A 57671-nucleotide genomic window follows, 5' to 3' on the forward strand; every position below is an offset into this window, starting at 1 on the left:
CCCGCCGCCTACGAAGCCACCGCCCACACCAACACGATCAGCAAGGTAGCCTGACCAACTCATCGACCCTGTCCGTCAAATCGGGGCAAGACCACACTCTGGTCCGTCGTACTTCTGTCGATCCTCGTGCTCCCCGCGTATGCGGGGGTGATCCCGTCACGATGACCTCGCAGTTGAGGTCGTTGGTGTGCTCCCCGCGTATGCGGGGGTGATCCCAACACGGCCGCCGTCCCGCTGGGAACCCTGGTGTGCTCCCCGCGCATGCGGGGGTGATCCCGGGTGCTGAGCGGTTAGCTCACCACCGGCGGCGTGCTCCCCGCGTATGCGGGGGTGATCCCCCCGAACGGCGGTTGTCGTCAAGCCCTGCGGACGTGCTCCCCGCGTATGCGGGGGTGATCCAGCGCAGGACTAGGTACGCGCGGGGCAAAGCACGTGCTCCCCGCGTATGCGGGGGTGATCCGCGCTGTTGATCGCGGCGGGCGTCAAGCCGGGGGTGCTCCCCGCGCATGCGGGGGTGATCCCGGGATCGCCTCGTGGTCGGCCTGGAGGGTGCTGTGCTCTCCGCGTATGCGGGGGTGATCCGAAGATCTGGACATGGCCCCAGGGGGGAGTCGTGTGCTCCCCGCGCATGCGGGGGTGATCCGCACCCTCCCGCCGATCTCGACGGCCGTCCCGGTGGCAGCCCCGTGGTCGAGTCACCCGCAGGTGAGGACCACTCCCAGCCGCACACCCCCGATCATCAAATGGGGAGTCTGTTCCACGCCCCGCGGGGAGGAATGCTCAAGACCTGTGGATCGGCCGGGAAGGGGCGACCTTCCCGGTGATCGATTCGTGTAGGTCTCGAGCAAGGCCGACGTTGGCGCGTCGGTCGGGAAGGCACGCCCGTGTTGACTGTAGTCGCCGAGGACGGGCAGCGACGTGATGGCGTCTCGCTGCTGGACGATGTTGTTCGTGAAGGGGCGCGGCGGATGCTGGCCGCGGCGTTGGAGGCCGAGGTCGATGCCTATCTGGCCGGGTTGGCGTCCGAGCGTGACGAGCGGGGCCGCCGGATGGTGGTGCGTAACGGTCACGCCCAGCCGCGGCGGGTGACCACGTCGGCGGGGGCGATCGAGGTGGTCGCGCCGCGGGTCAACGACAGGCGGGTCGATCCGGTCACCGGTCAACGCAGGCGGTTCCGGTCGGTGATCCTGCCGCCGTGGTGCCGCAAGTCGCCGAAGGTGGCCGAGGTGCTGCCGCTGCTGTACCTGCACGGCCTGTTGTCCGGGGACTTCGTGCCCGCCCTGGAACAGTTCCTCGGTTCCGCGGCGGGCCTGTCCGCGGCGGCGGTCACGAGGTTGACGGCGCGGTGGACCGACGACTACCACGCCTGGCGCCGGCGCGACCTGTCGAGCGTCGACTACGTCTACGTGTGGGCCGACGGCATCCACGTCAACGTCCGTCTCGAACAGGACAAACTCTGCCTGCTCGTCATCGTCGGGGTACGCGCCGACGGCACCAAGGAACTCGTCGCCCTGGCCGACGGCTACCGCGAATCGACCGGCTCCTGGGCCGATCTGCTGCGTGACTGCGCCCGCCGGGGCATGCGCGCCCGGTCCTGGCCGTCGGTGACGGCGCACTCGGGTTCTGGGCCGCGCTGCGCGAGGTCTTCCCCGAAACCCGGCAACAACGCGACTGGGTCCACAAGACCGCCAACGTCCTGGCCGCCCTACCGAAGTCCGCGCATCCCGGCGCCAAGGCGGCCCTGGCCGAGATCTGGGGCGCCGAGGACAAGACCCACGCCCAGCTCGCGGCGAGACGGTTCACCGACCTCTACGGGGCGAAGTTCGCCAAAGCGGTCGCGAAGGTCACCGACGACCTCGACATCCTGCTCACCTTCTACGACTACCCGGCCGAACACTGGGTCCACCTGCGCACCTCGAACCCGATCGAGTCGACGTTCGCCACCGTCCGGCACCGCACCCGCGTCACCAAAGGACCCGGCAGCCGCACCGCAGGCCTCGCCATGGCGTTCAAACTCATCGAAGCCGCACAAGACCGATGGCGGGCCGTCAACGCACCCCACCTCGTCGCCCTGGTCCGCGCCGGCGCCACCTTCATCAACGGCCGACTCGTCGAACGACCCGAAGACACCATCGCCGCGTAGTGGCTACCTCATCCACAGGTATTGACGATTCCTCCTGTATGGAGTCGAGTAGCCCTTGTCGGGCGGGTGTCCGCCACCCCTCGCGCCGTGGCGGTCCTGGATAGAATCGCAGCTCAGAACATCCGTGTTAGGTCGTGTTAGTGCGGTCGTCTTAGGTGCTGTAAAGTCCGCACCCCTGCCGCCCACCCGGGTTATCGGCCTAGCGTCGATACCGACCGAACGTTCGGTCGCCCCCACTCATCGAGTACCGGTCCAGGCATTCATCGCCGCCGCGTCGAGGTAGACGGCGTCTTCGACGCGAACGCAGCGACCCGCGCTCGTCAGGTACTCGACCAGGTCTGCCGAGGGCGGACTGCGGAACTCGACGAAGACCCATCCGTCGGTCCGCCGCGCCACTCGCTCGGCAATGCCGGCCAGCGCGGGTCTGCCGGCGAGATCGCTGACGAGGACGTGCATGTTTGAACACTAGGTGATGGGAAGCGCGGCTGACTGCGGCGACGGCCTCGCAGCGGGAGGTCGCAGGTGACGCTGGCGGGTGCCGGGCGGGTCTTGGGTGCTACTTGGTGTTGCTGAGGATTCGTAGGGCTCCTCGGGCGATGATGTGGCTGGTCTTGATGGTGATGGTGACACCGGTGGCCTCGAGCCATCCGGGGTCGTGGTCGGGTGCCCAGGCGACGATGTCGGCCGCGAGCGTGAGGGTCTGGTCGTCGTCGGCGCGCACCATCGCGTGGGCCAGTCGCAGGTAGGCGCCGGGTTGGGTGTCACGCAGTGACGCGGCCATGGCGGCGATCTCGTCGCCGAGCTGACGGCCGTGGTGCGGAAAGGCTGCGGCGAGGCATGCGAGGGCGGCTCTGATGGCGGGTGGCTCGGTGTCCCAGCGTGCCAGCAGTGTCGGCATCTGTCCGTCGACGGCGGCGTGGACCTTGGGGGCCCAGGCGGCGGCCTCGGGCTGGCGGTGATGGGCCGCGGCGCGGTCGGCGTCGGCGAGCAGGTCGGCTGCCTGGCAGTCGGCGGCGGTCAGCAGCCATGCGTAGAGGTCGAGTCGCTGGCGGGCGGGCAACGCCCCGGATGTGATCATGCGGGTCAGGAACGGCATCACCGGTGCGGTCGCGGAGTAGCAGGTTCCCTGATGCAGCAGGTTGTCGCCGAACAGTTCGTCGAGGGTCGCCTCCCAGTCGCAGAACGGGTCGGCGAGCGTACGCAGCAGCCCCGGAATGTCACTGGCGTCGCCGTGGGCGTGTTCGAGATCACCCCACGCGATCCCGTCCAGTCCGGAGAGGTCGATCGGGATGTCCTCGGCCCGGTCGGGAGTCAGCGCCAACGGTGCGGGTGGTGGCATCGGCCGGACCACGACGGCGGGGGTCGGCGGCCTGGCGCCGGGGTTGGCGTACTCGATGGCGGCTTCGGCGGCATGGAGCTGGGTCAGCATCGTCGGGTCACAGCGCACACCGCCCTGCGGGTAGCCGTGGTGCTGGCGCGCCAGGGCGGCGGCCCCACGGCCGACCGCGTCCATGGTGCGGCGCCCCTGGACGTCATTGGAGTAGGGGCCCTCGTCGAAGGCGGTAACGGTCCAACCGTCTTCATGCCACGACGGATTGGCGGTGACCAGGGCGAATCCGTACCCCGCCAAGGCCTGGGCCAGCGCCCGAGCCTGCCCCTCGTCCAGCACGACGAAGTCGTGGGTACCGGCAACCGCCGTCCAGCCTGCCATCACACCCCGGTCCTCTCCCAGACTCCGTCGAACCGGCAACCGCCGGCCGATTGCGGTGGTACGCCACCGCTCGCCCCGCACTGACTCACCCGTGTCCCGCCGCCCCCCGACCTTCCGTGAGGCGCAGACCAAAGCCATCTGACCTGCGTGGATCGCGCCGCAAGGCGCGGCGCCGATGGATGAACCAAAGGGGGATCACCAGTGACCACGAAGGATAAACCGAGGTGCCGACCGTGTCCGGCTTGCCCGGTCAGAACGTTGCGACTGCGGCTCCTCGATCGGCGCTTGGACTTGCCCGATCTGCGCCGAGCCACCACGGCGGGCAATTGCAACTGGCTGGAGGTCGGGCGCAAGGGCAAGATTCGGTGGCTACTGGCACAGCGAGGATCTCAACAAAATGATCGGCATGGACGCCGCCCAAGGCGTTCGCGCCGACGCAGGCGCGACAGCGGCGGCAACGATCTCAACGTCGTACTGCGCCGCCCGGGCAGTTAAGCCGGCCCGGCGAGCGGTTGCGATGGCTGGGGCAATCGATCGTCGCGATGACTGAATGGCCGCGGGGGTGGGGGTGGGCGGGCGCGGTTGATGTGGAAGCGTTCCGACGATGACCCCCGTTTACCCCCGAAACCCTGGCTAGTGCTGTGACCGGAAACGTTGGCCGGGTTGGGTGACACGCCGGTCAGCGTTACCGGTTCGGTGTCGGGCGGGGTTCAGGCTGTCGGGATGGCAGATCCTGTTCGGGCGCGCCGGCTCACCGATGACGAGGGCCGGCGACTACGACAGATCGTGCGGCGTGGGACGGGATCACCGATCCGGCTGCGACGGGCGATGGTCATCATGGCCTCGGCCAGTGGGAACACCGTCCCGGCGATCGCCCGTCTGGTCCAGGGCGACGAGGACGCGATCCGTGAGGTCATCCACCGGTTCAACGAGATCGGTCTGGCCTGCCTGGACCCTCGGTGGGCGGGTGGCCGTCCCCGCCGGATCGGTGAGGACGACGAAGCGTTCATCGTCGCGACGGCCCGTACCAGACCCCAGGCGCTCGGTCAGCCGTTCACTCGGTGGAGCCTGCGCAAACTCGCCGACTACCTGGCCCACAACCGCGGTCCGCGCCGGGTGGCGGTCGGCCGGGAACGGCTGCGGGAGTTCCTGCACCGGCACGACATCACGCTCCAGCGAACCAGGACCTGGAAGGAGACCAACGACCCGAACGCCGAGGCGAAGATCGCTCGGATCGAGGCGGTGACCACCGCGTTCCCGGACCGGGTCTTCGCCTTCGACGAATTCGGCCCGTTGAGCATCAGGCCGCACGCCGGCGCGTCGTGGACGCCGGCCGGGCATCCGGACCGGTTGCCCGGCAACTACCACATGCTGCACGGCGTGCGGCAGTTCCACGCCTGCTACAGCGTCGGCGACGACACCATGTGGGGCGTCGTGCGGCGCCGCAAGTCCGCGGCGAACACCCTGGCCGCGCTCAGGTCGATCCGCAAGGCGCGGCCGGACGGCGCCCCGATTGACGTGATCCTGGACAACCTGTCCGCGCACAAAGGCAAGAAAATCCGGGCCTGGGCCACACGCAACAAGGTCGAGCTGTGCTTCACCCCGACCTATTCGTCCTGGGCCAACCCGATCGAGGCGCACTTCGGACCGCTACGGATGTTCGTCGTCGCCGGATCGAACCATCCCAACCACCCGGTCGCGACCCAAGCCCTACACAACTACCTACGCTGGCGCAACGCCAACGCCCGCCACCCAGACATCCTGGCCGCCCAACGCCGCGAACGCGCCCGCATCCGCTCCGAACGCCAACGACGCTGGGGCCAGACCACCAACCGGGCAGCGGCCTGACCAACCCGGCCAACGTTTCCGGTCACAGCACTAGACGCTGACGAACAGTGACGAAAAGGAACCAGTGCCCGGTCGTGTCTGTACAGGTCAGTGCCCACTTGCGGCAAGTGATGACAAGTTCGGGATGGCTACGGTTGGTAACAAGGGGTCGTCGGTTCGAATCCGGCCGTCCCGATTGTCCGGGCGGATTCGGGGAGCAGATTGGGAGCAGTGGGTCGCTTCCATCGGGGCTGAACGGCGTCCAACCGCCCTGACCTGCGCGGATCGTCCCCACCCGACCTGCGGCTGTTTGTGTTTGTCCTAGTCAGAGCGTTGCGGACCGTTCCTTGACACGGAAGAGGTCACTGGTTCAGACCCAGTATCGCCCACCATGTGTATGAGCAGGTCAAACGGCTCGTTACCGAAAGTTCGGTAACGAGCCGTTCCCGTTGCGGTCCTTACGTTGAAGCAAGATCATCTAGATGATCCGGCCGTGTCGGGCTCGGTGCGTTGAACGCATGGTGGGGACATGACGATCGAATCACCCGGGCTCCGACAGGCGCCGGCGCCGTGATCGGGGTGATGACCTGCTGGATCTGATGCCGGTGCGTGGCTGCGCCTCAGATACCGCACGAGACCGTAGCGCCTCCGCCGGAGAGCAGGTCGCTTCGGGACCAGCCCGACACGTCGGTTGCACGGTTGTGCAGGTAGGTCCAGCGGGCGCCGTCGTGCCCGATCGTCCAGCAGCGGAACGTCGCGGTCTGACCGGGCTGACCGTGGCCGCGTGAGGTGCAGTCGGAGCCGGGCCCGGTGCGGATGTTGATGCCGGTCCCGGCGAACGTGCCGTTGACCTGCGGCTCGAAGCTGGCGATCCCCTGCGGGCAGGATGCTTGGGCCGGAGCGGCGACCGCCAGCGCGGCGGCGCTGCCCAACATGGCGGCGGCGATCGAGATTCGTACGAGTCTCATGTGGATCTCCTTTCACGACGTGACGAAACTGGGAGCTCAGCCGTACCGGGGGACGCGGTGTCAGAAGTGGGGATCGAGGCCGCTGCCCCAGCTGTACGAACCGGTGGCGGACAGCTGGAAGTCACATTGGATGTGGTACGACCAGCCGCCGTTGTTCTCGGTGAGGTAGCTGTGGTGCCGGTAGGTTCCGGCGCTGGGGACCCCGGGCCAGAGTTGATCCGTCCAGGTGTACGTGCCGGGCAGGATGCGGCCGGTGTACGTCTGGCATGGTGCCGAGGTGGGGAAGTTCCACCAACCGTAGGTGCCGTCCTCGAGCGTGATCTCGCGGCTGACCAGTGCGATCGGCATCCCGCTGCTCGGCGTGGCGGTCAGCTGTTGGTTCTTCCGGTTGTAGGCCACGTCGGCCGCCTGCGCCGGGCCGGACATGACGGGCGGCATGGCGAGGACCAGGGCCGCGGCGGTGGCCCCGTAGAGTTTCCTTGCCCACGGGCGCATGATTTCCCCTCTCAGCGCTGTCGCTTCGGATAAGCCGACTCTCCTGAGACGAGACTGCCCGTCGCATCCGCACCTGTCGTTGTGGCTGGGCGCACAGGTGTTTAGTCTCCGTGCACGGTCGGCAGCTGCTGGCGAAACTCGGTGGGCGATTGGCTGTAGCGGGCGCGGAACGCCTGGCTGAAATGCGCGGCGCTGGTGAATCCCCACCGGGCGGCGATCGTGTTGATTGTGCGGGCGGCGAGCCGGGGTTCGGCGAGGTCGCGTCGGCACCGTTCGAGGCGCTGTTCGCGGATCCAACCGGCGACGGTGTGCTCCTCCTGCTGGAACAGCTTGTGGAGGTAGCGCACGGAGATGTGGTGCGCCGCGGCGATCACGTTCGGGGTCAGGTCCGGGTTGCCGAGATGGTCGCGGATGAAGGCGTGGATGCGGGCGGTCAGCGCCCGCCGGCGGATGTCCGCGGGGATGACCTTCTGGGTGTCCAGCGCGTCGGCCAATGCCGTGATCAGCACGTCGAGCGTCAGGGTGGCCAGCCGTGCGGTCTCGGCCGGGGTCAGTTCGTCCATCTGGGCGGCGAGCTGCAGCAGGAAACGCGACGACATCGCGCCGATGCCGTGGGCGCCGGAAATGCGGACGGCGCTCAGTTCACGCACTTCCTGGGGAGGAAACGGCAGCAGAGCCCGTGGGAACCGCAGGAGCAGCATCCGGCTCGCCGAATCGTCCGGCCGGAGTTCGGCCAGGTACGGACGCGAGGTGTCGTAGAGAACGAGGTCGCCGGCGCCGAACTCCGCGCGTCTACCGTCCTGCGTCAGCGTGCCGCTGCCACTGATCATGCAGCTCACCTTGAACACTTCCGGGTCGGCCTGCCGGATCAGCCGGGGTGTGCGGCGCACCGAGTGTGCCATCGTCGTCATCAAGGTCGCCTGCAGTGGGCCGAACTCGCTGATGCCGACCCGCGCCTCGAATCCGGCTTCCGCCTGCCGTTCCCGGGCCAGGTCGTACGGTACCCAGAGCTTCGCGCTGACCTCGCGCCAGAAGGCGAACCGGTCGCCCGGCGAGACGTCGGCAGTGCTGACAACGTCCATCGACCAACCATAATGGCCAACCTGGGCGGGCCCATCCAATTTCACCCGCCCAGCGGCTGACCGAAGGCATCGAAAAGGGTCGTGCCCTGGGAGAGACCGCTTCGGACCGCCACACGCCCGTGAAGCCCACGAGGGGATCACCCCAGGCGGGAGGCATCAGGAACCGGACTGCCGTCCACACGGGCGTGGGCCCAATCCCAAGCGCCATGGGCCACGTGCCGGTGCCCGACCGTCTGGCCGGGCACCGTGATTCCGCGCTTCGCGGAACCTAGTAGATCTGGGAGGCGCTGTACTGGCGACTGCCACTCGCACCGTCCTGGACCCACACGGTCACCCGAACGGTGTCGTTCAGCCTGGGAGTGGGGTAGGCGTGGTTACCTTCGTCGCATTTGTTGAATGAGCCGTTGGCGTCTTCCGCGGTGGCGATGACACGGCCCGTGGTGAGATTCCGAAGCTCGGCCCGTGCACGCATGCCATCCTTCGCGTTGTCGCAGACCGAAAGTTCCCAAGCGTTGTAAACGCTCAGGAATGCCGCCGCCGAGTCGTTGGTGGTTTCGACCATGACTTCGAACATGAGGGCGGCGGTCGAACCAGCCTTGGCGGGGTTTGCGTAGGCGGTGGTCGCGCCCACGGTCAGCAGCATGAGAGTGGCAAGGACGACGGCTCCGATTCGTTGCTTCACTTCGAATCCTCCTGATAGCAGATCGGCCACGCATTAGATGTCGACGACGTTCAGGCGGTGTCGATTCATCGGTGGCATCCCGCTTGATTGGCCGGATGACTCAAGAGTGGTGGGGCGGATTTTCCGGCGCAATGGTCTGCCCTGTTCGGGACGGTCCCGAACAGTCCCGAACACGTACGCCGGGACGACCCGGGGCCTGCTGGGTCAGTCACCGGTTACGGTGGGGCGGTGGGTGTGGCGATCCCTCCGGCGCTGGCGCCGTACGTCGCCTCGTTGTCGGCGTACGACGTCGACCTGGGCGCGCCCGGGGTGCACCGCGGGCTGCCGGGTACGACGCTGACGTTCGTGCTGCCGGTGGGGGAGCCGCTCGATGTCGGCTGGCGCGGTGATGACGCTAGTCGTGGTCGCCGGTGGACGACTCTGTCGGGGCTGCACGCCCATCCGGCCGAGATCCACCATGGCGGGAAGCAGGCCGGGGTGCAGCTTGGGCTGACCACGGCCGGGGCGCGGGCACTGCTCGGGATGCCGGCGGCCGAGCTGGCCGGCTCGCTGGTCGAGCTGGACGTCGTCGTCCCGTCTCTGCGGCACCTTCCGGAGCAACTCGCGGACTGCGCGCCCGGGGCTCGGGCGGCGCTCGTCGCCGACGTACTGATGGAGCGGTTGACCGACCACGACGAACCGCGAGCCGAGGTCGGTCGTGCGCTCGCGCGGCTGACCCGGGGCGCGACCGTCCAGGACGTCGCCGACGACGTCGGCTACAGCCGCCGCCACCTTGGCACGCTGGTCCGCCGCGAGTGCGGGATGACGCCGCAGGAGGTACGCCGCCTGGGCCGCTTCGAGCGGACCCGTGCCGTGCTGGGGCGGGTGCCGCTGGCCGAGGCCGCGCAGCGGTGCGGGTACGCCGACCAGGCCCACCTGACGCGCGAGTGGGTGCGGCTCGCGGGGTGCCCGCCGACGACGTGGTTGCGCGAGGAGTTCCCATTCCTTCAAGACCTGCATGCCGACGGTGGGGGAGAGTCGGGGGCATGAGCAACGCAGCAGAGATCAAGCTCTGGCACACCATGTCCTTCCGCGACGCCGACGCGATGATCGCCTGGCTGAGTGCGATCGGGTTCGTCGAGCACGCGACCTACCGGGACGAGGCCGACCCTTCGGTTGTCGTGCACGCCGAGTGGGTGTGGCCCGGTGGTGGCGGGGGCGTCATGTTCGGCAGCCAGCGCGCCGACGGGGCGGTCACCAACGTGGGTGGCTCCGCGGCGTACCTGGTCACCGATGACCCCGACGCCGTCTTCCGGCGTGCCGTCGACGCCGGGGCGACGGTGCTCCGCGAGATGGTCGACCAGGACTACGGCGGTCGCGGTGGGAGCGTGGCGGACCCGGAGGGCAACCACTGGTCGTTCGGGAGTTACCAGCCTTCCTGAGGGCCTGTTCCAGACCCGAACCCGAGTTCACCTTCGACTACGCCGGTTCGGCTCAATGGCTGTGGTAGAGGGCGTCGATGTCGGAGCCGTGGTGCGCTTCGATCACCTCGCGTTTGATCTTCAGGGTGGGGGTGATCTCCCCGTCGGCCTCGGTGAAATCGTGGGGCAGGATCCGGAAGGTCTTGACCCGCTCCGTCTTCGACAGCGTTCCGTTGGCCTGGTCGACGGCGGACTGCACTTCGCCGCGCAACTGCGGATCGTCGCGCATCGTGGCGACGGAGGCGTCGGGCCGGCCGTGCGCGGAGCGCCAGCGTAGCCATGCGTGCGGGTCGATGGTGACCAGTGCGGCCACGTGGGGGCGGCCGGTGCCGACGAGCATGCACTGGCTGATCAGCGGATGGGCGCGAACGGCGTCCTCGATCGGCGCGGGTGCGATGTTCGTGCCGCCCGCGGTGACGATGATCTCCTTCTTCCGGCCGGTGAGCCGTAGGAAGCCGTCGTGGTCGATATTGCCGAGATCACCGGTGCGCAGCCAGCCGTCCGCGGTGAAGGTCGCCTGGGTGGCGTCCGGGTTGTTCCAGTAGCCCGGAAAGACGACGTCGCCGTGGGCGAGGATCTCGCCGTCGTCGGCGATGCGGATGTCCACCCCGGGCAGGGGGCGGCCGACCGTGCCGATCCGCTGCGCCGAGGGAAGGTTCGCCGTCAGGGTCGGCGAGGTCTCGGTGAGGCCGTACCCCTCCAGCACCACGATGCCGGCGCCGCGGAAGAAGTGTCCCAGCCGCTCGCCGAGGGGCGCCCCGCCGACGATCGCCATGCGGCATCGCCCACCCAGCGCCGCCCGCAGTTTCCGGTACGCCAGCAGGTCGTACCCGCTGCGGGCGAGCCGAAGCAGCACGCCCGGCCCGCCCGGCTCGTCGAGGGCGCGGCTGTAGCGCACCGCCACCCGGTCGGCGGCGGCGAACAGCCGTCCGCGGCGGTCGTCGTCGGCCTTCTGGCGGGCCTGGGCGTGCAGCTTCTCGAAGACCCGCGGCACCGCCAGGATGAAGGTGGGCCGGTACTTGGGTAGCTGGTCCAGCACCTCCGACATGTCGCCGATGTGCACCATCGTGGCCCGGGTCTGCACGATCCCTACCTGGATCAGCCGGGCGAACGCATGCGCGAGCGGCAGGAACAGCACCGTCGACGCCCGCGGGTGCAGCAGCTCCGGCAGCACCGCGACGGCGCTGGTCACGTCGCAGTGGATGTTGCGGTGGGTCAGCACGCAACCCTTGGGGCGGCCGGTCGTGCCGCTGGTGTACACGATCGTGGCCACGTCGCCGCCGGCCACCCGCGCACGACGGTCGTCGACCTGCGCGTCATCGACCGTACGACCCAGGCCGGCCAGGGCGATCAGGTCACCCGATTCGATCTGCCACACCTCACGCAGGGCTGGTAGGTCCAGTCGCAGCCCCGCGACCATTTCGGCGTGCGCGGGTGTCTCCACGACGCAGCCCACAGCCGCGGAGTCCGAGAGGATCCACGCCACCTGATCAGAACTGGCGGTGTCGTAGATCGGTACGGTCACCGCCCCGATCGCCCACAGGGCGTAGTCGACCAGGGTCCACTCGTACCGGGTGCGGCTCAGCAGTGCGACCCGGTCACCGTGCCGCACCCCCGCGGCTAGGAATCCGCGAGCGATGGCCAGGACGTCGTCACGGAACTGCCCGCACGTCACCGACAGGTCGCCGTCTTCCCGTACCTGCCGCCGCGCCGGCCACGCCCGCGACATGGGGGCCGGCCGTACGAACTGCACTGCCTGCGGAGCCTCCGCGGCATTGATCCACACCTGCTCCGCCAGGCCCCGCAGCACCGTCCCGACATCCGCCGATGCGACAGCACCGCCCCGCACATCCACCTCCGCTACCCCTACCGCAGCGCCGATCGCGGCAACTGCCATCCCGCCCATCCTGGCGTCGTACGTGGGCCTCGACGGCCGAATCGGCGGAACCGATCCGTGGCGCGGGGACGCATGCTAGCCAGTCGGCTCCTGGTGTCCACTCGGCGTCCAGTCGGAATCCAGTCGGTGCCCGCACCATCACCGGTAGCCCTTCCGTAGCCGCAACTGTCGGTTGCGTGAGCGGTATCGGCCCCGTCGTACCGACCAGTTGGCCCGACCACGTGGTGCCGCAGGGACAGCAACCGCCGGGCTGGAAGGAGGTTCACCGTACGCGTTCCTGAGCCATCGCGAAATGTCGACGGATGTCGACCCCACGCACCGCGGCTACGACTGACTCGCGATCTACAAGGAGCCTCATGAAACCGCGACAATCACGACTTCTTCGTCTTCTCGTCGTGTTCACCGCCTTGCTGATGGGCCTCACCATCGGCGCCACGCCGGCCGGCGCACAAACGCCCGGCCCACGCGCCGCGTTCAGCGACCCTTCTGCCAAGCCAGCCGATGTCGTTGTGCAGGCACCCGGCGCACCGATCGTCTGCCACGTCAGCTATGGCAATGACGTCACCGTGTACGACGGCTTCCTCAACGTCACCTGGTCCGTTGCTTGCCGGTGGACCGACGACGGCCAGTTGGCGACCGAAACCCGCGCCATCTACATGAGGATCGGCATTGCCCAGCACGGCGCTGTCCTCGCCCCGGTCAAGACCTGTCTGCCGGAATTCGGCCCGTCCGGGACCTGCAGCCACAGGGTGCCCTTCAATGGAGTCTCCGGGCACGTTCAAAGCGTAATGGAAGCCACGGTGACGTGGAATGACGGCTATCAACCGATCTTCGGAGTGTTCGCCTCCCCCGGCTCCATCGTCACCTGAACCGTCACCTCCGCTGACGAGCCCTCCCGGAGCGGACGTCGACAGTGGGTCCGCCATCGGGAGGGCTTCGGCACGCAGAAGTCCAGCGGTCGCAACCGAACACCGGCCGCACCGCCGCCGTGATCGACCGAGTCGCGCACCACTTCGTGGCCGCCGGCCAGCCGGTCGTCGCCGCAGCGCTCGTACTCACGGCAAGCGATGGGACTCTCAGCGGCCGCCGGGATTGAGCAGTTCCAGCGCCAGGCGCTGGAGTTCCGGGCCGGCCTTGTCGGGGCTGCCGGTGTCGAAAGGCGGCTGCGGGTCGTACTGGACGGTCAGTTGCAGCGCCTGGGCGATCCGGTCATCGGCGAGCTTCGCGGCGAGATGCAGGGCCATGTCGATTCCCGCGGACATGCCGGCGGCGGTGATGATCCGGCCGGACTCGACAAAGCGGTGCGGCACATAGGTCGCGCCGAACTGGGCAAGCTGCGTCTGGACCCCCCAGTACGTCGTCGCCCGCAGCCCGCGCAGCAGGCCGGCCGTACCCAGAACGAGGGCCCCGGTGCAGACCGAGACGGTCCACGTCGTTCGCCGGTGAAGCTGTTGGATCCACCCGATCATCGCGGGATCCGCCTGGACGCCGCGAACATTCCCCCCTGGTACCAGCAGCACGTCGGCCCAGCGCACGTCACGCAGGGTGTGGTCGACGCCGAGGGTGAGCACCCCGTTGTCCGAGCGCACCGGGCCGGTCCGCTTGCCGACGGTGAGCATCGAAGCGCCCGGCACCCGGCACAGCACCTCGTACGGGCCGATCGCGTCGATCGGCGTGACCCCGTCGAAGAGCAGGACCGCGATACGCGGTCGTCGGGCCGGCCCGTCCGTACCGGTGCGCCGATCAGCGCCGGCCGGAGCGGCGACGCCGGTGGCGGCCAGCCCCGCACCGACCCCACCGGCGGCCGCGGCCCGCAGCACCGTCCGCCGTTTCACGTCCACAGTGAACATCGAGTACCTCCTGATGCCAGGGAACAGATCGCTCATCGGTTTCCCGTCCGCCGTGGCCGCCGGGGAGTGTCCTCCGGCGGGTCGGAGCGGGTCTTCGGATGTGCGTACCTCGGTGGTCACCCGGCGCCTCGTCCTGGTTCCCGGACCGGCGGGGCCGGTCCGGATCCGAGGGAATCGGGTCCGCATCGGCTGTGTGCCGTTCCGCCGGACGTCACCGGACACCGCCGCGGGAACCGGACCGGGCATCTCGGCGGACCAGTAGGGTATGGCGGAAGACAATCGACGTGAGGTCGTCCTCGTCGTGTACGACGGCGCCGTCGTCATGGATGTGGCGGGACCGTTTCAGGTCCTCGACGGCGCCGGCGGCTACCGGATCCGGCTCGCGTCACCGGACGGCCGGTCGGTGCGTACCGATGTCGGGGTGCGGATGGACGTCGACGTCGCGCTACCGGAGGTCCACGGTCCGGTCGACACCCTGCTGGTCGCCGGCTATCCGACGGCGGCCGGTAGCCGCCCGCCCACCACCCTTGTCGAGCAGGTACGGCGCCTTGGCCGCCGGGCGCGGCGGGTGGCGTCGGTCTGCACGGGCGCTCTGGTGCTGGCCGAAGCCGGCCTGTTGGAGGGACGCCGGGCCACCACCCACTGGGCGGCCTGCGACGAACTGGCCGCGCGCTTTCCCCGCGTCGCGGTGCGACCCGACGCCATCTGTGTACGGGACGGACCGGTGCTGACCTCGGCCGGGGTGACCGCGGGCATCGACCTCGCGCTCGCCCTCGTGGCCGAGGACCTCGGCGCCGACCGGGCGCGGACGGTGGCCAAGTATCTGGTCGTCTTCCTCCGGCGGCCCGGTGGTCAGGCGCAGTTCGACATGGCCGGTGTCCGGCCAGCGACGCGCGACCCGGTCCTGCGTCGGGTGCTCGACGCGGTCGCGGCGCAGCCGTCGGGTGAACACAGCCTCGCCGCCATGGCGGCCCGCGCCGCGGTCAGCGAGCGTCACCTGACCCGCCTGTTCCGCCGTGAGACCGGCACCACCCCCGCCCGGTACGTCGAACGGGTGCGGGTGCACACCGCTCAGAACCTGCTCGACGCCGGGCGCGGCGGCCTCACGTCCATCGCCCGTACCTGTGGCTTCGGCTCGGCCGAGACCATGCGCCGCGCCTTCCTGAGGGTTGCCGGTGTCACCCCGGCCACCTACCGCCGCCGCTTCGGTGCCCACGAGGTGCCCAGGACCGCTGGTTGGGGTTGATGTGTGCGTACGAGTCAGAGAAGGGTGCGCCAGTAGTCCCAGAACCGCACACCGATCAGCGCGGCGAGGACCAGCAGCCAGGTGGTGGGGATGGCGCTGTGTACGCGTAGGAGGGTGTCGGTGAGCCGGCGGGGTGCGGGTAGGTGGCCGCGGTCGAGGTTGTGCAGGGTGGTGTAGGTGAACAGCACGATCATGGCGACCCAGACGACCATGCAGTAGGGGCAGAGGGCGCCGATGCGGTAGAGGCTCTGGAAGAAGAGCCAGTGCACGAACCCGACGCCGAACGTGGCGCCGGCCTGGAGTGCGAGCCACCACCAGCGGGGCAGTCGGGTGCCGGCGAGCATCGCGGCGCCGGTGGCGGCGACGACGGGGAAGGTGGCCAGGCCGATGAGCGGGTTCGGGAAGCCGAACACCTCGGCCTGGCCGGTGGTCATGATGGACCCGCAGGACAGGATGGGGTTGATGGAGCAGGTGGGTGTGTAGGCGGGGTCTTGGAGTAGGGCGATCTTCTCGACGGTGAGCACGAACGCGGCGAGGCGCCGACGAGCCCGCCGATGGTGAGTGTCCAGCCGATGATCCGGTCGGTCAGGGCCATGCCGGTGTCGGCGTCGTGGTGGGTGCCGGCGTCGCCGGCAAGGGGTCGCGTCACGAGTTCAGTGACCTGTCGATGGCTGTCTTGAGCCCGTTGTGGTCGGGGCGGCCGTCGAACCTCTCGCCGTTGATGAAGAACGTCGGGGTGCCCTGCACGCCGAGTGCCTGGCCGTCGGCGGCGTCGGCCCTGACCCGGGCGGCAACCTCGGCGCTGGCCACGTCGGCCCTGAACCGGGCCATGTCCAGTCCCATTTCCTGCGCGTACCCCTCGAAGACGGGGGCTTGGGACTGTTGGTTGTGGCCCCAGATGGTCTGGGTGTCGAACAGCTTCTTGTACATCAGCTCGAACGCGCCCTGCCGGGCAGCCGCTTCGGCGGCGTGCGCCGCGTTGTAGGCGTTCGGGTGGCTGGCGATCGGAAAGTAGCGGACCACGTAGGTGATGCGGTCGCCGTACTCGGCGCGCAACTGTTCGACACCGGGATAGGCGGCCAGGCAGGACTCGCACTCGAAGTCGAGGAACTCCACCACGGTCGTCTTGCCGTCCGCCGCGGTGGACAACCGGTGGCTGTCGGCGCGCACCAGCGCCTCCGAGGCGGCCACCGGGGCGATGTTGATGCTGCGGTTGACCACGACGATGCCGACCACCACGGCGAGCGCGACGGCCAGCACGCCCAGGGTCACCTTGAGGTTGGTGCTCATGCCCGTCTTGCGGATCTTGCGGGTCGCCCTGGTTGCCGTCGCCGTCTTTCGGGCCGCCGTCCTGGCCGTGCCGGTGCCCGTCGGTGTCGGCCGTGCGGGCTGGGTGCGGCCGGCACCGGTCGCCGGTTTGGCGGTGCGCTTGCGGGTCTTGGCGTTGTTCGCCGCCATGAGCACTCCTTTGTCGGCGGAATCTCTCCGCCCGGGCCGCGTCCCGGACCGGTCCGGTGCCGCCACCCGCGGCCATCCGGAACACCGGCGAGGGTACAGTCGCCGCTTTACTGAGCGGCTGGGTCGCGGCTGAGAGTTGCCTGCGAAGCCCGGCCCGGCGACCCCTCCCGATAGTACAGCGAGCGATGTACTGTGCTGGTGTGGAGACGTTGACGTACGGCCAGGTGCTGGCCCGCTTCGGTCATGCCCTGTCGGATCCGACGCGGGCGCGGCTGCTGCTGGCGCTGCGCGACGGTCCCGGATATCCGGCGGAGCTGGCCGAGCTGCTGGGCACCACCCGGCAGAACCTGTCCAACCATCTCGCCTGCCTGCGGGGGTGCGGGCTGGTCGTGGCGGTGCCGCAGGGCCGGCGTACCCGCTACGAACTGGCCGACCCGAGGCTGGCGCACGCCCTCGGTGACCTGCTCGGGCTGGTGCTCGCGGTGGACCCGGCCGCGTGCCCGGACAGTGACGAGAACGGCTGCTGCTGATGAACCTGCCCCTGGTCCAGCCGGCCCCGGTCCGACCGGCGTCCGCGCGGCGGGCGGTGCTCGCCAGGCGGGTACGGCTGCTCGTGGCCGCCACCATCGCCTACAACGTCGCCGAGGCGGTCGTGGCGATCACCGCCGGAACGATCGCCTCGTCCACCGCGCTGATCGGGTTCGGCCTGGACTCGGTCATCGAGGTGTCGTCCGCCGCGGCCGTGGCGTGGCAGTTCGCCGGCCGTGACCCCGAGGCCCGGGAGAAGATGGCGCTACGCGTCATCGCCGTCTCCTTCTTCGCGCTGGCCGCCTACGTCACGGTGGAGTCGGTGCGCGCCCTGATCGGCGGCGCCGAAGCCGAGCACTCCGGCATCGGCCTGATCCTGGCCGCACTGTCGCTGCTGATCATGCCCTTCCTGTCGTACGCGCAGCGCAGCGCCGGCCGTGAGCTGGGGTCCCGGTCGGCGGTCGCCGACTCCAAGCAGACCCTGCTGTGCACCTACCTGTCCGCCGTCCTGCTCGTCGGACTCGGGCTCAACAGCCTGTTCGGCTGGTCCTGGGCCGACCCGCTCGCCGCGCTGGTCATCGCCGCCGTCGCAGTCAAGGAAGGCCGCGAGGCCTGGCGCGGCGACACCTGCTGCACCCCGGCGGCCGGCCTCGCCCCGCCCGGTCCGGTGAGCGGCACCTGCGCGGACGGCTGCTGCACCGCCGGGGACGCGAGGTGATCGCCAGTCTGGCGCTGGCCCTCTACCTGCTGGGGCTGGTACTGGCGTTCGGCTGGCGCAGCCTGGCGCAGTGGCGGGCCACCGGCGACACCGGACTGCGCCTCGACGCCGGCCCCGTCGGGTCGACGGCCTGGTGGGCGAAGCTGCTGTTCGCCGCCGCGCTGCTGCTGGGCGTGGCCGGCCCGGCCGTCGGGCTCGCCGGCCTGCCCGCGGTCGGCGTACTCGACATCGGATGGTTGCAAGCCGCCGGACTGGTCGTGGCCGTCGCCGGGGTCGCCGCGACGCTGGCCGCGCAACTGCGGATGGGTGCCTCCTGGCGGGTCGGCGTCGACCCGCACGAGCGCACCGCGCTGGTCACCACCGGCGCGTTCGCGCTGGCCCGCAACCCGATCTTCACGGCGATGGCCGCCACCAGCGCCGGCCTGGCCGCGATGGTGCCCAACCCGGTCAGCCTGGCCGCGACCGCGGTGCTGATCACATCGATTCAGCTGCAGGTACGTGCGGTGGAGGAGCCGTACCTGCTGCGCACTCACGGCACGGACTACCGGCGCTACGCGGCCGTGGTCGGCCGGTTCTGGCCGGGCGTCGGACGGTTGCCCGCGACGTCGGGCCGTCGCGGTGCCCGGTCCTCGGGCAGATAGAACGCCCCCGCATTCGCCGCGGTGGGAGACCAGCCGGGTGGCGCGTGACTCTGTCGCGAGGGATGTGCGAGCGGGATCGCCCATCCCTCGCGAAGCACGTCGCTTCAGTCCACGCCGGCCAGGTGGAGCGCGTTGGCCAGCCGGTCGCGAGAACGATCCCTGGCGCGTTCGGCGCCGGCTGAGCGGATCTTGTCGAGTTCGCCGCCACCGGCCAGGAGGTCCAGCGCCCGTTCCCGGACCGGACCGAGTTCGGCGATCACGGCTTCCGCCGCCGCCTCCTTGAGGTCGCGGTAGCTGTCGATGCCGTCCGCGACGGCCGTGGGCGACGTGTCCGTGCAGGCGGCCACGATCTCGAGGAGATTCGCCACCCCGGGCTGCTCGTCCGGTGCGTACCGGACGTCCGCCATTCCGTCGGTGACCGCGCGCCGCAGCTTCCGTCGGATGGTGTCCGGCTCGTCGAGTACGTAGATGATCCCGCCGACATCCGACGCCGACTTCGACATCTTCTTCTCTGGCACGGTGAGGTCCCGAACCCGCGCCGCCGTCTCGGGAAGAACACCGCGGGGTACGACGAAAGCGTCGCCGTAGTTGGCGTTGAAGCGCCGGGCGAGGGTGCGTGCCAGTTCGACGTGCTGATTCTGGTCGTTGCCGACCGGAACCTCGGCGGCGCCGTGCAGCAGGATGTCGGAGGCCATCAACACCGGATAGGTGAGCAGGCCCAGCCGGACGGATTCCCGGCCGTCGGATTTCTCCTTGAACTGGACCATGCGCCGTGCCTCGCCGAAGGTGCAGGTGCATTCGAGCAACCAGGTGAGCGCCATGTGCTCGTTGATCAGATCGGACTGGACGAACACGGCGTCCCCGGGTACGCCCGCGGCGATCATGACGGCGAGTTGGTGCCTCGTCAGCCGGCGTAGCGTCGCCGGCTCATGGTGCGTGGTCATGGCGTGCAGATTGCTTACGAAGTAAAGGTCTTCCGGGCCTGACTCGGCAGCCCACCGGCGCACCGCGCCGAGATAGTTGCCCAAGTGCATCTCTCCGGACGGCGTGATTCCCGACAGCCTGATCATTCAGTACTCCCTCGTGAGTCGTCCGCGACCCCAAGGTGAACCGACCGGCGTCGTCGGCCACCCTGTGGGTGACCGACTGGTGTCTGCTTTTGGAGCAGGTCAGGGCTAGGGCCACCTCATGATGGCCCGCCAGAATCGATTCCTGCTGCACATGCCGAGGAGGGTATCACCGACAGCCGCCCGACCCGGTCCCTCGGACAGGCGACGGGATGACCGTCAGTCAGCCACGTGCCCGGTGACCCGGGCGGCGGCGAGCAGGCGGCGATGGGCGGCCCGGCTGCCCACCGAGATCCGTACGCCGTGGTCCGGATAGACCCTGACTTGATCCCGTCGCGCGCGACCGGGTGCGGAGTCGTCGTCGTACCTTCGCGATTCTCTCCTTCATCACCGTCTCTTGATCGAGTGAGGCCACCGCCGCGGCCTCGGCCGCCCTCGTGACCGCGAAGGACAGGGTCGCCTTTCTCGCGGTCTCGGAGATCTCGGCGTCCGCCAGTGCGTATCCCACCCGCAGTCCAGCGAAGCCGTACGCTTTCGAGAAGGTCCGCAGCAGGACCGCTCTCGAACGCTGGTGGACGAGGTCCAGGTCGTCGTTCTCGTCCAGCTCGTCGAATTCGACGTAGGCCTGGTCGACGATGGTGACGACTCGGGGCGGAAGCTCGTTCAGGAACCAGCGCAGCTCGTCACGGGATATGCGACGCCCGGTCGGATTGTGTGGCGTGCCAGGCGTAGAGGACCTCGTCCCGCTCGGTGCACAGGACGAGCAGCAACTGCTGCGGTCCCGGTCGGACACCCCGGCGACCGTCGCGTGAACCCGGTTGGGCGCGGACGCGGTGTCGGCGTCTTCGGGGTGCGGCGCGACCGGGTACGGGCGGCGGTGCCGGGCGGACCCGCCCGCGTGCCGGGCCGTTTCCACCGAAGCCTGCCGGGTACGCCAGGGGTGGCTCACCATGGTCCGGTGCGCCGGCGGCGTACCGGACGAAATCTCACCGCATTGGAGGAGAGATGAGTGCGCAGAGCCCTACCATGACGGCACCGCAGCAGATGCCGGACACCAGGAACATGCCGCAGGGTGACCGGAGTATGCAGGCCACTGCCGGCCGGCAGGCGGAGCCCATCCGTACCATGACACCTGGGACCGAGACCAAGGCGTCGTTCAAGAGCACGGAACTGTGGGTGTTCCTGGCCGCGGTGGCCGCCGTGCTGATCGCATCCGACCGGGTCGGAGCGAACAGCGCGGGGGTGGACGTGTTCCGGGCCGACACGGCCTGGCTGTACATCACCCTGTTGACCATCGGATACGTGGTCAGCCGCGGCCTGGCCAAGGCCGGTAGCGCCTGGCGGGGCTCCAACGAGCGCCGCTAGACCACAAGAAAGGTAGTGCGCGGCCCGCGCCCGTAGCGGCGGGCCGCGCACCCTTTCGTGTCCGCGTCGGGTGAACTGGCCCGACCATCAGGTTCGCGTACGCATGACCGGGTTCGTTGCCACCTGTCGGCCGTGGGCGTTTCTGCCGCCTTACCGGCACGTCGCGCGGGCGGCCGCTCAGCTCTTCGGCAGGACGTTCGCGGCGACGAGCGCGTTGGCGACGATCGCCGCCATGGTGCGGGCGACGGCCGCCCCGGCGGCCTCGGCGCCCCAGTCGCCGCGCTCGAGTTCCTTCGCGCGCGTGATGACCGGGGTCGACCAGGGAATGTCGCGGTGAAAGGTGGGGAGGGTCCCGCTCGCCGAGATCAGCGCGCAGATCGCGGCGGTGCGGGGGTCGGGGTCCGCCCCGTCGACGAGTACGGCGCGCACCCGGGCCAGCAGCTCCGACCGGTGCGGGGTGCCGCCGTCGCTGAGCGCGGTGGTGGGGAACAGGCCGAGCGCCTTCCGGCGCTCCCGGCGGACGTGTCCGCCGCGGACCAGCCGGTCGAGTACGGGCTCACGCAGGCGGGGACCGATCGCCGCCAGGATGGCCTGCACGTCGCGTGGCTTCTGTGCGACGTGCTCCCACGCCGACCTCAGCAACGGGTCCCCGGGGACGGTGCTGCCGACGGTGCGGACGAGGCGGCCCTTGAACCCGGTCCGGTCGTCGATGTCGATCCGCCTGTCGAGCGCGAGTTCGGTGAGGAGGGCGCCGCCGAGGACGTAGAAGAGCGTGCCCTCGCCGGCGATCGATCCCGAGGCGGGATCGAACAGCAGGAGCAGAAGGTCTTCGGCGATCAGTGGTTCGTCGGGTGTCGTTGGCATGAGGTTCACCTGCCGTCGGGGTCGGATCGGCCTCTTGCGAAGGATCAGATTCCCGAGGCCAAGGGTATGAAAACCACTATCCAGACGGGGCGGAGGCGACGACGTCAGGTCCGCAGCGCGCGGCCGACGACGTACGGCACGGTGATGGCGCCCAGGGCCGGCAGGTCGAAGTGTTCGACCTGGACGAGGTCCAGCGGGGAGCGGCGCAGGGACAGTTCGGTTTCCCGGCTCGGGTCGCAGCCGTGGTCGAGCAGCCGCGTCGCCGGTGCGATCACCCGTTGCAGCGCGCGTTTCCAGGTGCGTTCCGGTGCGCCGACGTGTTCGGCGAAGACGAACTCCCCGCCGGGCCGCAGCAGGCGGGCGATCTCGGCGAGGACGCGGGCCTGGTCGCGGACCGAGCACAGCACGACGGTGGCCAGGACCGCGTCGACGCTCGCGTCGGGCAGCGGCACGGACTCCGCGGCCGACGCCAGGGGCTCGCGGGTGTGTCCGAAGCCGTGCGCGGTGCGCGCCAGTTCGGTGCGGCGCCGGCGGTCGGGCTCGCAGCCGATCCACGTCACGTCCGGGTGCAGCCGGCCGAAGTTGCGGCCGCGGCCGGCGCCGATCTCCAGGACGGTGCCGCGTAACCCGCCGATCGCCGCCGACTTGGCGGCGTCGTACGCGCCGAATCCCTCAGCCATGGTCGGCGCGCTCCGTTCCGTGTCGGTAGAGGACCTGCAACTCGCGGATGTAGGCCGTGGTGTCGATGTCGGGATCGGCGGTGAACGCCTCGTGGAAGCCCTCCACCGAGCACAGGATGCTCTGCGCCACGACCGGGCTGGCCAGGCCGCGGAAGGCGCCGCGGGCCTGGCCGTCGTCGAGCACCTCGCGTACCGGCGCGACGAGGGGTTCGTCGTCGAAGGCGGAATCCCGCCCGGGTGCCTTCCAGCCGGCGGCGAGCCGCCACAGGGCCCGTACGCCGTCGCGGTTGTCGTCCTGGAACCGTATGAACGCCTCGATGTAGGCGGCGAGCGCCTCGGCCGGGTCGGCGGCCCGGTCGACGGCGGCCCGCAGTGTCTCGGCGCACCGGCCGATCAGGTGGTCCACGACGGTGAGCAGGACGTCGTTCTTGTCGGCGAAGTGGTAGGTGATCAGCCCGGTGCTGGACAGGCCGGCCTCGCTGGCGATGCGCCCGAGCGAGGTCCGGGAGAGGCCGTCGCGGGCCAGTACCCGGATCGCGGCGTCGACGATCTACTGGCGCCGGGCCGTCGTGGTGACGGTCTGTTTCTTGTTTGCTTGCACAACCCAAAATTAGTACAGCTGAGCAAATCCTGCCATCGGGGTTCCCTCGATGAGGGGATCGCCTTCATCGACGAAACCCTTTCGTTGGCAAAGATAAAAGTCTTGCTCGCGTTAGCGAAAGATGTGGACACGTCGATGCTAAGTCCGTTAAGGTCTGGCGCTAGTAAGTTGTTTCGGTGAGGTAAACCGACGGCGTGGCTAGCTCACCGATGTTTCGGCGGGGGTCTCGACCCTCTCCGAGACAGCACCTCACGGGGCGTGGCACCCCTGGAGGGCACCGGCCGTACCCGATCCGGCGCGACGGCGCGCGCCCCGTCCCACAGTTGCCCGCCCGTCCCGACGCGCGGTGACCGGTCCACCCCCATCGGACCCGGACCCGCGGTCTCGAGTCGTGCCCGTCCACCCGCCCGTCCGGCGGGACCCCGACCACGGTGACGTTCGTGTCGTCCGTGGTGACCGTGGGGTCCCGGTGGTCACGGCGGCCGTCATCCACGCCACCGCGTGGCATCGGTGTCGAGTCGGATAGCGAACCAGATCCCGACTCGGTCGCCGCGCGCCCCGATCACCCCACCTCCCGTCCCGCGATCCCGCGCGGCCATCTCCACAGTCCTAAAAGGACAGACGTGAAAGGTTTGCCGGACATGCCAATCCCACCCACCAGCCACGGTGCGCCCGGTCGCCGCCTGAGACCACCACCCCGCCGGACGACCGCCGGCCGGTTGCGCCGCCCGCTGACCGCCCTCGTCGCCGCGACCGCCCTGCTGCTCAGTTCCGCACTGGCCTCCACCCCGGTGAGCGCCCGCCCGGCCGGCGACGACAGCCGGCCGCAGCAGCGCGAGGCCCAGGTGCTCACCTGGACGGCCGGCAACGACGTCACGACGTACACCACGGCACCCGCCGTCGCCGTCGCCGGCCCGGCCACGCTGGTCTTCGAGAACAGCGCCGCGACCGGCAACACCACCGGGATGCAGCACACCCTGACGTTCGAGACCGGCGACCCCGCCTACAACCGGGACGTGAACGTCGACCTCCTGGCCGACCCGTTCGACGCCAACGGCGGGCGGTGGACGGTGGACGTGGTCCTCACCCCCGGCACCTACCGCTACTTCTGCGCGATCCCCGGGCACGGGATGATGAACGGCCTGCTGATCGTCACCGACGAGAACGGTGAGGACACCACGCCGCCGACGGTGACCGCCTCGGTCGCCGGGCAGCAGAACAGCAGCGGCGCCTACATCGGGGCGGCCACCGTCAGCCTCACCGCCACCGACGGTGAATCCGGTGTCGACACCGTCGAATACTCCCTCGACGGCACCACGTACGCCGAGTACACCGCCCCGGTGACGGTCAACGAGCCGGGCCAGCACACGCTGCACTACCGGGCCACCGACCTGGCGGGCAACACCTCGACGCCGGGCTCGGTGTCGTTCACGGTGGCGCCGCCGCCGGACCCGGACACCACGCCGCCGACGGTGACCGCCGCGGTCGCCGGCACCCGGGACGAGACCGGTGCCTACGTCGGATCGGCCACCGTCACGCTGACCGCCACCGACGACGACTCCGGTGTCGACACCGTCGAGTACTCGCTCGACGCGGGTGCCTACACCGCCTACACCGCACCCGTCACCGTGAACCGGCCCGGCTCGCACACGCTGAGCTACCGGGCCACCGACAACGCCGGCAACACCTCCGACGCCGGATCGGTCACCTTCATCATCGTGATCGGCGGCGGCGACCCGGAGTGCGCGGTGCTCGACACCCGCCCGTCCGTCTGGCTCGGCACGCTCAGCAGCGGGGTGGCTAACCGGCTGGTCGGTACCGGCTGCACCATCAACAACCTGATGGCCAGCGAGCGGTCCTGGCCCAACCACAACGAGTTCATGCAGCACGTCCGGGCGGTCGCCAAGGGACTGCGCGACCTCGGGGTGATCAGCAACGCCGAGCGGGTCAAGCTGATCGAGACCGCCTCCGCGTCGGCCGTCGGCAAGTCGGACACGCACACCGGCTACCGGTCGATCCTGGACCGGTCGGGCTCCTCGTTCGACCAGTGGGAGCACGTCGGGGCGGGCGGCTTCACCCGCAACGCCGACGGCTCGATCACCAGCCGTCCGGTCGCCGGCCTCGGCATGCTGTGGTTCCCGATCCGCACGTACGGGGACTTCTCGCTGAAGTTGCAGTGGCGGGACGAGGCGCCCGGCGACGCCCGGGCCAACAGCGGCGTCTTCGTCCGCTTCCCCGGCGTGCACCAGCACCCGACGGAGCCCCGCCCCGAGTGGGTCGCGATCAAGTACGGCCACGAGATCCAGGTCTTCGACAGCCCCACCGGCGACCGGTACAAGACCGGTTCGGTGTACGGCTTCGACGGCGTGGCCCTCGACGGCGCGGGCGTGACGCCGAAGGGCACCTGGAACGACTACGAGATCCGGGTGGTCGGCCAGCACTACTCGATCTTCCGCAACGGTGAACTGATCAACGAGTTCGTCAACACCTCGGACGCGGTCTTCGACCCGCCCCGGGCGGACGATCCGGGCGGTGCCGGCCGGGAGCGGACCCACGGCTACATCGGCCTGCAGGTCCACGGCGCCAACGACATCGTCAGCTACCGCAACGTACGGGTCGCCCCGCTGACGCCGTGAGCCGACCGGCGGTGGTGCGCCGTGCCGCAACGGCGGCGCACCACCGCCGGCGGCGGACCGGAACACCCGCCGGCCGGCACCGCACCGGCCGCGACCACGCCCCACCCGCCGACCCCGGTCGGCTCAGGATTGGAAACGACCTTGACGACAGAGACGATCGAAGAACGGTCCAGACCGGCCGGCTTCCTGGGCAGCAGTGCCAGCCGGGCGGCGATGGTCCTGGCCGTCCTGCTGGTGACGTTCGCCGGCGCCGGCACGGCCTTCGCCCTCAACAACAACACCACTCCGGTCGCCGCCGGCCCGCACGACGGCCAGCGGCCCGAGGGCTGCGTCGCGCCGGACCGCCAGTTGCAGATGTACGCGGTGGAACTGCCCCGCGACCCGGTGATCAACCAGATCCGGCTCGGCTACGGCCTGACCCCGGAGACGGCCTCGTACCCGGGCCCGACGATGGAGATGATCGAGGGCGAGTGCCTGGCGATCACCCTGCACAACCAGGTGTCGGCGGAGACGCTGTCACAGCTGCGCACCAACCCCACGCACCCGCTCGGCGTCTCGCTGCACGTACACGGCGTGAAGTACACCCAGGACTCCGACGGCACCGTGCACAGCGGGTCGTTCGTGGCGCCCGGCGAGTCGCGGACCTACACCTGGTACGCCAAGCCGCGCAGCTCCCGGACGGGTTCGCCGGGCACGGCCGGCTACTGGTGGTACCACGACCACGTGGTCGGCGGCACCCACGGCACCCAGGGGCTCAACTCCGGCCTCTTCGGCGGCCTGGTGGTGCGCCGGCAGGGCGACGTACGCCCGGACCGCACGTACGTCACCGCGTTCGGCGACCGGCAGAGCATCAACCTGCGGCGCGGAGCGGCGGCGGACAACTGCGACCTGGAGAACCCGGTGCCGGGCCCGGCCTGCTTCGTCGCCAAGATCGGCGAGCGGGTCGAGTTCATCGTCATCGGCATGGGCGACGACATGCACACCTGGCACGTCCACGGACACTCGTGGGCGGACACCCGTACCGGGATGGTGGCCGGCGACAACAAGGCGCTGGTCGACTCGATCCCGGTGATCGACAACAAGACCCTCGGACCGGGCGACTCGTTCGGCGTGACGATCACCGCCGGTGACTCGGTGGGCCCGGGTCACTGGATGCTGCACTGCCACATGCAGTTCCACTCCGACCTGGGCATGGCGACCACGCTGCACGTCCTGGACGAGAACGGGCAGATGCCGCCGGGTGGCCACCAGCACCGGGAGATCGTCAACCGGACGCCGCTGAACAACGGCGGCTCCACCGACGGCGCCCCGGCGGCCGGCGGCGACCAGTCCACCGACCCGCACGCCGGGCACCGCTGATCCGTCCGTCCCCACCACCCCCGGCGTGACCCGCCGACCCCCGTAAGGAGCAGGAATGGCCGACAGACGCCATTTCAGGATTCCCCGACCGACAAGACCGATCCGTCCCGCCGTCGCGGTCGCCGCGGCCGCCACCCTGCTGGCCGGCATGCTGACCGTTCCGGCCGCCACCCCCGCAGCGTCCGCGGCGCCGCCCACCTGGGGCAACCGGGTGGTCAACGTCCTGGTGTTCCACGGACCCGCGGCCGAGCAGGCCGACCCGGTGAACCGGGCCACCAACATCATCCGCAAGCTCGGCAACGAGCACGGCTTCTACGTCCACCAGTCCGACGACCCGAGCGTCTTCAACCCCGAGAACCTGGCCCGCTACCGCAGCGTGGTCTTCCTCTCCGCCAACGGGGTGACCCTCAACGACACGCAGGAGGCGGCCTTCCAGGCGTACGTCAAGGGCGGCGGCGGCTTCGTCGGCGTCCACGACGCCGCGTACGCCCAACCGACCTCGGAGTGGTTCACCGGCCTGATCGGCACCCGGCCGGCGCCCAGCCTGCCGCCGTCGGAGAAGGTCGTCGAGGCCACCGCGAGCGGCAACAACCCGCCGAACGAGACCGCGCAGCACGCCTTCGACGGTTCGACGGGCACGAAGTGGCTGACCCGTACCACGACCGGCTGGCTGACCGGCAAGCTCGCCGAGCCGAAGGTGATCAGCCGGTACGCCCTGACGTCGGCCAACGACTCCCCGGGCCGCGACCCGCGCAACTGGACCCTGCGTGGCTCGAACGACGGGCAGAACTGGACCGACCTGGACAGCCGCAGCGGGCAGACGTTCCCGTCCCGGTTCCTGACCCGGCAGTTCTCCTTCGAGAACACCACGGCCTACCAGTACTACCGGCTGGACATCACCGCCAACAGCGGTGAGCCGATGATCCAGCTCGCCGAGCTGTGGCTGATCGGCGCGCAGGCCGGGCCGGCACCGGAGAGCCAGGTCCAGGAAGCCAAGGTCAACGTCACCGACCGGAACCACCCGGCCAACGACGGACTCCCGCTCACCTGGACCCGCTCCGACCAGTGGATCAACTGGGACCCGAGCCCGGTCGGCCGCGTGCACACCATCGCCCAGGTCGACGAGACCAGCTACAACCCCGGCCTGAGCGGCAACGGCCCGTTCCACCCGATCTCCTGGTGCCACGACTACGACGGTGGCCGGTCCTTCTACACCGGCATGGGCCGCACCGAGGCGAGCTGGACCACCGACACCCGGTTCCGCGACCACCTGCTCGGGGCGATCCAGTGGACCTCCGGCACGGTCCGCGGCGACTGCAAGGCGACGATCGCCGCCAACTACCGGGTCGAACGGCTCACCACCACCAACCAGTCCGGCCAGATGGACCAGATCGGTGAGCCGCACGGCCTCACCATCGCCCCCGACGGCACGGTCTTCTACATCGGTCGGGGCGCCTGCGCGTCCGGCCCGATCGTCGACTGGGCGAACGAGAACGTCGGCCGCGGCTGCGGCACCATCCACCAGTGGGACCCGCGGACCAAGCAGGTCAAGCTCCTGACCACGCTGGCGGTCATGGGCAACCGGGGCAGCGGCAGCGAGCTGGTCAAGAACGAGGAGGGCCTGCTCGGCATCACCCTCGACCCGAAGTTCGCCGAGAACGGCTGGGTCTACGCCTACTGGATGCCGCACGAGTCGATCGACCGGGAGAAGCGGATCGGTCAGCGGACCATCTCCCGGTTCACCTACGACCGCGAGGCCGCCACGATCGACCAGGACACCCGCAAGGACCTGCTGAACTGGGACACCCAGATCCACAGCTGCTGCCACGCCGGTGGCGGGATGACCTTCGACAACGAGGGCAACCTCTACGTCGGCACCGGTGACAGCAACTCGTCCGGCGGCTCCAGCGGTTACTCCGGCAACAACTGGACGCAGGAGTACGCGGGCATCTCCTTCCAGGACGCCCGCCGCACCTCCGGCAACACCAACGACCTCAACGGCAAGATCCTGCGTATCCACCCGGAGGCGGACGGGACGTACACGATCCCGGAGGGCAACCTCTTCACCGGGCAGGAGGAAGGCGGCGGCAAGACCCGCCCGGAGATCTACGTCATGGGGGTCCGCAACCCGTCCCGGCTCGCCTGGGACCCGGTCAACAACTGGCTGACCGCCGCCTGGGTCGGTCCGGACGCCGCCGCCCCCAGCCCCGAGCTGGGTCCGGCGAAGTACGAGACCGCCACCATCATCACCTCCGCCGGCAACCAGGGCTGGCCGTACTGCATGGGCAACCGGCAGCCGTACCGGGACCGCAGCAACACCGACGCGACGGTCCTGACCGGCTGGTACGACTGCGACAACCTGAAGAACGAGTCGCCGCGCAACACCGGCCTGGTCAACATCCCGCCGGCCCGGGACAACATGATCTGGTACTCGCCGCAGGGCGGCGGACCGGTCTACCCGACCCGCAACGACGGCAGCGGACTGCCGTCGTACGTCACCGGTGAGGAGACGTTCACCCGTCCGTTCCTGCGTGGTGGCGGCCAGGCCGTCATGGACGGGCCGACCTACCACCGCTCGAAGGTCGACACCAACAGCGGGGTCGCCTGGCCGGCGTACTGGGACAACAAGTGGTTCATCGGTGACCAGTCGAACTCCGGTAACCGGGTCGCGGTCACCGTCGACCCGGCCAACGTACCGAGCCAGGGGGCGCCGGCCTTCGCCGAGGACCTGCGGGCGATCATCCCGGGCGGCAGCGGTGGCGCCCAGCTCCAGTCCTGGATGGACGCGAAGTTCGGCCCGGACGGCGCGCTCTACATGCTCGACTACGCGGGCGGCTTCTTCAGCCTGCACAGCAACCAGAAGCTGATCCGGATCACCTACCACGGCGGGGCGGAGACGCCCGGCCCGGAATACGCCTCGGCTCGGGTGACCGACCCGAGCCAGCCGCGTACGGTGCAGTTCTCCAGCCACCGGGTCGGCGGTGTCGCCTGGGAATGGACCTTCGGCGAGGGCAACCGGACGTCGAACCAGCCGCACCCGACGTTCACCTACAGCAAGCACGGCAGCTACCAGGCCAAGGTGAAGGTCACCTACGCCGACGGCGAGGTCGCCGAGCACACCGTCCAGGTCGACACCGGTTGTGTCGCACCCGACTCCCGCGAAACGGTGTGGCTGCTCGACAGCGACACCGAGGTGGCGAACCGGGAAGTCGGCGGCGGCTGCACGATCAACGATCTGATCGACGACGAACGGGAATGGCCCAACCAGGGTTCGTTCACCAGCCACCTCGACGAGCTGGTGGCGGCACTCACCTCCACCCGCGTGATCAGCGCCGAGGAGGCGGCCGCGCTTCGCGCCGCCGGTGCCGCGTCGCCGATCGGCCGGACCGCCGGCTACAAGCCGCTGTTCGACGGTACGGCGTACTCGCTGGCCGACTGGCGGCAGGCACCCGGCGGGTCGTTCAAGGTGCACCCGGACGGCACGATGAGCACCTCCGGCGGGCTCGGAATGCTCTGGTACGCCAAGGAGGAGTTCGCCGACTACTCGATCAAGCTGCGGTTCCGGGACAGCTCACCGGGCACCGTCCGGGCCAACAGCGGCGTCTTCGTGCGGTTCCCGGACCCGCGTACGCCGCTGGAGGAACGGCCGGCGGGCAGTTGCGGGACCATGGGCTCGGCGCGTACCTCGCCGGCCTGGGTGGCGATCTTCTGCGGCCACGAGATCCAGCTGTACGACGGGGAGACCGGCGAGACCCAGAAGACCGGCTCGGTCTACAACTTCCAGCCCAACAACCTGGAGCAGGCCCGGACCACCCCGAAGGGGGAGTGGAACGACTACGAGATCCGGGTCGTCGGACAGCGCTACACGATCATCCGCAACGGCGTGACGATCAACGTGTTCGACAACGTCCCGGGCAAGCAGTCGTCGCGGGCCGGTGACCCGTCGACGGATCTGCGCCAGTTCACCAGCGGCTTCGTCGGGCTGCAGAACCACGGCAACAACGACGTGATGGAGTTCCGCGACGTCAGGGTGCGCAAGCTCTGACCGACCGGCGGGTGCCGGGTACGGGCGGCGGCCCGTACCCGGCACCCGCCGTGTGTGGGTCCTGTCGGAATCGCGGCTAGGCCCTGAACCAGTCGCCGCGGACCTGCGGCGAGCCGGCCGGCACGCTCGGCGACGGCACCGGATTGTGCGCCCAGCGGACCGCGTTGGCCAGCACCCGCCGGATCTGCGGATGGTGGTAGACCGGGTAGAGTTCGTCGCCGGGGGAGAAGTAGAAGATCCGGCCGTTGCCGCGGGTGAAGCAACAGCCGCTGCGGAAGACCTCTCCGCCGGTGAACGAGCTGACGAAGACCAGCTCGTCGGGTTGAGGGATGTCGAAGAACTCCCCGTACATCTCCTGCTGCGGAATCTGGATGGGGTGCGGCACCCCTCGCGCTATGGGATGGGTCGGGTTGACGGTCCAGACCAGTTCCCGTTCGTCGGCCTTGCGCCAGCGCAGGTTGCAACTCGTCCCCATCAGCCGCGTGAAGATCTTGGACAGGTGACCCGAGTGCAGCACGACCAGGCCCATGCCGGCCAGCACCCGCGCCTGGACGCGGGCGACGGTTTCGTCGGTGACCCGGTGATGGGCCTTGTGGCCCCACCACAGCAGCACGTCGGTGTTCTCCAGCAGCGGCTGCGGAAGACCCTGGCCGGGCTGGTCCAGCGTGGCGGTGGTGACGGTGGTGTGGCCGCCGAGCAGGTCGCGCAGCCCTTCGGCGATCGTGGTGTGCAGCCCGTGCGGGTAGATCCCGGCGACCGGGCCGCTTCGCTGCTCGTCGGTGTGTTCGTTCCAGACGGTCGCGTGGATGGCTTCTGACACCGGGTCGGCTCCTTCGACTGCCGCTCGTCACGGCTGCGGGTGTGCGGGCTTCAGGTACGTCCGGCCCACCGGGCACCCAGGCGCCGCCGCATCGCCCGGGCGCTCGCCCGGTATCCGATGGCGTCGGCGGCATGGCCGAGTTCGTGGTAGACCTCGGCCAGGGTGTCGAGACTGTTGGCAAGGTCGGGGTGGTCGGTGTCGAAGAGGCGCAGGCGCATGGCCAGGCCCTCCTCGGCGTGCCGGCGGGCCTGTTCGAGATCGCCGAGCATGCGTTCGTCCTCGGCGAGATTGTTGAGACTCCGGGCGACGTCCCGGTCGTCGGCCAGGTGTCCGCGGCGGCGGAGCCCGCGCCGGATGTCGAGCGCCTCGCGGTCCAGCGGGTGCGCCTGGGCCGCCTCCCGGCATCCCCGGTGGTCGCTGGCGAGGCTGGTGAGGCTACGGGCCAGGTGCTCGGCGGCGTTGTCGTCGCCGTTCGCGTACAGGTCCCGGCGGACCCGCAGGACGTGCGCGTCGAGGACGAGTGCCCGGCGGAACTGCCTCATCTCACGCAGGTTGTAGGCGACGTTGTGATAGCCGTCGGCGAGCTCCGCGAGGCTGAGCCGGCCGGCCCGGTGCAGCCGCCGGCGGATGCCGAGCGCCTCCCGGTGGAGGTGGAGGGCCGTCTCGGGGCTGATTCCGGTACGGAGCAGGTAACGTGCGGTTCCCAGCAGCAGGTCGGCGCGCTCCCGGGTGTCGACACGCTGCTCGCGTACCTGCCGCAGGACCGCCTGGACCCGGCCGAGCAGCGGGGTGCAGGTCGACCAGTCGGCGGGATCCAGCGGATCCCGGGGAAAGACCGTGATCAGGTGGCCGGGAGAACTGGTGACGATCAGTTCACGGCCGATGGTCCTGGCGGTCCGTAGTACGCCCAGGCCGTGCCGCAGGCCGCGGCACAGCCGGGTGACCGGACGGAGTTCGGTGTCGTGAAGGATGTCGTGCAGGACGGCGAGCCATTCGGCGACCTGGTCGTCACGGATCTCCCTGGGGATCTCCCGGGGCAGGCGCCGGGCGGCGAGGCGGACGGGTAGCTCGGGCAACTGTGCCAGCCGGCCCCGGATCTCCTCGCTGGCCAGGTCGCAGAGCACGGCGACGACGACGGCGGCCAGGAGGGCCCACACGATGTCGATTCCGTCGGTCAGCTGTTCGAGAAGCCCGCTCATCTACAGCCCTTCTCCCGAGGGTGCGATTGCCTGACTTGGCTCGGGCCCGGACCGGTGCCGGGCGTGGTGGCGCGGCGTTTCCGTTTCAAACGTCGTCGGCGAGACGCGGGGCCCAGGCGGGACGTCCGTCCCGGTGGGGCGGTGCGTCCGATACCGCGGCCGTCGGTCGGAGCTGCTCGGTCAGCGTGACCAGTTCGCGGCGGGCGGCGTGCGCGCCCTGTGGGCTGAGCCGGTAGAAGTGGCGGGCTGGTCGGCCGGCGGCGACCGGGTCGATGTCCTCCGGCTCCCGGATGAGCCACCCGGCGCTCTGGAGGCGGGCGAGGATGGGGTAGAGCTTGCCGCTCGGGAAGCCGGTGAGCCGCATCAACTCGTAACCGTGGTGGGGTTGGGCGACGTCGTCCAGGAAGATCCGCAGGACCCTCGCGACGGCGACGGTGACTCTGACGGTCATGAGTAAAAGGCTTACATAGGGTCGGAGAGGTGTCAACGGCCGTACGTGGCGGGCCGGGGTCGGGTCGCCCCGACCCCGGCCGGCGTGCCTACAGCGAGCGCTTGTTGAGCAGGCGGTTCGGGGTACCCGACAGGCTGCCGGTCACCACCCCGACGGTGGCGTTGTTGACGATCCAGGCGTGCACGGTGGCCTGGCTCGCGTCGCCGTACGTCGCCTTGTAGAGCACCGCGATGCCGGCCGCGTGCGGCGTCGCCATCGAGGTGCCGTTCATGCTGCCGGTCCGGTTGCCCGGAAGCGTGGAGACGATCGCCGAGCCCGGTCCGTAGATGTCGACGCACGGGCCGACGGAGGAGTAGGTGGCGCGGGCGTCGGTCGACGTGCTCGCGGCCACGACGAGCGAGGCGGTGAGGTTGCGCGGCAGCCGGTCGCAGGAGTTGCCGCCGGTGTTGCCGGCCGAGGTCGCCAGGAAGACGCCCGCGTTCATCATGTTGGTCAGCGCGGTGGCCAGCGTGGCGCTGTACGTCATGTTCCACGAGGTGTTGGCCACGGCCGGCTTGATGTGGTTGTTGGTGACCCAGTTGACCGCGGCGACGGCGCCCGCGGTGCTGCCGCCGCCGGCGCAGTTCAGCCACTTGACGCCGTGCAGCCGGACGGACTTCGCCACGCCGTACGAGGTGGCGCCGATGGTGCCGGCGACGTGGGTGCCGTGGTTGTTGCAGTCGGTGTTGTTGGTGTCGACGGAGTTGAAGTCGAACGAGGCCCGGCCGCCGAAGTTGGGGTGGGCGGGGTCGACGCCGGAGTCGATGATGTACGCGTGCACGCCGGCGCCGGTCGCGTTGTAGGTGTAGCTGGCCGACAGCGGAAGGTTCGTCTGGTCGATGCGGTCGATGCCCCAGGACGGCGGGTTGGTCTGGGTGGCGTCGAGCACGTTCTCGTGCCAGGCGTTCTGCTCGATGCTCACCACGTCGGAGCTGTGCGACAGTTCCTTGACCTGGGCGGAGGTGAGGTCGGCGGCGAAGCCGTTGACCCCCTTGCCGAAGTCGACGCTGGCGTTGGCCTTCAGGGCGCGCAGGGCGACGGACGGGTCGGCGCCCTCGCGGAACGTCACGAGGTAGGAGCCGGGGATCAGGGTCGTGTTGCGGTCGACGGCGGGGGCGGTGATCGGGACCGCCGCCGCGCGGTAGGCCGCGCCGGCCGCGGCCTGGGCGGGGGCTGGCAGGGCCACGACGGTGGCCAGCGTGGTGGCGGTGGCGGCGGTGAGAGCGAGCAGGCGTGGGCGCCAAGACCTCGTGGGGGGCACTTATCCTCCCGATAAACCGGACGTCGTACTGATTTACGACGGTGAGTGTCGAGAGAATACATAGATAACGTTACATGAATCAATCCGTGGTGCGCGGTGCCGGCCCAGGTGCGGCCTTCGGCACGGGGCGGATCCCCCGTCGCCGCGCGGATAATGATTTGCGGATCTCGCTACGGAACGTAGCGTCCACCGCGCGCAGAGCCGCCCGTACGGCGTGGCTGGAGTATGTCTCACGAGAGGCTCGTCGGAGCATGACAGTCGGGCGGACCACGACGACGCCGGCGCGCAGCCGGGGCGGGGCGGTGCTGATCGGCGCCCTGGTGGTCGACTCCATCGGCAACGGGTTGTTCCTGCCGCTGGGACTCATCTTCTTCACCCGGGTCACCGACGTGCCGCTCGCCCTCGTCGGCGTACTGCTCAGCGCCGCCAACCTGATGCAGCTGCCGGTCCCGCTGGTCGCCGGGGCGCTGGCCGACCGGTTCGGGGCCCGCCCGCTGGTCGTGCTGGCCCAGGTGTTGCACGCGACCGGCTACCTCGCCGCCGGGCTGGTGACCGGCCCGGCCGGCATCCTGGTCGCGGCCGTGCTGACCGCGCTCGGCGTGCGGTTCTTCTGGTCGACGATCTTCACCCTGATCGCCGACTACGTCGACGGCCGGCCCGGCACGACGAGCAGGGACTACTGGTACGGCTGGGCCAGCATGTCACGGACCGCCGGCCTGGGCATCGGTGGCGTCCTGACCGGAATCGTCATCGCCAGCCCCGACACCGACGCGGGTGTCTTCCGGATGATCGCGTTCGGGGCGGCCGCCTGTTTCGCGGTCGCGGCGGTGGTCATCGCCGTCGCCGTACGGGCACCGGGGGGCACGGCGCACGGTACGGTGACCCTGGCGGGCTACCGTGAGTTGCTGCGCGACCGGCCCTACCTGGGGCTGATCGGGGTCAACGCCGTCTTCGCGCTGTCGACGATCATGCTGGCCCTGGCCCTGCCGACCGTGGTGGTGATCCAACTCGACGCGCCGGCCTGGCTGGTGTCCGGCATCCTGGTCGGCAACACGGTCGTGGTGTCACTGGTGACGGCGCCGGTCGTGCTGCGGCTACGGCCGTACCGGCGCACCCGCGTCCTCGCCGTGGCGGCGCTGCTCTGGGCGTCGTGGAGCGTGCCGCTGGCGCTCCTGCGGCCCGGACAGTCGTGGTGGGTGGTGCCCGTTCTGGCCGGCGCGACCGTGCTCTACACCGCGGCGTCGGTCGTGCACGCGCCGGTCTCGGCGGGCCTCGCCGCGGCCGCCGCACCGCTCGCCACCCGCGGCCGCTACCCGGCGACCTTCCAGTACTCGTTCACCCTCGCCGAGATCGTCGGCCCCGGCTTCTTCACCACGCTCTTCGCGATCCGGCACGGGCTGCCGTGGCTCGCGCTCGCGGCGCTCAACGGCCTCGCGGTCGTGGCGCTGCTGACCCTGGAGCGGCGCCTGCCGGCCCCGGCGCTGCGCGACGGATGACCGCGCCGGACGCCCGGTGACGGCGCCGCGCGGCCAGCGACCACGGCGCCGCCCGCGACGGTGCCACCGGCTGCTGCGGCCGGCGGCGACGGTGCCACCCGCGCCGGTGCCGCCGGCCGTTCCGGCCGGCGGCACCGGCGCACCGTCAGTCCGTGCCCAGCATCGCCCGCTCGGCCGCGGTGAACGTCGGACCGTCCGGCGCCGGCCGGCGCGGCCCGAGCAGCGTGGCCAGGGCGACCCGCGGCCGGACGAGCCGGTTCGCCTTCGCCGAGAGGGTGAGCACCTCGACGAGTTCGCGGGCCACGTCCGGCCGGTCCAGGGCGGTCCGCATCAGCCGGGTCTGGTAGCGCCACAGCATCCGTTCGGCCCGCCCGGGTGGGCGGCCACGCGCCCCGGGAAACCGTACGTCGGTGCCGGTGGCGTGTTCCCACGCGGCCGACGCGGTGGCCGCGATCCGGCGCTGGACCGTACGCGCCAGCCCGGTCCGCGGCCCGGCCCCGGCCAGCGCCGCGCCGAGGGCGGCGGCACCGTGCGCGGCGACCGACATGCCGTGGCCGTACACCGGGTTGTAGCTGGCGACGGCGTCGCCGAGGACCACGAATCCGTCCGGCCAGGCGGGCAGGCGTTCGAAGCGGCGCCGGCGGTTGGCGGTGCTGTTGGTGACCGTGACCGGGCCCAGCGGCTCGGCGTCGGCGATGAGGTCGGCGACGACCGGGTGCCGCATCCCACGGGCGAAGGCGACGAAGTCCCGCTCGTCGGCCGACGGCCGGCCACCGCGGGTGCCGGAGAGCGTGACCAGCCACCGGCCGTCCTCGATCGGCATCAGGGCGGCGGTCTGGCCGGGCCGGTCCTGCCCGGGGTCGGCCTGGATGTTCACGATCGGGAACCGGTGCGCCGCCGCGGCCGGGGCCCGGAAGACGCGGGTCGCGTACCGCAGTCCGGAGTCGACGACGTCCTCGGCGACCTCGGGCACGCCGAGCGACCGCAGCCAGTGCGGGGCGCGGGAACCCCGGCCGGTCGCGTCGACGACCAGACCGGCGTCCAGCGTCCGCCCGGTGTCGTCGTCCAGGTCCTCGACGCGTACGCCGGTGACCCGGCGGCGGTCGCCGCGTAGCCCGGTCGCCTCCGTACGGTCCACCAGGCGTACCCCGGGCAGGGCGAGCACCTGCTCGCGGACGACCCAGTCCAGCAGCCCGCGGCTGCAACTGATCACGAAGTGGTCGCTGGTCCAGCGGGGCAGCCAGCCGCCGGGAAGCAGCATGACGTAGCCGTCCGGCAGCCCGATCCGGTGCGCGCCGGCGGCGAGCCACCGGTCGGTGGTGCCGGGCAGGATCGACTCGATGATCCGGGCGCCGCTCGACATCAGGACGTGGGCGTGCTGGCCCTGGGGCAGGCCGCGCCGGGGCCGTGGTCCGGGTTCGAGCCGGTCCCGTTCGACGACGGTGACGTCGCCGATGCGCGGGTGCCGGGCGAGTACGGCGGCGGCGAGCAGACCGGCGATCCCGGCGCCGAGTACGACGGCGGGTGTGGTTGCCATGGCTCATCTCCGTTCGAGGACTGGTCGGTTCGGGTCGCCGTACGCCGGGGTCTCGTCGCCGAGTTCGGCGGTCAGCCGCGACAGCCGGTCGAGGGTCTGGTCCCGGTGCTGGTCCAGCCAGCCGGCCCGGGCGGTCACACAGATGGCGCCGGCGATCTGGCCGTAGCGGCGCAACGGCACGGCGAGGGTGTTCCAGCCGGCGACCGGCGACGGGCCGTAGGTGTGGCCGCTGCCGGCCCGGCCCCGCCCCCCGGTGTCCGCCCCGCCGCGCCGGCCGCTGCCGGCCGGGCCGCCGGCCGCCATGTGCGCCAGGATCAGCCGGCCGGGCGCGTCGACGGTGAGCGGGGCGCAGAACACCATGTCGGTGGCGAGCAGCCGTTCGGCGTCGCTGAGCAGTTCGTCGTGCTCCGGGGCGAAGTACGCCAGGCAGTACCGCATCGGCGGGTCGAGGACGAGGGGAACGTAGAGCAGGACGGACTGGCCGGTGCTCTCCTGGAGTGCGGCCAGGCCGAGCCGGATCCGGCGGGAGACGGCGAGCGGCAGGCTCACCGGCACGGTCGGCTCCTGCGTCGCGGCACCCTGGTCGCGCCACCTGATCAGGGCGTACCGGCCGCGCTGGGCCTTGGTCACGGTCCCGGCGCGGATGCCCGCCTGGAGGATGCGATGGGCGGTCGACGGGCCCAGCCGGGCCTGGGCGGCCACGTCACGCAGCCGGTGCGGCCCGGGGCCGAGCGACTCCAGGGCATCGAGAAGCTCGAAGACCCGGTCGTTTGAGGTTCGTGCGAAATCTAGGCCCATCGTCACGCTGACGTTCTCCTTACGTACTGATGTGTTGAGTGGGCGCGTGGCCGGCCGCGACGGCGGCCGGCCACGCCGCCCGTGCCGTGCGGTCAGAACATTCCGTTGGGGACACGGGCCGTTTCCGGTACGGGCTGCTCCACGTCCCAGTGCTCGATCAGCCGCCCGTCCTCGATCCGCCAGAGGTCGACGACGGCCAGGCCGGGACCGGTGTCGTCGCGCAGCCGCATGTGGTGGTGTACGGCGACCAGGTCGCCGTCGGCGAGGATCCGCTTGATGTCGGAACTGCCGCCGGCGAAGGCGGCCTCGCGCAGGTGGTCGACGTAGGCGTCGCGGCCCGACGGCGCGTCGGGGCTGTGCTGCCGGAACCGCTCGTGGATGAGTTCGGTGACGGCGTCGAGGTCGCGGTGGACGAAGAACTGCTCGTAGAGGCGCCGGACGAGTTCCTTGTTGTGTGCGGGCGTGGTCATGCGGTGTCCCTTCCTTCGACGGGGGTTTCCCAGTGGACCGGCAGCCGGTGCAGGCCATGGAAGTCCATTGAGTCCTTGATCTGCGGCGCCCGCGCCTCGTCGGCGAGACGCAGGCCGGGCAGCCTGCCCAGGAGGCCGGCGAGGGCCGTACGCAGCGTGGTGCGGGCGAGGTAGTGCCCGAGGCACTGGTGCGGGCCGAACCCGAACGCCAGGTGCCGGCGGGCGTCGGCGCGGGCCAGGTCGAGGGTGTCCGGTTCGGTGAAGCGCCGCGGGTCGGCGTTCGCGGCCGGCAGGCCCAGGACGACGCCCTCGCCGGCCCGGACGATCCGGTCGCCGACCTCGATGTCGGCGGTCGCGACCCGGGCCAGCCCGAGCTGGATGATGCTGTGGAAGCGCAGCAGTTCCTCGACCGCGTTCTGCTGCCCCTGCGGGCCGGCGGCCAGGAAGTCCGCGCCGGCCGCCGGATCGTCCAGCAGGGTCCACGCGCTCAGCGCGAGCATGTTCGCCGAGGTGTCGTGGCCGGCGGCGACCAGCAGCACGAGGTTGTCCACCACCTCCTCGTCGGTGAGCCCGCCGGTGGTGACGAGCCGGCTGGCGAGGTCGTCGCGGGCCCGGCGGCGCCGGTCCCCGACCAGGTCGGCGACCAGGGCGGTGATCGCCGCGCTCGCCGCCGCCTTCTGCCCGGCCGAGCGGGTGCCGTCGGTGAGCACGTGGGTGTTGTGTTCGAAGACCTCGTGCGACTCGTAGCCGAGGCCGATCACGTGGCAGATGGTGCGCGAGGCGACCGGCAGCGCGAACCGTTCGACGAGGTCGGCCGGTACCGGCCCGGCCAGCAGGCCGTCGACGGCCCGGTCGACGATGCGGTCCAGTTCCGGTTGCATGCGTGCCACGGCCGGGACGGAGAACTCGGCGCCGAGGACGCGGCGGAGCCGTTCGTGCGCGGCGCCGTCCAGCCCGATCAGCGAACGGCTCAGCGGCGGCACCTCGACCGCCGACCCGAAGGCCGGATAGCCGGGGTGGGTGGAGTCGGAGCTGAGCGCGGGGTGCCGCAGCAGGCGCCGTACGTCGTCGTAGCGGGTGACGAGCCAGGCGGGGCGGCCGCCGGGGAGCACGACCGGGGTGACCGGTGCCTCCTCGCGCCACCGCGCGTACTCCGGTGGTGGCCGCAGCGGGCAGGACCGCTCGGCGGGATAGCGGTTCATGCGGCGGCTCCGGTGAGGGCCTCCACGTCGGTGGCGGCCCGCAGCAGGTGGTGGTCGCTGCCCGGGGCACCGACGAGTTGCAGACCGACGGGATGGCCGGCGGCGGTCCGGCCGCACGGCACCGTGACGGCCGGGCAGCCGGCCATCGGGGCGAGGGTGGCGAGCGGCCAGACCGCGGCGGCCCGGTCCAGGTGCGGCCGGTCCGGGTACGGGCTCGGGCGGTCCGGGACCGGCCACGGCGGTACGCCGAACGTGGGGATGGCGAGGATGTCGTAGCGGCCGAGGAAGGCCGCCGCCGTCCGCCGGAACCCGGCCCGGGTCCGCCGGGCGGCGGCGAGGCGGTCGGCGGTGACGCGCCGGCCGGCGGCCACCTCGGTCCGCAGCACCGGGCCGACGGCGGTGCGGTGCCGGTCGACCCGGTCGCCGTGCAGCAGCGCGGCCCGGTGCGCCAGCAGGGTCAGGCCCGCGTCGTGTACGCCGTCGACGTCCGGCGCGTCCGGCTCGACCCGGTAGCCGGCGTCGGGCAGCCGCTCGGCGGCGCGGGTGCACAGCCGCCGTACCTCGGGGTCGACGGGAACGGTGCCGCCGAGGTCGGCGCTGAACGCGACCCGTGGTTCGCGGGACCAGGCGGGAGCCCGGACGGGTTCGGCGACCATGGCCGCGAACAGCAGCCCGGCGTCGGCGGCGGTGCGGGCCAGCGGGCCGTGGACCTCGAACCCGACCGGGTCGGTGGTGCCGGTGGGCACGAGCCCGGGCGTGGGGCGCAGGCCGACGACGCCGCAGAAGGCGGCCGGTATCCGGATCGAGCCGGCGGTGTCGGTGCCGTGCCCGCACCAGATCTCGCCGGCGGCGACCGCGGCCGCCGCCCCGCCGCTCGACGCTCCACAGGAGACGGTGGCGTCGACGGGGTTTACGGTGCGCCCGGACAGTTCGTTGACGGTGTCGGCGCCGGCGCAGAACTCCGGCAGCGCGGTCTTGCCGACGACGATCCCGCCCCGGCGTTCGATCCGTTCCACCAGCGGGTCGCTGCGGGTCGGCACGTTGTCGCGGTAGGCGGGGGAGCCGTACGTCGTCGGCACCCCGGCGACGTCGACGACGTCCTTCACCAGCACCGGCAGGCCGGCGAGCCAGGCCGGGTGTCCGGCCTCGGCGGCGTCCGCGCAGAGCCGGTGCGCCCGGGCCCGGGCGCGGGCCAGGCAGGCGGTGGTGAGGGCGTTGACGACCGGTTCGGCCTCGGCGAGGCGGACCTCTACCGCGTCGAGCAGTTCGAGCGGGCTCACCTGCCGGTCGCGGAGCGCCTCGACGACCCGTACGGCGCTCAGGCGCAGCAGCTCATCCATTGCCGCCACCGGGAAGCGGCCACTTCGCGTGGGCGGCCCGGCGACCGAACTGGTGCACCTCGGTCCGGAAGCCGGCCGGGACGCGCCGGACGAGTACGTCCGCCGGGTGGTCGAGTTCGACGAACCGGAGGAACCGGGCCGACATCGACATCGGGGTGAAGTACGGGTCGCCGGACTCGGCGACCACCGCCTGCCGCATCGCCTCGGTCAGCAGCATGCCCGGGGTGTGGTCGGTGGGGTTGTCGAAGAAGTTGGCGTGCCCGGGGTCGATCCGCAGCCGGTAGGCCGTGCCGTCGGCGGACTCCCCGCCGGGGGAGAGGACGACGTCGCCGGGGGAGAGGACGACGTCGCGGGGGGAGAGGACGACGTCGCGTTCGAGGGCCCGGCCGACGGTGCGCGGCGCGACGGCCGGGCCGGGCACGACGTCGGCGACCACGACCTCCAGCGGGTCCCGGCCCCGGACCTTGAGGTAGCGGTCGGCCGGCGGCACGACCGCCTGGCCGCCGCCGCTGCCGACCAGGCGGCCGTCGCGGTACATCCGGCACGACACCTGCGTCTGCATGATCGTGTGGCCGTCGGGTTCCTCGTGGTCGCACTCGACGGTGACGACGAGTTCGGTCGGCTCGTCGGTGATCGCGAGCCCGTCCGGCTCGGCGGTGTAGTGCACCGAGCGCATGATCTGCATGGTGGCCAGCGGTACGTCGTCGAGGACGTGGGCGAGCAGCAGCGAGCCCTGCCGGAGGGTCTCCAGGACCAGCAGCGGGTCGTGCCGGGCCGGGTCGAGCAGGCTGTAGTAGCCGCCGAGGCGGGGCCAGACCGCGCCGGCGGTCACCGTCGTCGCGGTCCTGGTCCAGCTGGTGATCAGTACGGTCGTGGTGTCGCCCCGGTCGACCAGGGCGCGGGGCACGGTCTGGTCGAACGTGATGCCGGTGGTCATGCTGTCTCCTTCGGGGTGGTGGTCGGGCCGGATGCGGTGGTGGCCGGGCCGGGGTCGGCGCTGACCGCGGCCGGGGTGAAGCCGGTGCCGGTGTGCCGCAGGCAGACGGCGCCGTGCGGCGGCACCTCGACGGCGACGGCGACGCCGCGCAGTGTGCGGCGGACGGTGACCGGCCGCGCGCCGAGGTTGAACACGAACACGGCCAGCGGCTGCCCGGCGGCGTCGACGTGGACGAACGCCACGGCCGGGTCGGTGTCGGGGTGGGCGTGCCGGGGTGGCGGGAGCAGCCGCAGCAGCGGCGTGAGGTCCGGCGCGTCCGCCCGGAACACCGGCAGCGGGCCGGGCGGGCCGCCGGCCGCCCCGGCGAGCAGCACCACCGGGTGGCCGGCGGCGCGGTGGTCGCGGATCAGTTCCGCCAGCCTCGGGTCCGGGCCGGCCGGTCCGACCGGTACGAGCCAGGGCACACCGGCACCGGCGTCGGCCGCGTTCGTCTCGGTGACCACGTCGAACTGGAACTGGTGCCGCTCCATCAGGTCGACGGCGAGCCCGGCCACGGTAGGCAGCGCGGGCGCGGCCGGGGCGCTGTCGCCGGGCCACGCCTCGGCGCGGGCGACGGCCTCGGGGACCAGCAGGACGGCGTCGGCGGCGAACCGGGCGCCGGCCAGCCCGGCGTGCGGGGCGCGGACCAGGTCGCGCAGCGCGTGCAGGGCGTGCAGGTTGGCGCCGGCGGTGCCGTCCTCGTGCAGCGGGGCACCCGGGCAGTACGGCGGCGCGTAGTCCAGCGGGTCCAGGCCGTCGGCGCGTACGCCGTCGGGGGCGAGGTCGATCAGCGGACCCCAGTGCCCGGTGGCGCAGGCGGTGTAGACGCTGCAACTGCGCGAGCCGAGCGCCAGCGCCAGCAGCGACTGGAACAGCGCGTTGCCGGGGCGGGCGAAGGCGGGGTCGGTCCAGGTGAACCCCCAGTTGTCCTCGACGTTGCTGGACCGGCGGGTCCGTACGCCGAACCAGTGCGACGCGAACGCGGCCCGGGACCTCGCCGGGTTGCCGACCCAGGCGGTGTAGCCCTCGCGCAGGCCGGTCTCGTCCAGCCGGGCGGTACGCAGCAGCCACGCCGCGGCGCCGCCGGCCGGGCCGTCCAGCGCCGGCAGGGGCAGGTTGACCGTCGCCACCCGGCGGGTTTCCGGGGACAGGTCGGCGGCGAGGTCGAGGTACCGCTCGCGCAGCAGTTCGCCGCCGTACCAGGCCCAGGCCGCCCGCAGCGGTGGTGGCCAGTCGGCGGGCCGGGTGTCGCGTACCGTGGCGGCGAGCGCGGAGCCGGCGGCCCGCAGCCGCTGCGCGAATGCGGCGAGCACGGGGGCCGCGAAGTCGTGCGCGGTCGCCGGCCGGTTCGCGTCGCTGTAGATGCCCTCGTTGCCGATCTGGACGGCGACGACCGGCCCGTGCGGGGCGAGCGTACGCGCCAGGACCTGCCGGTCGACCGCGGCCAGCCAGTGCCGGACCTCGGCCCGGAACCGGGGGCAGGACAGGCTCGGCAGCGGCAGCCCCTGCGACGTGACCGGCCGGCCGGCCACGTCGAGGACGGCGGTGTACGCCGGGTCGGTGGCGGGGCTGACCCGGTCGGGCAGGCCGCCCAACTGCACCTCGGCGTGGATGAACGGCCCCGGCTTGAGCAGCACGCCCAGGCCGGCGCTCTGCGCGAGAGCGATCAGCCGCAGCAGGTCCCGCTGCGGTTCGCGGGCGCCGGTGAAGTCGTACCGGCGCGGGGCGACCTCGTGGAAGCGCCACGGCAGGTAGCAGGTGACGACGTCGATGCCGGCGTCGGCCAGCGCCGCCAGGTTCGGCCCCCAGCGGTCGGGGTCGGCGCGGTAGTACGGGTACTCGCCGTAGACGACCGGTCGGGGGCTCATCGGCCACCGCCGGTGGTGATGACGACCTTCATGCCGCTGTACGGCGCGGCCGCGCCCGGGGCGATGCCGAGGGTGTCGAGCGCGTCGGCGAAGTCGTCCAGCCGTACGTGGTGGCTGACGATCCCCTCCAGCGGCAGGTCCCGGGCCAGTTCGACGGCGCGGACGAAGATGTGGCTGTTGTAGTCGCCGGCCCCGATGACGCTCAGCCCGCGCCGGAGCAGGTCGAGGGGGCGCAGGGTGGCGGTCGCCCGCTCGTGGAAGCCCATGACGACGATCCGGCCGGCGTCGTCGGCGATCTCGCAGGCCCGCTCGAGCAGCGGGCCGACGGTGTCGACGACCAGGGTCGCCGACCGGGCGGCGACCAGGTCGGGTTCGGTGACGGTGACCGCGCTGCCGGGGATGCCGGCGAAGTAGGTCCGGGCGGCGGCCCGGCGGTAGGGGTCGGGTTCGGCGAGCCGGGCCCGGGCGCCGGCGTGGTCGGCGAGCAGGGCGACCAGGACGCCGATCGGCCCGCCGCCGAGGACGACGACCTCGTCGCCGGTCCGCAGCCGGCCCGCCGCCAGGTTGTTCATGACGCAGGCGAGCGGTTCGACCAGTACGGCGCGGTCGTAGGACATGCCGTCCGGCAGCCGGTGGAGGAACCGCTCCTCCAGCCGCAGGTGTTCGGCGAAGGCGCCGTCGCGGTCGATGCCGATCTCGTTGCCGGCCTTGTGCAGGCAGAAGTTCAGGGCGCCGCGCCGGCACCACCGGCACAGGCCACAGTAGAGGGTCGGGTTCGCCACCACCCGGTCGCCGGGCGCGAGCGTGGTCACGCCGGCACCGACCTCGACGACCTCGCCGACCGCCTCGTGTCCCATGACCACACCGGGCACGGCCGGGAACTTCCCCAGCAGCACCCCGCGGTCGGTGCCGCAGAAGCCGGTCTGCACGACGCGTACGACGACGTCGTCGGGGGCGGTGACCCGTGGCCGTGGACGGTGGACCAGCCGCAGGGTGCGGTCCGGTTGCAGGACGAGGGCCTTCACGCGAATCCTCCGGAGTGCCAGCGGATGTTGTCGAGCAGGGCGCGGTGCAGCGCCGGGGTGGCCGCCGCGACGCACGACCGCTGACCGGCCGGGTCGACGGCGAGCAGCGGCATGTCGTCCAGCGGGGCGCCGTAGCCGTCGGTCACCGTGACCCCGGCCCGCCGGGCCAGGTAGACGGCGGCGGCGATGTCGTACGGGAAGAGGTGCAGGATGTTGCCCCGGCCGGCCCGGCGGAACGCGGCCTCGGTGCCCGGGTGGTCGCGCAGGATCCGGTTGCCGACGTCGACGAACGCGTCGAGCTGGCCGGTGACGATCCGGGTGATCGAGTACGAGGCGCTGTTGAACACGAACACCCCGCCGGTGTTCGCCGACGCGTCCACCAGGTGCGCGTACGCCTCGCACATCAGGCGCATCGGGTGCCCGTTGAACTCCAGCGACCAGAACATCCGGGTCAGGTCGGTGTTCGGGCTGAGCCGGGGCACCGGCCACGGGTAGCCGGCCGCCTCGACCCCGGTGGTGTCGTCGGCGTACAGCCACGCGCCGGTCTTCAGCTCCAGCACGTGGGCGGCGGTCACGTCGCGCAGCGTCGGCCGGCCGTCGCCGATCGGTGCCGCCGCGATCGAGACGGTGCCCATCTCCAGCCCGGCCGACGCCGGCCGGGTGCCGTCGATCGGGTCGACGACGAGGACGTGGCGGGGGTCGGAGCCGGTGGTCCGGGTTCCCTCGTCCTCGGTGTGCACCGCGACCGGGACGTGCGCGTGGCGGCACACGTACTCCCACACCGCCCGCTCGGCGACCTTGTCGATGTCGAACTGGGCGTCGCCGCCCGGCGCGTCGCCGAGGACCGCCCGCCCGCCGGCCGGGACGATCCCGGCGAGCGCGTCGCGCACCGCCCGTGCGGTGCCGGTGAGCAGCGCCCTCATGTGGCGACCTCGCGCAGCAGGGCGTCCAGGCGGTCGCAGATCAGGTCCGCCTCGTCGAGGGTGAGGATGAGCGGCGGGCGGATCTTCAGCACGTTGCCGTGCCCGTACCGGGAGGTGCGCAGCACCAGCCCGTGCCGCATCCCCCGCTCGGCCAGCTCGCCGGTCAGCGCCACCGCCGGCGCGTTGCCGGGCAGCACCAGCTCCACGCCGATCATGAGGCCGACGCCCCGTACGTCGCCGATCGCGCGGTACCGCCGCTGGAGGTCCCGCAGCCGGGCCATGATGTGGTCGCCGGTGGCGCGTACGTTGGCCAGGAACTCCGGCCGCGCCACGATGTCCAGCGTCACGGCGGCGGCCGCGGCGGCCAGCGCGTTGGCGCCGTACGTGAACGAGTGGTGGTGTGCGGGCAGCCCGGCCAGCCGTTCGCTGGTCAGGATGCCGGCGATCTGGGCGCCGCTGCCGCCGAGCCCCTTGCCGACGGTGATCGCGTCCGGCTCGACGCCGAAGTGCTGCGCCGCGAACATCCGCCCGGTACGGCCGATCCCGGTCTGGATCTCGTCGAAGATGAGCACGATGTCGTGCCGGTCGCAGAACTCCCGCAATCGCGGCAGATAGCCGTCCGGCGCCACCACGTTGCCGCCGTTGCCGGAGATGGGTTCGACGATGACGGCGGCGACCTGACCGCCGCTGGCGTACTCGAGGAAGTCGTCGATCCGGTCCACGCACATCAGCGCGCAGCTCTCCCGCCGCTGTCCGTAGAAACAGCGGAAGCAGTACGGATCGGGAACCTGCACCGAGCCCGGATAGAGGATCGGGAACGGAGCCTTGCGGAATGCGTTCCCCGACATCGACGTCATCATCATCGTCTGTCCGTGGTGGCTGCGGAAAAGCGTCACGACCTCCCGCCGTCCGGTCGCCCGCTGGGCCATCTTGACCGCGCCCTCGTTCGCCTCCGAACCGCCGCCGACCTTGAGGTGGACCTGCACCAGGTTGGGCGGCGACTCCTCGACCAGCCGCCGTACGGTGCGGCTGACCGGGTCCACCTGGAACGTCGAGGTCGTGTGGATGAGGTTCGCGGACTGCTGCCGGATCGCCTCGACCACCGCCGGATGCGAGTAGCCCAGGCTGAGGTTGAACGTTCCGGAAGCGCAGTCGATGTACGCCCGCCCGTCCTCGTCGTACAGATAGATTCCCTCTCCGCGAACCATTCTGGTGTCGCTGACCGGGTAATAGAACGCGTCACGTATTGACGTATCCATTCCACCTCGATTCGGTATTCCAAAACCGCCCGTGGCGGCAATGCCCACCAAGCATGAGTACGGATAACAGTGATGTCAATGAATCATCCGGTTGTTCCGTGAGGCGCCGAAAGGGCGCGCGGAATTCCGCCAGCGGGAAGCATTCCATTCATCTGCGGTCCGGTGTGGATACGGCGGGCCGCCGCCGGTGGCCGCGGAGTCCGTCGGGCGTGCCGCCGGTCGGGGAGCGCCGGGTGCCGGCGGCGGTGCGGGCGCCGGCGGTCGCGACCCCGAGCGGGCGGGGCCGGTGGGCGGAGTGTGTCCCGAGGATTTCCCGGGTCCGGTGCCAGGGCGGGGGTGCGCCCGCCGTGCCGAATCCGTCTACGTGCGACGGTCGTGACTATCCCGGGATTTCGTCGGGTCGGTTTCTCCCATTACCGGTCGTGTCAACAGGTTCCCAATTCCGGGTCCGGTGTGGGACGACGGTCGGAGTGTCGGAGGTCATGTGCGGCGGGTCGGTCGGCCCCGGTGCCCGGCCCGCCGTCGAACCGGCCCGGGCTCGGGCGCCACGGTCCCGGGGGCGGGTCGGCGTCCGGTCGTCGCAGGTGGGCCGGCTCGCGTCGGGCGCGGGCCGGTCGGTCCAGCCCGTCCTCGTGGTGGAGAGATGGGGTGACACAACGGCGCACGGTGGCCGAAACCTCTCGAACCGCTTGTCCCCATCCAATGCGACATATTGACCTGTATCAAGCAGATGTCAAGCCTTGAATGCCCTTTGTGAAGTCCTTGACGGGGTGACCACCCGTACGCAGAATATAGGCGGCCATCGCTTGATGGATCTTGATGGTCAACAATTCAGACTTCCGTTCATATGAACATGAGCAGACAAAGCCGAATCTCGGAATTTCGCCGCAGAGGTTCCGGCGACACGCGACCCGGCCCAATCGACGCGGCACCGGCCTGTGCCGGCCCCGGCCGGACCGGCCCGACGCGAGAAGGAGAGGCACAGTGGACCCGCTGGTCTCCGTCGTCATCCCCTGCTACAACCGGGCCCGCACGGTCGCGCTGTGCGTCGAGTCGGTGCTCCGGCAGACCCACCCGGCCATCGAGATCATCGTGGTCGACGACGCGAGCACCGACGGCTCCGCGATGATCGCCGCGTCCGCCGGTGCCACCGTCCTGCGCCTGACCACGAACAGCGGCCCCGGCGCCGCCCGCAACCTGGGCGCCGAGCACGCGCAGGGCGAGATCCTGTTCTTCCTCGACGCCGACGTCGCGCTCGAACCGGGTAGCGTCGCCGCCGCGGTCGCGGAGCTGTCGTCGGCGCCGGGGCTCGGCGCCATCTGCGGCGTGCTCCGCCCGGAGTCGCTGCTGTCGCACAACCTCATCGCCGAATACCGGGCGTTGCAGATGTACCACTGGTGGCTGGCCCGGGAGGGCCCGATGGAAGGGCTGCACACCGCACTGTGCGCGATGCGCGCCGACGTCTTCCGCGAGCTGGGGCCGTTCAACCCCGACCTGCGGCACACCGAGGCACCGGAGTACGGCTACCGGATCAGGCAGCGCTACGACGTACGCAGCACCGCCGCCATCGCCGGCACACACGACCACGACACGACGCTGCGGGTCCTGCTGCCGAAGGTGTTCCTGCGGGCCCGGGCCAGCGCCTACGAGGTGCGGCCCGGTGAGGTCCTCGGCGGAGCCGCCTCCCGGGTGCTGGCCAGCGGCCTGATCCTCGCCGCCGCCCTCACCCTGCCCCTGCCGCTGATCGTCGGCGCCGCCGGGCTCGCGGCGCCGCTGCTGCTGCTCGCGCTGGCCGTGGCACTCGAGGGCGGCACCTACCGGCGGGTGATGTCCGACCGCGGCGTCCGGTTCGGCCTGCGATTCGCCGCCGTCCACCTGCTCTACCAGCTCACGTCCGCGGCCGGCGCGGCGATCGGGACCGTCGAGCGGATCGTCCGCCCCGCCGCCCGGCGGGCCGCCCCGTCCGTCGGGGTGCCCCGGTGACCGTTGCCCCGCACACCGGCCCCGACCGCCGTACGGCCGCCACCGTGACCGGCGTGCTCCTGCTGACCGTCGCCGTGACGGTCGCGGCGATCGCCGTCGTGCAGTGGGTCGCCGCACGGACCGGAAGCGCCTGGGCGCCCGGGGGCGACCTCGCGGTCTACCGGGACGCCGCCACGGCGGTCCTGGGCGGCGGATCGCCGTACGAGGTCAGCCGGGACGGGTACGGCTTCGTCTACCCACCGTTCGCCGTACTGACGCTGCTGCCCCTGGCAACCGTCGGCCATTCGGTCGGCTACTGGGCCTGGACGGCACTGTCGGCACTGGTCGTACCGGCCGTGGTGTGGCTCCTGGCCGGACACCTGGCGCCCGGTGACGGCCGGCGGCGGCTGCTGCTCTTCGCGGCCGGCACCCTGGCCGTGCTGCCACTGTCGCCGATCGCCGGAACCCTGCTGCTCGGCAACGTCAACATCCTGCTGCTGGCGCTGGTGCTGGTCGACCTGCTCCGGATCCGGGGGCGCCACCAGGGGATCCTGATCGGCGTCGCCGCCGGGCTCAAGCTGACCCCGCTGATCTTCGTCGCCTACCTGCTGCTGACCGGCCGGATCAGGGCCGCGGTGACCGCGCTGGCGACGTTCGCCGCCACCGTCGTGGTCGGGTTCGTGCTCCTGCCGTCCGCCTCGGCCACCTTCTGGGGCGGCGCCTTCGTCGACGGCTCGCGCACCCGGCCGCCGGACGAGGAGGCGTACGGCAGTTCGCTGCGCGGGGCCACGCTGAACCTCCTGCCGGAATCGTGGCATCCGGTGTGGCTGCCGGTGAGTGTGCTGGCGGGCGTCGCCGGCCTGGCCGTCGCGGTATGGGCGAGCCGGCGCCACGAGGAGCTGACCGGAATCCTGGCCTGCGCCGTCACCGGCCTGCTCGTCTCGCCGGTCACCTGGTACGCCCACTGGGTCTGGTGCGTGCCGTTGCTCGCCCTGCTGGCCGCCCGTCCCGGGCGTCAGGTGCCCGCCGTGCTGGCCGCCCGTTCCGGGCGTCAGGTGCCCGCCGTGTTCGCCGCCCGTTCCGGGCGTCAGGTGCCCGTCCTGCTGGCCGCCCGTCCCGGGCGTCCGGTGCTGGTCGGCGGCCTGTGGCTCGTCTTCGCCCTGCCGCTGCCCTGGTGGATCGCGCACGTCGTCGGCTGGGTGCCGCTGCCGGAACAGACCTGGGTGCGGCCGGTCGAACTGCTCTACACCCTGCTCGGGGCGGCGCTGCTGGTCCTGGCCGCGGTCCGGCTGCACCGGACCGGTCCGGATGCCGGTCCGGCACCCCGTCCGGCACGTCCTCCGGCCCCGGACCGCGTGACCGTCGAGGGGAGGCCGTAGATGGCACCGGCGGCCGGGGTTGCGGTGATCGTGCCGAATTTCAACAAGGAGAAGACGCTGCGGGCGTGTTTGGAGTCGGTGTTCGGGCAGTCGTATGTGCCGGTCGAGGTGGTGGTGGTGGATGACCGGAGTACGGATGGTTCGCGGGAGATCGCGGCGGGGTTTCCGTGTCGGGTGGTGGAGTTGCCGGTGAATTCGGGGCCGGCGGCGGCGCGGAATGCGGGGGTGGCGGCGAGTTCGGCGCCGTTGTTGTTCTTTGTGGATTCGGATACGGCGTTGGCGCCGGATGCGGTGGGGAATGCGGTGCGGCTGTTGGTGGGGTCGCCGGGGGTGGGGATGGTGCAGGGGATCTATGACGCGCGTCCGTTGTTCGATGACGGTCCGGTGGAGGCGTACCGGGTGGCGTTCGAGCATTTCTGGCGCCGGCGCAGCGTCGGGCGGCGGCGGGCCGCGACGCTGTTCGCGGCCAGCCTGATCCCGCGTACGGTGTTCGAGGAGGTCGGCGGCTTCGACGAGCGGCTGCGCACCGGTGAGGACACCGAGTTCGGCACCCGGTTGCCCGACCGCTACCACCTCGTCGTCACCGACACCGTCGTCACCCGGCACGACGACGTTGACCGGTTCCTGCCGTTCGTTCGGGAGCAGTTCGGCTTCGCGACGCAGACACCGCTGGTCATGCTCCGCGCCGGCCGGCGGCGCAACGCCGGCACCGGGATGCGGGTGAACGCGTTCTCGCCGACCGGGCTCGTCCTGTCCGGGCTCAGCCTGCTGACCCTGCCGTTCGTCTTCTTCCTGCCGTGGCTGCTGCCGCTGTGGCTCGGCCTGTTGATCGGGTCGGCGGCGACCAGCCACCGGTTCCTGCGCTTCACCTACCGGTTCCGGGGCGCCGCGTTCGCCGCGTACGCGACCGGGATGCACATGCTGCTCTACGCGCTGGCCGTCGTCGGCACCGGAGTCGGCGTGCTGCGGGTCGCGTACGTCGTGGCACGGGGGCGGGCGCGGTGAGCGGGGCCGGCGGGGTTGCGGTGATCGTGCCGAATTTCAACAAGGAGAAGACGCTGCGGGCGTGTTTGGAGTCGGTGTTCGGGCAGTCGTATGTGCCGGTCGAGGTGGTGGTGGTGGATGACCGGAGTACGGATGGTTCGCGGGAGATCGCGGCGGGGTTTCCGTGTCGGGTGGTGGAGTTGCCGGTGAATTCGGGGCCGGCGGCGGCGCGGAATGCGGGGGTGGCGGCGAGTTCGGCGCCGTTGTTGTTCTTTGTGGATTCGGATACGGCGTTGGCGCCGGATGCGGTGGGGAATGCGGTGCGGCTGTTGGTGGGGTCGCCGGGGGTGGGGATGGTGCAGGGGATCTATGACGCGCGTCCGTTGTTCGATGACGGTCCGGTGGAGGCGTACCGGGTGGCGTTCGAGCATTTCTGGCGCAAACGCAGCGTCGGGCGGGACACCGGTGCCCTCTTCGCCGCCACCCTGATCCCGCGCGCAGTCTTCGAGGAGACCGGCGGCTTCGACGAGCGGCTGCGCAGCGGCGAGGACGACGAGTTCGGCACCCGGCTGCCCGACCGCTACCGGCTGGTGGCCACCGACCGGGTGCTGACCCGGCACGACGACGTCGACCGGCTGCTGCCGCTGCTGGCCGAACAGTTCGTCCGCGCCAGCGCGAAGCCCCTGCTCATGGCGCGGACGTGGCGGCGGCAGCGGGCCGGTGCGGCCGGCACCGGCGCCCGGGTCGGCATGATGTCGACCGACCGCTTCCGGCACCTGGAGTGGGCGGCCCAGATCTCGCTGCTCACGTCGGCGCTGGCGCTGGCGACCGTACCGCTGACGGTGGTCGTGCCCTGGCTGGCGCTGACCTGGCCGGTGCTGGGCGCGGTGTTCGTCGCGGCCAACCGCCGGTTTCTCCGGCTCACCCACCAACTGCGCGGGCCGGGCTTCGCCGTGTTCGCCGCCGGGCTGCACGCGTTGTCGTACGCGGCCCTGGTCGCCGGCCTGGTCGCCGGGCTGCCCCGGGCCGGCTGGGTCCTGCTGCGCGAGCGCGCGCACCGGCGCCGGCCGCGGCCGGCCGGGGCGGAGGTGCCGCGATGAACCTCGGTGCGCTGGCCGCCGCGGTCCGCCGCCCCGCGCCGCGCTGGTGGCGTCCACTGTGGCGGGTCGTGGTGGTGGTGTTCACGCTCGTCGTGGTGGCCGCCGTCGTACGGGCACTTGCCGGCCAGGACTGGTCGGTCGTCGCCGTCCTCGGTGAGCGGCACGACGCCGCCGGGATCGCCCTGCTGCTGGCCGCCGCCCTGCTGGCGGCCACGGTCGGCCCGCTGCTGGGGATGCTGTCGTGGCGGGCGGTCCTGCTCGAACTCGGCCCGCCACTCAGCCTGACCCGGATCATGCGCGTCTTCTTCGTCGGCTTCCTCGCCAAGTACGTGCCCGGCAAGGTGCCGGGCATCGTCGCCGCCGTCAAGGTGGCCACGTCCAACGGGATCACCCTGCCCCGGATGCTGGTGGCGGGGACGCTCAGCGCCCTCCTGGTGCACCTGACCGGGCTGACCGTCGGCCTGCTCGCCGGCCTACAGGTGCTCGGCGACCGGGCCGCCTGGCTGGCGCTGGCCGCGCTGCCGGTCGTGGTCGCGGTGGGCTGGCCGGGGCTGCTCGGCCGGGGCGCCCACCTGGTGCTGCGACTGCTCCGCCGGCCCGAGCCCGCCCGGTCGGTGTCCGACCGGGCGGTACGCGTCGCGGTCGGCTGGCAGACCTTGTCGTGGCTGGTCAGCGGCGTGCACCTGTGGATCCTGGCGGTCGCGATGGGCGCCGCGCCCGGCCCGTCGCTGCCGCTGTGCGTCGGCGCGTTCGGGCTGGCGACCGTCGTCGGTGTGCTGGCCGTCGTCGTACCCGACGGGCTCGGGGTGCGCGAGACGGTGCTGACCGGGGCGCTGGCGCTGGTGCTGCCGGTGCCGGCGGCGGTGGTGGTGGCCGTGGCGAGCCGGCTGGTGACCACCGTCGGCGAGGTGGTGCTCGGCGGCGCGGCGCTGGGCGTCGTGGAGATCGTCCATCGGAGGTCGTCCGCATCGGATGCGGCGTTGGCAAGGGAGATGAGCGGCCATGGGCAGGTTGATCGGGATCGAGGAGTGCGAGCAGCTGACGGCGAAGGAGGTGCACGACCTCTACCGCCGCTACGTCAGCCGGTCGCAGGTGTCGCTGATGACGACGTTCGGGTTCGGCCGGGAACTGGTGGAGAAGGCCGAGGGCCCCTGGGTCCACATGCGTGACGGCAGCCGGGTGCTGGACATGTCCGGCGGGGTCGGGGTGCTCAACCACGGCCACAACCATCCGCGCATCCTCGCGGCCCGGACCCGGTTCGCGGAGCAGCGGCGGATGGAGGTGCACAAGGCGTTCTTCTCCCCATACCTGGCGGCGCTGAGCCACAACGTGGCCGAACTGCTGCCCGGCGACCTGTCCGTCTCCTACTTCCCGAACTCCGGCGCCGAGGCCAACGAGGGCGCCATCAAGATGGCGTACAAATACCACGACGGGCGCCGCAACACGATCCTGCGCGCCGACATCAGCTTCCACGGCAAGACGCTCGGGGCGGGCAGCCTGACCGGCTCGGCGGAGAACCACTTCCGGTTCCCGGGGCTGCCGAACGCGGTCGTCTACCCGTACGGCGACGTCGACGCGGTGCGCGCCGCGATCGAGGCCACCCGCCGGCCGGACGGCGGCTGTGACGTGTACGCGCTGATGGTGGAGCCGTACAGCGCGTCGAGCATGCGTTCCTGGTCGGAGTCGGCACTGCGCGAACTGCGGCAGCTCTGCACCGACGAGGACATCGTGCTGATCTTCGACGAGGTCTACACCGGATGGGGCAAGACCGGCAGCCTGTTCTACTTCATGCGCTACGACGGCCTGCTGCCGGACATCCTCGCCTACTCCAAGTCGCTCGGCGGCGGCAAGGCGTCGATCTCCGGCTACACCGCCCGCGAGCGGCTGTTCCGCAAGGCGTACGACCGGCTCGCCGACGTGATCCTGCACAGCACCACGTACTACGGCTTCGGTGAGGAGACCGTGACCGCGATCGAGGCGGTCAACGTGGTCGTGGAGGAGGACTTCCCGGGCCGGGCCCGGGAGATCGAGGCGATCCTCGGGCCAGGGCTGGAGCGGATCCGCAAGTCCCACCCGGACGCGGTCGACCGCGTCGCCGGCGTCGGATCGCTGTTCGGAGTGTTCCTCAACAGCGGCCCGAAGCTGCTCGACCTGGCCGGCAAGCTGGTGCCCGGCTTCAACCGCGACCCACGGTTCGGCACCAAGCTGATCACCCTGTCGGTGATCGCGCACCTCTACCGCGAACACAAGATCATGACGTACTACAGCCCCAACGTCGAGAACCCGCTCATGGTCGCCCCGACCCTGATGGTCGAGCCGGCCGACCTGGAGCACTTCCTCGACGCGCTCGACGCCACGCTCGCGCTGGGGCTGCGCCGGCTGCTGACCGGATTCGTACGGGAGAAGGTGGGGTCCGCGTGGTAGCCGCGACCCGCCGGACCGCGGTGACCGGAGCACCCGGTGACCGCGGTCGGTGACGTCGCACCCGCGCCGACCCGGCGGCGACGACCGCGCCCCGGCGCGCTGATCGCGTTCGGCGCGGCCGGCGCGTGGCTGGCGTTCGTCGCCGCCCACCGGCTGCTGTCCGGCCGGGCCTGGTGGTGGAACCTGCCGGACCTGCTCCCGCCGCTGCTGTTCCTCGCCGTGCCGCTGGCCCTGGCCGCCCTGGTGCCGCTGGCCCGGCCGGCCAGGGCGGTGTGCGCGGCGCTGCTCGCCACGGCGCTGGCGGTCGGCTGGCCGGTCGCCGGCGTCAACCCCGCCGCGCTGTGGCACCGGCCGGCCCCGGCCCCGCCGGGCGCGGTGACCGTCTTCGCCTGGAACACGTGGTACTGGGACCAGCTGCTGGAGACCGGACCGGGCGGCGAGCCGATCCACGACCCCGACCGGCTCTACCGCTTCCTGCACGCGCAGGCGGCCGACGTCTACCTGCTGCACGAGTTCCTCTACTTCACCCCGGAGTGGGACCCGGTCCCGGTGGCCGACGTCGACCGGCTGCGCCGGGAGTTCCCCGGCTTCCACGTCGCGGTCGCCGGTGAACTGCTGACCATCTCCCGGTTCCCGATCACCCTGGAGCGTCCCCTCGACGTACGCCCCTGGCTGGACCACGAATGGCCCGACCTGCCGCCGGCCGGCTCACTGATGCCGGCGTACCACACGGTCAAGACACTGCGCACCGACCTGCTCGTCGACGGCCGGGTGGTCTCCTTCTACAACTCGCACCTGCACGTGCCGGTCGTCGGGCTGCCGGCCCGCTCCCCGGACACCGCCGACGACGGGCTGGCCCGCCACGACCTGCGGCAGGCCAACTACCGCGCCCTGGCCGCCGACGTCGCCGACAACCCGCACCCGATCGTGTTCGCCGGCGACCTCAACACCTCACCGGCGATGCGGCTGCTACGTACGCTGCCCGACCGGCTGGTCGACGCCACCGCCGCGCTGGACTCGCTCTATCCGACCTCGTGGGCCCGCTACGGCCTGCCGCTGTGGCGCCTCGACTGGCTGTTCACCAGCGGCGACGTCGACGTGCACGAATACCGGATGGTGCCGCCGGGCGGCCTGTCGGACCACAGCGGGCAACTCGCCGTCGTGTCGCCGTGAAACCGTCCAGAAAGGACCCCGAGTCGATGACGAACCCCGAACCGCAATACGACCTCACCGTCGCCCTCACCTACTACACGCCGTACATCTCCGGCGTGACCCACACCGCCCGGGTGGTGGCCGAGGGAATGGCCGCCCGCGGCTGGCGGGTCGCGGTCGTCACCAGCCAGCACGACCGCTCGGCGCCCCGCCGGGAGACCCTGGGCGGCGTCGACGTCTACCGGTCGCCGGTGCTCGGCCAGATCACCCGGGCCCAGATCAGCCCCGCCTACCCGGTCGAGGCGGCCCGGATCGCGCGCCGCTCCTCGCTGCTCTACCTCAACCTGCCGATGGCCGAAGCCTCGCTGCTGGCCAGGCTCGCCCACCCGACCCCGATCGTGAGCATGCTGCACATCGACCTCTACCTGCCGCCCGGCCTGCTCAACCGGATCGCGGTCGGCGCCTCCGACGTCACCTCCCGGTCGGCGCTGCGCCGCTCCGCGGCGGTCATCACCAACAGCGACGACCAGGCCCACGCGTCGAAGTTCTGGCCCCTGGTACGGAACAAGGAGTTCCGCCCCATCCCCGCGCCCTGCCTCGACCGCCGGGGCGGCCGGCCCCGCTACCGCCGTACCGGCGGGCTGCACGTCGGCTTCCTCGGCCGCATCGTCGAGGACAAGGGG

49 protein-coding genes, 3 pseudogenes and 1 CRISPR repeat array (1 of these 53 running past the window's edge) are annotated in these 57671 nt (G+C 71.3%); of the genes and pseudogenes, 22 read left to right on the plus strand and 30 right to left on the minus strand.

The features are described from left to right. Window positions 1-126: 126 nt before the first annotated feature. Window positions 127-643: a CRISPR direct-repeat array (repeat unit 28 nt; unit sequence GTGCTCCCCGCGTATGCGGGGGTGATCC). A 241-nt stretch (window positions 644-884) separates the two neighbouring features. Further along, window positions 885-2143 (plus strand): annotated as a pseudogene (locus AB0M79_RS33985) (IS256 family transposase). Window positions 2144-2380: 237 nt separating this feature from the next. Here the strand turns inward: AB0M79_RS33985 and AB0M79_RS33990 are convergent. Then, window positions 2381-2599, minus strand: coding sequence for a hypothetical protein (locus AB0M79_RS33990; protein ID WP_364222136.1), 219 nt, complete (start codon window positions 2597-2599; stop codon window positions 2381-2383). A 100-nt stretch (window positions 2600-2699) separates the two neighbouring features. Beyond that, window positions 2700-3854 (minus strand): hypothetical protein, encoded by a 1155-nt coding sequence (locus tag AB0M79_RS33995; protein WP_364222139.1) that lies wholly within the window; start codon window positions 3852-3854, stop codon window positions 2700-2702. Between the two features lie 723 nt (window positions 3855-4577). Between AB0M79_RS33995 and AB0M79_RS34000 the strand changes: the two genes are divergently transcribed. Next, complete coding sequence (locus tag AB0M79_RS34000) at window positions 4578-5702, plus strand: IS630 family transposase (protein WP_364222142.1); 1125 nt, start codon at window positions 4578-4580, stop codon at window positions 5700-5702. A gap of 599 nt (window positions 5703-6301) precedes the next feature. Here the strand turns inward: AB0M79_RS34000 and AB0M79_RS34005 are convergent. The 4 genes from AB0M79_RS34005 to AB0M79_RS34020 form a co-directional block, all read right to left on the minus strand. After that, on the minus strand, window positions 6302-6649 hold the full coding sequence (locus AB0M79_RS34005; protein WP_364222145.1) for a hypothetical protein: 348 nt from the start codon (window positions 6647-6649) through the stop codon (window positions 6302-6304). Between the two features lie 60 nt (window positions 6650-6709). After that, window positions 6710-7144 (minus strand): hypothetical protein, encoded by a 435-nt coding sequence (locus AB0M79_RS34010; RefSeq protein WP_364222148.1) that lies wholly within the window; start codon window positions 7142-7144, stop codon window positions 6710-6712. Window positions 7145-7245: 101 nt separating this feature from the next. Further along, entirely contained in the window at window positions 7246-8226 is a 981-nt protein-coding gene (locus tag AB0M79_RS34015; RefSeq protein WP_364222151.1) for a helix-turn-helix domain-containing protein, read from the minus strand. A gap of 268 nt (window positions 8227-8494) precedes the next feature. Next, the gene (locus AB0M79_RS34020) at window positions 8495-8908 is read right to left on the minus strand and encodes a hypothetical protein (protein WP_364222154.1); all 414 of its coding nucleotides are present in this window, start codon (window positions 8906-8908) and stop codon (window positions 8495-8497) included. A 228-nt stretch (window positions 8909-9136) separates the two neighbouring features. On the opposite strand from AB0M79_RS34020, the gene AB0M79_RS34025 reads away from it, so the two are divergent. Then, window positions 9137-9937, plus strand: coding sequence for an AraC family transcriptional regulator (locus AB0M79_RS34025; protein ID WP_364222157.1), 801 nt, complete (start codon window positions 9137-9139; stop codon window positions 9935-9937). Next, a complete protein-coding gene (locus tag AB0M79_RS34030) occupies window positions 9934-10329 on the plus strand; it encodes a VOC family protein (protein ID WP_364222160.1) in 396 nt (131 codons plus the stop codon). The genes AB0M79_RS34025 and AB0M79_RS34030 overlap by 4 nt, the downstream gene beginning before the upstream one ends. A 52-nt stretch (window positions 10330-10381) precedes the next feature. On the opposite strand, the gene AB0M79_RS34035 is transcribed toward AB0M79_RS34030, so the two are convergent. After that, a complete protein-coding gene (locus AB0M79_RS34035; protein ID WP_364222163.1) occupies window positions 10382-12217 on the minus strand; it encodes a long-chain fatty acid--CoA ligase in 1836 nt (611 codons plus the stop codon). Between the two features lie 404 nt (window positions 12218-12621). Between AB0M79_RS34035 and AB0M79_RS34040 the strand changes: the two genes are divergently transcribed. Continuing rightward, window positions 12622-13134 (plus strand): hypothetical protein, encoded by a 513-nt coding sequence (locus tag AB0M79_RS34040; protein ID WP_364222166.1) that lies wholly within the window; start codon window positions 12622-12624, stop codon window positions 13132-13134. A 207-nt stretch (window positions 13135-13341) separates the two neighbouring features. Here AB0M79_RS34040 and AB0M79_RS34045 read toward each other — a convergent pair whose 3' ends face one another. Further along, window positions 13342-14115 carry a DJ-1/PfpI family protein gene (locus AB0M79_RS34045; protein WP_364222169.1) on the minus strand — a complete coding sequence of 258 codons (774 nt, stop codon included), beginning with the start codon at window positions 14113-14115 and terminating at the stop codon, window positions 13342-13344. Between the two features lie 265 nt (window positions 14116-14380). Between AB0M79_RS34045 and AB0M79_RS34050 the strand changes: the two genes are divergently transcribed. Further along, window positions 14381-15361, plus strand: a complete 981-nt coding sequence (locus AB0M79_RS34050; protein WP_364222172.1) for a DJ-1/PfpI family protein — start codon at window positions 14381-14383, stop codon at window positions 15359-15361. A gap of 14 nt (window positions 15362-15375) precedes the next feature. Here AB0M79_RS34050 and AB0M79_RS34055 read toward each other — a convergent pair. Then, window positions 15376-15956 (minus strand): annotated as a pseudogene (locus AB0M79_RS34055) (vitamin K epoxide reductase family protein). A 50-nt stretch (window positions 15957-16006) separates the two neighbouring features. Continuing rightward, window positions 16007-16819 carry a thioredoxin domain-containing protein gene (locus AB0M79_RS34060; RefSeq protein WP_364222174.1) on the minus strand — a complete coding sequence of 271 codons (813 nt, stop codon included), beginning with the start codon at window positions 16817-16819 and terminating at the stop codon, window positions 16007-16009. A gap of 185 nt (window positions 16820-17004) precedes the next feature. Here AB0M79_RS34060 and AB0M79_RS34065 point away from each other — a divergent pair, with 185 nt between their 5' ends. Genes AB0M79_RS34065 through AB0M79_RS34075 form a run of 3 tightly spaced genes read left to right on the plus strand, consistent with a single transcriptional unit; the run spans window position 17005 to window position 18706 of the window. Further along, complete coding sequence (locus tag AB0M79_RS34065; RefSeq protein ID WP_357536253.1) at window positions 17005-17349, plus strand: metalloregulator ArsR/SmtB family transcription factor; 345 nt, start codon at window positions 17005-17007, stop codon at window positions 17347-17349. Next, window positions 17349-18065 (plus strand): cation transporter, encoded by a 717-nt coding sequence (locus AB0M79_RS34070; protein WP_364222178.1) that lies wholly within the window; start codon window positions 17349-17351, stop codon window positions 18063-18065. Before AB0M79_RS34065 ends, AB0M79_RS34070 begins: the two co-directional genes overlap by 1 nt. Next, window positions 18065-18706 (plus strand): isoprenylcysteine carboxylmethyltransferase family protein, encoded by a 642-nt coding sequence (locus tag AB0M79_RS34075; protein WP_364222295.1) that lies wholly within the window; start codon window positions 18065-18067, stop codon window positions 18704-18706. Before AB0M79_RS34070 ends, AB0M79_RS34075 begins: the two co-directional genes overlap by 1 nt. 104 nt (window positions 18707-18810) lie before the next feature. Here AB0M79_RS34075 and trpS read toward each other — a convergent pair whose 3' ends face one another. Continuing rightward, the gene (trpS, locus tag AB0M79_RS34080) at window positions 18811-19776 is read right to left on the minus strand and encodes a tryptophan--tRNA ligase (protein ID WP_364222181.1); all 966 of its coding nucleotides are present in this window, start codon (window positions 19774-19776) and stop codon (window positions 18811-18813) included. Between the two features lie 220 nt (window positions 19777-19996). Continuing rightward, on the minus strand, window positions 19997-20467 hold the full coding sequence (locus AB0M79_RS34085; RefSeq protein ID WP_364222298.1) for an aminotransferase class I/II-fold pyridoxal phosphate-dependent enzyme: 471 nt from the start codon (window positions 20465-20467) through the stop codon (window positions 19997-19999). Window positions 20468-20898: 431 nt separating this feature from the next. On the opposite strand from AB0M79_RS34085, the gene AB0M79_RS34090 reads away from it, so the two are divergent. Next, entirely contained in the window at window positions 20899-21138 is a 240-nt protein-coding gene (locus tag AB0M79_RS34090; protein WP_364222184.1) for a hypothetical protein, read from the plus strand. Window positions 21139-21315: 177 nt separating this feature from the next. On the opposite strand, the gene AB0M79_RS34095 is transcribed toward AB0M79_RS34090, so the two are convergent. The 4 genes and pseudogenes from AB0M79_RS34095 to AB0M79_RS34110 form a co-directional block, all read right to left on the minus strand. Beyond that, window positions 21316-22002: a GPP34 family phosphoprotein gene (locus AB0M79_RS34095; protein WP_364222187.1), complete on the minus strand. Its 687-nt coding sequence runs from the start codon at window positions 22000-22002 to the stop codon at window positions 21316-21318. Between the two features lie 104 nt (window positions 22003-22106). Next, the gene (locus tag AB0M79_RS34100; protein ID WP_364222190.1) at window positions 22107-22682 is read right to left on the minus strand and encodes a class I SAM-dependent methyltransferase; all 576 of its coding nucleotides are present in this window, start codon (window positions 22680-22682) and stop codon (window positions 22107-22109) included. Further along, window positions 22675-23088, minus strand: coding sequence for a hypothetical protein (locus tag AB0M79_RS34105; RefSeq protein ID WP_364222193.1), 414 nt, complete (start codon window positions 23086-23088; stop codon window positions 22675-22677). The genes AB0M79_RS34100 and AB0M79_RS34105 overlap by 8 nt, the downstream gene beginning before the upstream one ends. Window positions 23089-23154: 66 nt before the next feature. Continuing rightward, window positions 23155-23232, minus strand: a pseudogene (locus AB0M79_RS34110) (hypothetical protein); the annotation flags it as partial. Window positions 23233-23924: 692 nt separating this feature from the next. On the opposite strand from AB0M79_RS34110, the gene AB0M79_RS34115 reads away from it, so the two are divergent. The 3 genes from AB0M79_RS34115 (at window position 23925) to AB0M79_RS34125 (ending at window position 31323) form a co-directional block, all read left to right on the plus strand. Then, window positions 23925-25919: a family 16 glycoside hydrolase gene (locus AB0M79_RS34115; protein WP_364222196.1), complete on the plus strand. Its 1995-nt coding sequence runs from the start codon at window positions 23925-23927 to the stop codon at window positions 25917-25919. Window positions 25920-26060: 141 nt separating this feature from the next. Continuing rightward, a complete protein-coding gene (locus tag AB0M79_RS34120; protein ID WP_364222199.1) occupies window positions 26061-27278 on the plus strand; it encodes a multicopper oxidase domain-containing protein in 1218 nt (405 codons plus the stop codon). A gap of 55 nt (window positions 27279-27333) precedes the next feature. Then, complete coding sequence (locus AB0M79_RS34125) at window positions 27334-31323, plus strand: ThuA domain-containing protein (protein WP_364222202.1); 3990 nt, start codon at window positions 27334-27336, stop codon at window positions 31321-31323. 76 nt (window positions 31324-31399) lie between these two features. Here AB0M79_RS34125 and AB0M79_RS34130 read toward each other — a convergent pair whose 3' ends face one another. The 4 genes from AB0M79_RS34130 to AB0M79_RS34145 form a co-directional block, all read right to left on the minus strand. Next, on the minus strand, window positions 31400-32143 hold the full coding sequence (locus tag AB0M79_RS34130; RefSeq protein WP_364222205.1) for a ThuA domain-containing protein: 744 nt from the start codon (window positions 32141-32143) through the stop codon (window positions 31400-31402). A gap of 50 nt (window positions 32144-32193) precedes the next feature. After that, entirely contained in the window at window positions 32194-33342 is a 1149-nt protein-coding gene (locus AB0M79_RS34135) for a tetratricopeptide repeat protein (protein ID WP_364222208.1), read from the minus strand. 85 nt (window positions 33343-33427) lie between these two features. After that, complete coding sequence (locus AB0M79_RS34140; RefSeq protein WP_364222211.1) at window positions 33428-33793, minus strand: helix-turn-helix transcriptional regulator; 366 nt, start codon at window positions 33791-33793, stop codon at window positions 33428-33430. 88 nt (window positions 33794-33881) lie between these two features. Continuing rightward, complete coding sequence (locus AB0M79_RS34145) at window positions 33882-35093, minus strand: S8 family peptidase (protein ID WP_364222214.1); 1212 nt, start codon at window positions 35091-35093, stop codon at window positions 33882-33884. A 251-nt stretch (window positions 35094-35344) separates the two neighbouring features. Between AB0M79_RS34145 and AB0M79_RS34150 the strand changes: the two genes are divergently transcribed. Next, window positions 35345-36589, plus strand: a complete 1245-nt coding sequence (locus AB0M79_RS34150) for an MFS transporter (RefSeq protein ID WP_364222217.1) — start codon at window positions 35345-35347, stop codon at window positions 36587-36589. A gap of 145 nt (window positions 36590-36734) precedes the next feature. Here the strand turns inward: AB0M79_RS34150 and AB0M79_RS34155 are convergent, their stop codons facing one another. From AB0M79_RS34155 to AB0M79_RS34200, 10 genes are all read right to left on the minus strand, one after another. Then, window positions 36735-38126: an FAD-dependent monooxygenase gene (locus tag AB0M79_RS34155; protein WP_364222219.1), complete on the minus strand. Its 1392-nt coding sequence runs from the start codon at window positions 38124-38126 to the stop codon at window positions 36735-36737. Between the two features lie 3 nt (window positions 38127-38129). Continuing rightward, window positions 38130-38924: a helix-turn-helix domain-containing protein gene (locus AB0M79_RS34160; RefSeq protein WP_364222301.1), complete on the minus strand. Its 795-nt coding sequence runs from the start codon at window positions 38922-38924 to the stop codon at window positions 38130-38132. A 92-nt stretch (window positions 38925-39016) separates the two neighbouring features. After that, window positions 39017-39394: a nuclear transport factor 2 family protein gene (locus tag AB0M79_RS34165; protein WP_364222222.1), complete on the minus strand. Its 378-nt coding sequence runs from the start codon at window positions 39392-39394 to the stop codon at window positions 39017-39019. Then, window positions 39391-40596 carry a cytochrome P450 gene (locus AB0M79_RS34170; protein WP_364222225.1) on the minus strand — a complete coding sequence of 402 codons (1206 nt, stop codon included), beginning with the start codon at window positions 40594-40596 and terminating at the stop codon, window positions 39391-39393. The genes AB0M79_RS34165 and AB0M79_RS34170 overlap by 4 nt, the downstream gene beginning before the upstream one ends. Further along, window positions 40593-41936, minus strand: coding sequence for an amidase (locus AB0M79_RS34175; RefSeq protein ID WP_364222228.1), 1344 nt, complete (start codon window positions 41934-41936; stop codon window positions 40593-40595). The genes AB0M79_RS34170 and AB0M79_RS34175 overlap by 4 nt, the downstream gene beginning before the upstream one ends. Then, window positions 41929-42873, minus strand: a complete 945-nt coding sequence (locus tag AB0M79_RS34180) for a ScbA/BarX family gamma-butyrolactone biosynthesis protein (protein WP_364222231.1) — start codon at window positions 42871-42873, stop codon at window positions 41929-41931. The genes AB0M79_RS34175 and AB0M79_RS34180 overlap by 8 nt, the downstream gene beginning before the upstream one ends. After that, entirely contained in the window at window positions 42870-44780 is a 1911-nt protein-coding gene (locus tag AB0M79_RS34185) for a beta-galactosidase (protein WP_364222234.1), read from the minus strand. The genes AB0M79_RS34180 and AB0M79_RS34185 overlap by 4 nt, the downstream gene beginning before the upstream one ends. Beyond that, entirely contained in the window at window positions 44777-45805 is a 1029-nt protein-coding gene (locus AB0M79_RS34190; protein WP_364222237.1) for an alcohol dehydrogenase catalytic domain-containing protein, read from the minus strand. Before AB0M79_RS34190 ends, AB0M79_RS34185 begins: the two co-directional genes overlap by 4 nt. Continuing rightward, window positions 45802-46728 (minus strand): inositol monophosphatase family protein, encoded by a 927-nt coding sequence (locus AB0M79_RS34195; RefSeq protein WP_364222240.1) that lies wholly within the window; start codon window positions 46726-46728, stop codon window positions 45802-45804. Before AB0M79_RS34195 ends, AB0M79_RS34190 begins: the two co-directional genes overlap by 4 nt. Continuing rightward, window positions 46725-47936 (minus strand): aspartate aminotransferase family protein, encoded by a 1212-nt coding sequence (locus AB0M79_RS34200; protein WP_364222243.1) that lies wholly within the window; start codon window positions 47934-47936, stop codon window positions 46725-46727. The genes AB0M79_RS34195 and AB0M79_RS34200 overlap by 4 nt, the downstream gene beginning before the upstream one ends. A 1035-nt stretch (window positions 47937-48971) precedes the next feature. Here AB0M79_RS34200 and AB0M79_RS34205 point away from each other — a divergent pair. The 8 genes in view from AB0M79_RS34205 to AB0M79_RS34240 are tightly spaced (at most 36 nt apart) and all read left to right on the plus strand, a layout consistent with a single transcriptional unit that may run on beyond the window. After that, window positions 48972-49970: a glycosyltransferase family A protein gene (locus tag AB0M79_RS34205; RefSeq protein ID WP_364222246.1), complete on the plus strand. Its 999-nt coding sequence runs from the start codon at window positions 48972-48974 to the stop codon at window positions 49968-49970. Beyond that, a complete protein-coding gene (locus AB0M79_RS34210; RefSeq protein ID WP_364222249.1) occupies window positions 49967-51328 on the plus strand; it encodes a glycosyltransferase 87 family protein in 1362 nt (453 codons plus the stop codon). Before AB0M79_RS34205 ends, AB0M79_RS34210 begins: the two co-directional genes overlap by 4 nt. Further along, entirely contained in the window at window positions 51329-52333 is a 1005-nt protein-coding gene (locus AB0M79_RS34215; protein ID WP_364222252.1) for a glycosyltransferase, read from the plus strand. It abuts the gene before it with no gap. A 26-nt stretch (window positions 52334-52359) separates the two neighbouring features. Next, window positions 52360-53412: a glycosyltransferase gene (locus tag AB0M79_RS34220; RefSeq protein ID WP_364222303.1), complete on the plus strand. Its 1053-nt coding sequence runs from the start codon at window positions 52360-52362 to the stop codon at window positions 53410-53412. Further along, window positions 53409-54581, plus strand: coding sequence for a lysylphosphatidylglycerol synthase domain-containing protein (locus AB0M79_RS34225; RefSeq protein ID WP_364222255.1), 1173 nt, complete (start codon window positions 53409-53411; stop codon window positions 54579-54581). The genes AB0M79_RS34220 and AB0M79_RS34225 overlap by 4 nt, the downstream gene beginning before the upstream one ends. Next, complete coding sequence (locus tag AB0M79_RS34230) at window positions 54514-55836, plus strand: aminotransferase class III-fold pyridoxal phosphate-dependent enzyme (RefSeq protein ID WP_364222306.1); 1323 nt, start codon at window positions 54514-54516, stop codon at window positions 55834-55836. Before AB0M79_RS34225 ends, AB0M79_RS34230 begins: the two co-directional genes overlap by 68 nt. A 36-nt stretch (window positions 55837-55872) precedes the next feature. Further along, a complete protein-coding gene (locus AB0M79_RS34235; protein ID WP_364222258.1) occupies window positions 55873-57009 on the plus strand; it encodes an endonuclease/exonuclease/phosphatase family protein in 1137 nt (378 codons plus the stop codon). A gap of 26 nt (window positions 57010-57035) precedes the next feature. Beyond that, a protein-coding gene (locus AB0M79_RS34240) for a glycosyltransferase family 4 protein (protein WP_364222261.1) crosses the window boundary here: on the plus strand, window positions 57036-57671 show its 5' portion. 513 nt of this gene lie beyond the right edge of the window; 636 of the gene's 1149 nt are visible here — the first part of the coding sequence; it begins with the start codon at window positions 57036-57038; the stop codon falls past the right edge of the window.

Origin of the sequence: Polymorphospora sp. NPDC051019 (assembly GCF_040683055.1) — a bacterium.
Taxonomy (GTDB): Bacteria; Actinomycetota; Actinomycetes; order Mycobacteriales; family Micromonosporaceae; genus Polymorphospora; species Polymorphospora lycopeni.

Coding starts and splice junctions, on each gene's coding strand:
- AB0M79_RS33990 (WP_364222136.1), bottom strand. CDS start 2,599: ATGCACGTCCTCGTCAGCGATCTCGCCGGCAGACCCGCGCTGGCCGGC.
- AB0M79_RS33995 (WP_364222139.1), bottom strand. CDS start 3,854: ATGGCAGGCTGGACGGCGGTTGCCGGTACCCACGACTTCGTCGTGCTG.
- AB0M79_RS34000 (WP_364222142.1), top strand. CDS start 4,578: ATGGCAGATCCTGTTCGGGCGCGCCGGCTCACCGATGACGAGGGCCGG.
- AB0M79_RS34005 (WP_364222145.1), bottom strand. CDS start 6,649: ATGAGACTCGTACGAATCTCGATCGCCGCCGCCATGTTGGGCAGCGCC.
- AB0M79_RS34010 (WP_364222148.1), bottom strand. CDS start 7,144: ATGCGCCCGTGGGCAAGGAAACTCTACGGGGCCACCGCCGCGGCCCTG.
- AB0M79_RS34015 (WP_364222151.1), bottom strand. CDS start 8,226: ATGGACGTTGTCAGCACTGCCGACGTCTCGCCGGGCGACCGGTTCGCC.
- AB0M79_RS34030 (WP_364222160.1), top strand. CDS start 9,934: ATGAGCAACGCAGCAGAGATCAAGCTCTGGCACACCATGTCCTTCCGC.
- AB0M79_RS34040 (WP_364222166.1), top strand. CDS start 12,622: ATGAAACCGCGACAATCACGACTTCTTCGTCTTCTCGTCGTGTTCACC.
- AB0M79_RS34045 (WP_364222169.1), bottom strand. CDS start 14,115: ATGTTCACTGTGGACGTGAAACGGCGGACGGTGCTGCGGGCCGCGGCC.
- AB0M79_RS34050 (WP_364222172.1), top strand. CDS start 14,381: ATGGCGGAAGACAATCGACGTGAGGTCGTCCTCGTCGTGTACGACGGC.
- AB0M79_RS34060 (WP_364222174.1), bottom strand. CDS start 16,819: ATGGCGGCGAACAACGCCAAGACCCGCAAGCGCACCGCCAAACCGGCG.
- AB0M79_RS34065 (WP_357536253.1), top strand. CDS start 17,005: ATGTACTGTGCTGGTGTGGAGACGTTGACGTACGGCCAGGTGCTGGCC.
- AB0M79_RS34070 (WP_364222178.1), top strand. CDS start 17,349: ATGAACCTGCCCCTGGTCCAGCCGGCCCCGGTCCGACCGGCGTCCGCG.
- trpS (WP_364222181.1), bottom strand. CDS start 19,776: ATGATCAGGCTGTCGGGAATCACGCCGTCCGGAGAGATGCACTTGGGC.
- AB0M79_RS34090 (WP_364222184.1), top strand. CDS start 20,899: ATGACACCTGGGACCGAGACCAAGGCGTCGTTCAAGAGCACGGAACTG.
- AB0M79_RS34095 (WP_364222187.1), bottom strand. CDS start 22,002: ATGCCAACGACACCCGACGAACCACTGATCGCCGAAGACCTTCTGCTC.
- AB0M79_RS34100 (WP_364222190.1), bottom strand. CDS start 22,682: ATGGCTGAGGGATTCGGCGCGTACGACGCCGCCAAGTCGGCGGCGATC.
- AB0M79_RS34115 (WP_364222196.1), top strand. CDS start 23,925: ATGCCAATCCCACCCACCAGCCACGGTGCGCCCGGTCGCCGCCTGAGA.
- AB0M79_RS34125 (WP_364222202.1), top strand. CDS start 27,334: ATGGCCGACAGACGCCATTTCAGGATTCCCCGACCGACAAGACCGATC.
- AB0M79_RS34135 (WP_364222208.1), bottom strand. CDS start 33,342: ATGAGCGGGCTTCTCGAACAGCTGACCGACGGAATCGACATCGTGTGG.
- AB0M79_RS34140 (WP_364222211.1), bottom strand. CDS start 33,793: ATGACCGTCAGAGTCACCGTCGCCGTCGCGAGGGTCCTGCGGATCTTC.
- AB0M79_RS34150 (WP_364222217.1), top strand. CDS start 35,345: ATGACAGTCGGGCGGACCACGACGACGCCGGCGCGCAGCCGGGGCGGG.
- AB0M79_RS34155 (WP_364222219.1), bottom strand. CDS start 38,126: ATGGCAACCACACCCGCCGTCGTACTCGGCGCCGGGATCGCCGGTCTG.
- AB0M79_RS34160 (WP_364222301.1), bottom strand. CDS start 38,924: ATGGGCCTAGATTTCGCACGAACCTCAAACGACCGGGTCTTCGAGCTT.
- AB0M79_RS34165 (WP_364222222.1), bottom strand. CDS start 39,394: ATGACCACGCCCGCACACAACAAGGAACTCGTCCGGCGCCTCTACGAG.
- AB0M79_RS34170 (WP_364222225.1), bottom strand. CDS start 40,596: ATGAACCGCTATCCCGCCGAGCGGTCCTGCCCGCTGCGGCCACCACCG.
- AB0M79_RS34175 (WP_364222228.1), bottom strand. CDS start 41,936: ATGGATGAGCTGCTGCGCCTGAGCGCCGTACGGGTCGTCGAGGCGCTC.
- AB0M79_RS34180 (WP_364222231.1), bottom strand. CDS start 42,873: ATGACCACCGGCATCACGTTCGACCAGACCGTGCCCCGCGCCCTGGTC.
- AB0M79_RS34185 (WP_364222234.1), bottom strand. CDS start 44,780: ATGAGCCCCCGACCGGTCGTCTACGGCGAGTACCCGTACTACCGCGCC.
- AB0M79_RS34195 (WP_364222240.1), bottom strand. CDS start 46,728: ATGAGGGCGCTGCTCACCGGCACCGCACGGGCGGTGCGCGACGCGCTC.
- AB0M79_RS34200 (WP_364222243.1), bottom strand. CDS start 47,936: ATGGTTCGCGGAGAGGGAATCTATCTGTACGACGAGGACGGGCGGGCG.
- AB0M79_RS34215 (WP_364222252.1), top strand. CDS start 51,329: ATGGCACCGGCGGCCGGGGTTGCGGTGATCGTGCCGAATTTCAACAAG.
- AB0M79_RS34225 (WP_364222255.1), top strand. CDS start 53,409: ATGAACCTCGGTGCGCTGGCCGCCGCGGTCCGCCGCCCCGCGCCGCGC.
- AB0M79_RS34230 (WP_364222306.1), top strand. CDS start 54,514: ATGACGACGTTCGGGTTCGGCCGGGAACTGGTGGAGAAGGCCGAGGGC.